Raw genomic sequence first — 56,773 nt, forward strand, 5'->3', positions numbered from 1 at the left:
GCTCGGCGCCGAAGGGCCGCGCAACGTCGCGCAGACCGCGGAGATCGCCGACGGCTGGATCGCGGTGTACTTCTCGCCGCGCGTCGCGCCGCTCTACGAGCAGTGGCTCGACGACGGTTTCGCCCGCCCCGGTGCTCGCCGCGACCGCGCGGAGTTCGAGGTCGCCGCCACCTGCCCGGTCGTGGTCACCGACGACCCGGTGGCGGAGAAGGCCAAGGTCAAGCCGTCGCTCGCGCTCTACATCGGCGGGATGGGGGCGGCCAAGATGAACTTCCACGCGGACCTGTTCCGGCGGATGGGCTATCCCGAGGCGGTCGAGGAGATCACCGCGCACTTCCTCGCCGGCCGGCGCGAGCGGGCCGTCGCGGCGGTGCCGGACGAGCTGGTCGACGACGTGTCCATCATCGGTGATCGCGAGCAGGTGCGGGCAGGGGTGCGGGCCTGGCGCGAGGCCGGAGTGGACACCCTGCTCGTCGGTTGCCGGGACGTCGCGCAACTGCGAGCCGTGGCGGACGCCGTGCTCGGCGCGCAGGACGACGCCTTGCCGTCCGGATGAAACACGTTCTAGCTTGGAGGGCACTACCAGCACCTGGGAACAGGAGTGCGCCGTGACCGCAATCGGACTGTGGAAGATCGCAGCGGAACAACCCGGCCGCAAGGCCCTGGTGACCCCGGACGGCGAGGAGGTCGGGTACGGACGGCTGGCCGCCGACGCCGACCGCATCGGGCGCGGATTGCAGGCGATGGGCCTGGAACCCGGCGACAGCATCGTGCTGATGCTGCCCAACGGCGCCGACCTGCTCGCGGCGTACTTCGCGGCGCTGCAGACCGGGCTCTACGTGGTCACGGTGAACTGGCACCTGGTCGGCGCCGAGGTCGCCTACATCGTCGAGGACAGCGGGGCCGGGGCGTTCCTGGCGCACGAGCGCTTCGCCGGTGCCGCGACCGAGGCCGCCGAGCTCGCCGGGCTGCCGGGCGACCGGCGCTTCGCGGTGGGGGAGGTGCCGGGCTTCCGGCCGCTGGCCGAACTCGGCGCTGACGAGCCGGTGGCGCGGCCGGACGTCCGCACGGCGGGCTCGCCGATGCTCTACACCTCCGGTACGACGGGGCGCCCGAAGGGCGTCCGGCGCGCGCTCACCGGCGCGGACCCGGACGAGGTTCCGGTGCAGTCGCAGGGATTCTTCGGCATCTTCGGAATCCAGGCGTTCGACGGGCACGTGCACCTGTGCGGCTCGCCGCTCTACCACACGGCGGTGCTGAACTTCGTGAGCATCTCCATCCAGCTGGGCCATCCGGCGGTGCTGATGGACCGGTGGGACCCGGAGCGGATGCTGGAGCTGATCGAGCGGCACCGGGTCACCCACACCCACATGGTTCCGACGCAGTTCCACCGCCTGCTAGCGCTGCCGGAGGACGTGCGAGAGCGCTACGACGTCTCGTCGCTGCGCGCCGCGATCCACGGTGCCGCGCCGTGTCCGATCGAGGTGAAGCGGCGGATGCTCGACTGGTGGGGCCCGGTGGTGATCGAGTACTACGCGGCCACCGAGGGCGGCGGCACGGTGATGCCGGCGCAGGAGTGGTTGCGCAAGCCCGGATCGGTCGGGCAGGCGTGGCCGGGTTCGGTGGTGAAGGTGCTCGACGACGACGGCGCGGAGCTGCCGCCCGGTGAGATCGGCACCGTCTACATGCGGATGGGCACTTCGCGCTTCGAGTACCACCAGGACCCGGAGAAGACCCGCGGCGCGCGGGTCGGCGACCTGTTCACCCTCGGCGACGTGGGTTACCTGGACGATGACGGCTACCTGTTCCTGCGGGACCGCAAGAGCGACATGATCATTTCCGGCGGTGTCAACATCTATCCGGCGGAGATCGAGAACGTGTTATCGATTCACCCGAAGGTCGCGGATATCGCGGTGTTCGGGATTCCGCACCAGGATTGGGGCGAACAGGTCCAAGCGGTGGTCCAGCCGGCGGCGGGCTGCTCCGGCGGCGCCGAGCTGGCCGCGGAACTGCTGGAGTACGCCACCGCGAAGCTGGCGAAGTTCAAGCTGCCGCGCGCCATCGACTTCACCGCGGAACTCCCCAGGGACCCCAACGGCAAGCTCTACAAGCGCAAGCTCAAGGAGCAGTACACCTGAGCGGGACCGGGCGCGGTGCGGTCGGTGCGACCGCACCGCGCTCCGGGGCTCGTCACCGCCCGCGGAAGTGCGGCGTGCGCTTCTCGGCGAACGCGCGGGGTCCTTCCTTGGCGTCCGCGCTGCGGAAGACCTCCAGTCCTAGCCGGGTGTCCACCTGGAACGCGTCGTTCTCCGGCATGCCTTCGGTCTCGCGCATGGTCCGCAGGATGGCCCGGACCGCGAGCGGCCCGTTGGCGGCCACGGCTTCGGCGAGTTCCAGTGCGGTGCTCAGCGCTTCACCGTCGGGCACGACCCGGCCGATGAGCCCGATCTCCTTGGCCTCCTCGGCGGTGAGGTGCCTGCCGGTCAGCAGGATTTCGGCGGCGAGGGTGTAAGGGATCTGGCGCGGCAGGCGGACCGCCGAGCCGCCCAGGGGGAACAGGCCCCACTTGCATTCCGAGACGCCGAAGCGGGCGCCGCGTCCGGCGACGCGGATGTCGGTGGCCTGCAGGATCTCGGTGCCGCCCGCGACGGCCGGGCCTTCGACGGCGGCGATGAGCGGTTTCGTCAGCCTGCGGCCCTTCAGCAGCGGTTCGATCACCGACAGGTCGCGGCCTTCGGTGGTGTCGCCGGGGTGGCTGCTGGTCATCGCCTTGAGGTCGGCGCCCGCGCAGAACGCGCCGCCCGCGCCGGTCAGCACGCAGGCCCGGATGTCGTCGTCCTCGTCCACCTGGTCCCAGGCCTGCTTCATGATCGCCATCATCTCGGCGGACAGCGCGTTGCGCTTGGCCGGTCGGTTCAGGGTCACGACCAGCACCTGCCCGTGCCGCTCCACCAGGCAGTCCGGCTCCTCTGTGGCCTGGGCGGGCGGGTGCGCCGGTGTTGCGGACATGGGTTCCTCCCGGGAAGTCGTGCGGGGCGACGTGACCGCCCGCGTGCGGGCTCGTTGGGGATGGCAGGTCGGGCGCGACGGCTCGTCGGCGCGGCATGGTCCGAACCCGTGCCGCATTCGCGGGAATTCCGGAAATCAGGGCGCTTTCTGAACCGATCGGCCCGTTGCCTCGGACGATAACATGTTCTAGTTTCGATCGGGTGGCACACAACATCGCGGATCTCTTCGAGCACGCCGTCGACCTGACACCCGAGCGCGTCGCCGTGATCTGCGGCGAGGACCGGGTCACCTTCGCCGAACTGGAACGCCGATCGAACCGGCTCGCGCACCACTGGGCCCAGCGGGGGCTCGGCCGGGGCTCGCACATCGGTGTGCACACCCGCAACCGCATCGAAGCGCTGGAGGCGATGCTCGCCGCCTACAAGCTGCGCGCGGTCGCGGTCAACATCAACTACCGCTACGTCGCGGAAGAACTCCGCTACATCTACGAGGACGCCGACCTCGCCGCGCTGGTGCACGAACGCCGTTACGGGGACCGGGTCGCCGAGGCGCTGCCGCCCGGCCTGCGCAGCGTGCTGGTCCTCGACGACGGCAGCGACCAGGACTGCACCGCCCACGGCGGCACCGGCTACGAGTCCGCGTTGGCGGACTCCTCGCCGGAGCGGGACTTCCCGGCGCGCTCCGACGGCGACCTGTTCCTGCTCTACACCGGCGGGACGACGGGCAACCCGAAGGGCGTGATGTGGCGCCACGAGGACGTCTGGCGCACCCTCGGCGGCGGCATCGACTTCATGACCGGCGAACCGATGGCCGACGAGTGGCAGCAGGCCCGCGACGGGGCCGCCAGCGGCGGCCTGGTGCGATTACCGGCCGCTCCGTTCATCCACGGCGCCGCGCAGTGGGCCGCGTTCGGCAACCTGTTCGCGTGCAGCACCGTCGTGATCCTCCCGGAATTCGACGCGCACGAGACGTGGCGGGCCATCGAGCGCCACGGCGTCCACGTCCTGGCCATCACCGGCGACGCCATGGCCCGCCCGCTGATCGAGGCGTTGCACGAGGGCTCCTACGACGTGTCCTCGCTGGTGGCGATCTCCAGCAGTGCCGCGCTGTTCTCCCCGTCGGTGCAGGAGCAGTACCTGGAGGCGCTGCCCAACGTGGTGCTCACCGACTCCATCGGCAGCTCAGAGACCGGGTTCAGCGGCATCGGCGTGCTCAGCAAGGGCGGCGAGCGCACCGGCGGCCCGCGGGTGAAGGCGGACTCCGCCACGGCGATCATCGGCCCGGACGGGCGGCTGCTCGCGACGGACTCCCGCGAGGTGGGGCTGCTGGCCCGCTCCGGGCACGTGCCGCTGGGCTACTACAAGGACCCGGACAAGTCCGGCTCGGTGTTCGTGGAGATCGACGGGGTCCGCTACGTCGTGCCCGGCGACTACGCGCGCTACGAGTCCGACGGCACGGTCACGATGCTGGGCCGCGGCTCGATGTCGGTGAACACCGGCGGCGAGAAGGTCTACCCCGAAGAGGTCGAGGGCGTGCTCAAGGCGCACCCCGACGTGTTCGACGCGCTGGTGTTCGGCGTCCCCGACGACCGGCTCGGCCAGTGCGTCGCCGCGGTCGTGCAGACCAGGGACGGCACCGAACCCGCCTGGGCGGAGCTGGAAGCGCACGCGCGCAAGCGGATCGCGGGGTACAAGGTGCCGCGCAAGCTGTGGCTCGCCGCCAAGGTGCGCCGGTCGCCGAGCGGCAAACCGGACTACCGCTGGGCCTGCACGCACGCCGAGCAGCACGAACCCGACGCCGTGAAGCACTCGGGCACCGCCGCGGTGGCCGAGGCAGCCGAAAGGAAGCCCTGATGCGCACTGCCCTCTGCGACCGGCTCGGCATCGAGCACCCGATCATCGGGTTCACCCCGTCCGAGCACGTCGCGGCGGCGATCAGCCGCGCGGGCGGGTTGGGCGTGCTCGGATGCGTGCGGTTCAACGACGCCGACGAGCTCGACGCGGTGCTCGACTGGATGGACGAGAACACCGGCGGCCGGCCCTACGGCGTCGACGTGGTGATGCCCTCTACCGTTCCCGCCGAAGCGGCCGACGTGGACCTGGAGGCGATGATTCCCGATGAGCACCGGGAATTCGTGCGCCGCACGCTGACCTCGCTCGGCGTGCCGGAACTGCCCGACGACGCGGCCAAGGGCGACGCGGTGCTGGGCTGGCTGCACTCGGTCGCGCGCTCGCACGTGGACGTGGCGCTCAAGCACCCGGTGAAGCTGATCGCGAACGCGCTCGGATCGCCGCCGCCGGACGTCATCGGACGCGCGCACGAGCACGGCGTGCTCGTCGCCGCGCTGGCGGGCAAGGCAGAGCACGCCCGCAGGCACGTGGACAAGGGCGTCGACATCGTGGTGGCGCAGGGGCACGAGGCGGGCGGGCACACCGGCGAGATCGCCACCATGGTGCTGGTGCCGGAGATCGTGGACGCCGTCGGCGAGGAGGTCCCGGTGCTGGCCGCGGGCGGCATCGGCTCCGGGCGGCAGGTCGCCGCCGCGCTGGCGCTCGGCGCGAGCGGAGCGTGGATGGGCTCGTACTGGCTGGCCACCAAGGAGTACACGATGACGCTGGGGGAGTCGGCGATGCAGCGGGCGCTGCTGGCGGCCGACTCCAGCGACACGGTGCGCACCCGCATCTACACCGGGAAACCGGCGCGGCTGCTCAAGACCCGCTGGACCGACGCGTGGAGCGAGCAGGACGCTCCGTCGCCGCTGCCGATGCCGCTGCAGAACATCCTGGTCAGCGAGGCGCACCAGCGGATCATGCGCTCCGACGACCCCGAGGTGGTGTCCATGCCGGTCGGCCAGATCGTCGGCCGGATGAACGCCGTGCGCGACGTCGACGAGGTGATGCGCGACCTGCTGCGCGAAGCCGGCGAGACGTTCACCAGGCTCGACGGGATTCGCTGACCGCCCGTCGGAGGCTCCGCGATCGTGCCGCGGAGCCTCCGGCGCGCGGCGACTCTCAGCTCAACGCCGCGTCGAGCGCCACGGCTCGTTCCGGGGGCAGGGGTTCGAAGACCGGGTCGGGACCGGGACGCCACCACACCGCGTCGGGGCAGTTCCAGCGCTGCGCGGCCAGTTCGCGCTTGAGGACCTTGTGCGTCTCGGTGCGCGGCAGGTCGATGGCGAACCGGACGAACCGGGGCAGCTGCTTGGGGCCCAGGTCCGCTTGCGCGGCGAGGAAACCGCCGAGGTCGAGCGGGTCGTCGCCGACCGCCACGATCGCGGCCATCACCTGATCGCCGACACCCGGATCCGGCACGGCGTACACGGCGGCCTGCGCGATTCCGGGATGTCGCAACAGGATTCGCTCGATCGGCGCCGTGCCCAGGTTCTCGCCGTCCACCCGCAGCCAGTCGTCGGAACGGCCCACGAAGTAGCAGAACCCGTCCCCGTCCAGGTAGGCGAGGTCACCGCTCCAGTACATCCCGCCGCGCATCCGCCACCTGTCGGCCTCGGGCGCCTGGTAGTACCCGGCGAACGCTCCCGCGCCGGCGGTGTTGACGAGTTCGCCGATCGCCTCGTCCGGGTTCGTGACCCGCCCGTCCCGGTCGAAGGACGCGGGCGGGCAGCGCCGCCCCGTCACCGGGTGCAGCACGTGGACGCCCGGGCCGGGCCTGCCCAGGGAACCCGGCGGCGCGTCCGGGGTGCGCGCGACGGCCACGCCGCCTTCGGTGGACCCGAACCCGTCCACCACCTGGCAGCCGAACCGCTCCGCGAACCGCGCGAGGTCGCGCTCAGCGCCCTCGTTGCCGTACACCACCTTCAACGGGTTGTCCGCGTCGTCCGGCCGAGGCGGGGTCGCGAGGATGAACGACAGCGGCTTGCCGACGTAGTCGGCGTACGTCGCGCCGAAGCGGCGCGCGTCGTCGAGGAAGCCGGAGGCGGAGAAGCGCCGCCGCAACGCCACCGCCGCGCCCGCCGCCAGGCCCACCGCCCAGCCCGCGAACAGCGCGTTCGAGTGGAACAGCGGCATCGACACGTAGACGCAGTCGCGCCCGCCGAGCTCGAACCGGTCGGCCAGCATCCGGCCGGGGGAGGCCACCTTGCCGTGCGTGCAGCGGACCGCCTTCGGGTCTCCACCGGTGCCCGAGGTGAACAGCAGCGCCAGCAGGTCGTCGGGACCGGCGGCGACCGGCCGAAGGGGGGAGTCCCGGTGCGCCGACAGCAGCCGCGACCACTTCGGGGTGTCGATCAGGTGCACGTTCCCGTTCGCCGCGCCGAGATCGGCCTCCGACAGCAGGCCCGCGTACCGCCGCTCGGTGAGCACCAGCCGGCAGTCCGCGAGCCGGACGTCGCGGGCCAGGGCCTCGCCGCGCCGCCCGGTGTTGAGCCCCACCAGCACCGCCCCGGACAGCGCCGCCGCGCCCAGCAGGAACGAGAAGTCCGGAACGTTGTCCAGCAGCACCCCGACGTGCCACGGGCCGCCCTCACCGCGCAACGAGCGCAGGACGGCGGCGTGGTCGGCGCAGCGCTGGACGTGCTCCGCCCAGGTCCACTCCCGGTGCTCGAAGCGCAATCCGGGACGCTCGTCGTCGGCGCGGGCGAGCAGCAGATCGGTGACGGTGGGCGTCGGCTCGACCATGGCTGGCCTCCTGTTCGGGCCTTTCAACTGCACGACAACGCTTGACGGGAATCGGCGTGACGGGGCCTTGTGCTCGGTGGTGGCTCTTCCTCTTGTTGTCAGCGGCGGAGCCGCTGAGCAGCGACCGGCTTGAGCAAGGTGACCATCGGCGGGTTCTCAGCGGCTTCCTCGCGAGGACAGCGATTTCGTGATGTAGGGAGCTGCATGAGAAATCGCGATCACACCGGCAACGGGCAGCGAGGAAGCCGCTGAGGTTCCGTCACCCGGCCCACTACGCCCACCGGGACACGGGCCTAGTCCAGGACGGTGTCGTCGTCGGCCAGGGCTGTTCCGATTCGCTGCAGCTGGGAGGTCGCTCCGCCGAGGGCGAATTCGCGGCGCTTGGCCGCGACGAAGTAGCGGTGCAGGTGGTGGTCGAGGTCGATGCCGACGCCGCCGTGGACGTGGACCGCGGTGTGGGCGACGCGGTGCCCGGCTTCGGCGGCCCAGAACTTCGCGGTCGCCACCTCGGTGTCGCAGCGCAACCCCTCCGCCGCGCGCCACGCGGCCTGCCACGTCGTCAACCGGACCGCTTCGACGTCGATGTAGGCGTCCGCGAGCCGCTGCGACACGGCCTGGAAGGTGCCGATCGGGCGGTCGAACTGGGTGCGCTCACCCGCGTACGCGGCGGTCAGCTCCAACGCCCGCTCCAGCACCCCGAGCTGTTCGGCGCACAATCCCAGCGTGGTGCGGGTTTCGAGCCAGTCCGCGACCTCGCCGGTCTCGTCCCCGCCGAGCAGCCGGTCGTCGTCCAGGCCGACCCCGGTGAGCTCCAGCTGCGCCGCGCCGTCGCCGTCGACGACCTGCTGGCGCCGCACCGCCACCCCGTCGTCGCCGGACGCCACGACGAACACCCGCCGCCCGTGCGGGGTCGAGGCCGGTACCAGGAAGAAGTCCGCGACCGGACCGGCGGGCACAGCCGCCTTGACCCCGTTGAGGAGCCACTTCCCGCCGTCCCGCGCGGCGGTGGTGGCAGGAGTCGCGGGCGCGGGGTCGCCGTCCTCGGCGAACGCCGCCGTCAGCACGATCTCGCCGTCACCGGCCGGGCGCGCCCACCGCTCCTGCTGGTGCGCGTCCCCGAACCGCACGACCGCGGCGGCCCCCGCCACCAGCGACGGCAGGTACGGCACCGGCGCGACCGCCCTGCCGAGTTCGACCAGCACGGCGCACTGCTCCAACAGCCCGCAGCCACCGCCGCCGAGCGCTTCCGGCAACGCCGCGTCGAGCACCCCGGCCTTGCCGAGTTCCGTCCACAGCGCGCGGTCGAACCGGTCCGGGCCGGATTCCACGTCGCGCAACCGGTCGGCGGTGACGTGGTCGGTCACGATGTCGCGGGTCAGTTCCGCCAGGTCGTGCTGTCCCTCGGTCGGTGCGAAATCCATCGTGGAACTCCTCGTGCAGACGGCGCCCGGACTCGGGCAGGGGCGGTCGGCGGGCCCGGCTCAGCTGCGGGACCGGGGCAGTCCGAGGCCGACGGTGGAGACGATGTCGCGCTGCACCTCGTTGGTGCCGCCGCCGAAGGTGAGGATCAGCGCCGCGCGGTGCATCCGCTCGATCCGGCCGCGCAGCGCGGCGCCCGGCGAACCGGCGCGGACGTGGCCCGCGGGCCCCAGCACCTCCATCAGCAGCCGGTACGCCTCGGTGGCCAGTTCCGTGCCGTAGACCTTCGTCGCCGAGGCCGCGGCGGGCGCGGGTTCGCGCTCGGCGGTCCAGGCGATCTTCCAGTTCATCAGCTTCAGCACTTCCGCACCCGCGTGCACCCGCGCGAGGTGGGAGCGGACCCATTCCTGGTCGAGCACGCGGCGGCCGTCGGGCAGCGAGGTCTTCCGCGCCCAGTCCCGCACTCCGGCCAGCGCTGAGCTGATCGGTGCCGCCGAGGTCAGCGCGACCCGCTCGTGGTTGAGCTGGTTGGTGATCAGCGGCCAGCCCGCGTTCTCCTCGCCCACCAGCGCCGTGGTCGGCACCCGCACGTCCTCGTAGTAGGTGGCGCTGGTCGTCGGCCCGGCGACGGTGCGCACCGGCGTCCAGGAGAAGCCCGGCGCGTCGGTCGGCACGACCAGCATGCTCAGCCCCTTGTGCTTGCGGGCCTCGGGATCGGTGCGGCAGGCCAGCCAGATGTAGTCGGCGTACTGCACCAGGCTGGTCCACATCTTCTGACCGTTGATCACGTACTCGTCGCCGTCGCGGACCGCGGTGGTGCGCAGCGCGGCGAGGTCGGTACCTGCTTCCGGCTCGGAGTACCCGATGGCGAAGTGGATCTCCCCGGCGGCGATGCCGGGCAGGTACTGCGCGCGCTGCTCGGGAGTGCCGTAGCGCATGATCGTGGGCGCGATGCTGTTGAGCGTCAGGAACGGCACCGGAACCCCGGCGATCGCGGCCTCATCGGTGAAGATGAGCTGCTCCAGCATCGTGCGGCCGTCGCCGCCGTGCTCCCGGGGCCAGCCGAGCGTCAGCCACCCGTCGGTTCCCAGCTGCCGCACGATCCGCTTGTACGCGTCGCCGTCGCCGTAGTCACCGCCGGTGGTCAGCTCCGCGCGGAGCTCCTCGTTCATCAGCCCCGCGAAGTAGTCGCGCAGCTCGTGGCGCAGCCGTTGCTGACCGGACGTGAAGCCGATGTGCACGTGGCCTCCTGGCGAGTGTCGTACTGCCCGGACTGGTGTAACAAGTTCCACCGACCATAAACCGGCCCGCGTCGATTGGTCGACCTCTGGTCGGGGTCATCTTTTCCGCCGGGGGCGCGGGATCGTGCGTTAATGTGGAACTTGTTCTACATCATGTTTCGCTGATGGCCACGGGTGCGGCGGGCGATGACCCCGGGTTGCGGAAGCGGTTCAGCCGGGCGACCCCCCGGATGGAGCAGTGCATCCGGCGGGGCCGGCTCGTTGCTCTGCTGAGGATCGCCGCGCGCCGAGCACCCGAGGGCCCGAGTTCCACGAGTGCGGAGGAAGCGATGGAGATCGGCGTGCGACCCGAACTGTGCGAGGCCAACGGCGTGTGCGTCGGGCTGGCCCCGGGGGTCTTCGAGTTGGACGAGGACGAACAGCTGCAGATCCGCCGTCCGATCCCGGACGAAAAGGTAGAACGTGTTACCAAAGCGGTCCAGCTCTGTCCGAAGGGTGCGCTTTTCATCGCAGGAAACGACCCGGAATCTGAGTCTTGAAGATAATGGGAACGCGTTCTACTGTGTGTCGCACGTAACAGTCGCCCTGTGCGGCGGCCTCGGACTCGGTGAGGAGACAGGCCGGTGAAGGCAGCGGTGCTCAAGCAGATCGGCGATGACGAGCTCGACGTCCGGACGGACGCCGCGGTGGTGGCGCCGGGCCCGGACGAAGTGCACGTCCGGATTCGCGCGGCGGGGATCTGCCACAGCGATGTGTCCGCCATGAACGGAACCCTGCCCGCGCTGGCGCCCGGAGTGATGGGCCACGAAGGCGCCGGCGAAGTCCTGGCGGTGGGGGAGCAGGTCACCGACCTCGCTCCCGGTGATCACGTCACCATCACCTTCGTGCCGCCCTGCGGCAAATGCCGGGAATGCCTGCACGGGCAGGCCCACCTGTGCGCGGTGCACACCATCGCCGCGTTCACCTCCCCGCGGTTCGAAGTGGGCACGGAGCCCACCTTCGGCTTCGCGGGCTGCGGCACCTTCGCCGAAGAGCTCGTGCTGCCCCGCGACGGAGCGATCAAGATCGACCCGGACGTGCCGTTCGAAGTGGGCGCGCTGCTCGGCTGCGGCGTGCTCACCGGCGTCGGCGCGGTGCTCAACACCGCGCAGGTCGAACCCGGGTCCACCGTGGCCGTCATCGGGTGCGGCGGTGTCGGCATCTCGGTGATCCAAGGCGCCCGGCTGGCCGGGGCGACCGAGATCGTGGCCGTCGACCCCGTGACGCAGAAGCACGACGCGGCGAAGCGCTTCGGCGCGACGCACGCCACCACCCCCGACGGGTTCGACGAGCTCAAGCAGGAACTCACCGGTGGCGCCGGATTCGACTACGCCATCGAAGTCGTCGGACTCGCGGCCACCATCCGCTCCGCGTACGACGCCACCCGGCGCGGCGGCACCGTCGTCATCGTCGGCGCCGGCGGCGAAGACCAGAAGGTCGAGTTCACGGCGCAGGAACTGTTCATCAACGAGCGCAAGATCCTCCCGTCGTTCTACGGCTCGGCCGACCCCCGCCGGGACATCGACCGGATGCTGCGGTTCTGGCGGGCCGGGCGCCTCGACCTCGAAGGCATGGTCAGCAGGCGACTCGCGCTCTCCGACATCAACGACGGCTTGGCGGCGCTGCAAGGCGGAGATGCCGCCCTGGTCCGCCAAATCGTCACTTTCGACTAGAGCTCTTCGCGCGGAGCGGTCTGCGCAGGGAGTGGGTAGCGGAACCTCAGTGGGTTCCTCGCTGCGGGATCTTTTTCCCGAGTGGCTCCGCCACGAGGGAAAAAGCCGTCCTCGCGAGGAACCCACTGAGACCCCGCCGGTGGTCGGCTTGCTCTGGTGGTCGCTGCTCGGCGGCTTCGCCACCGACAAGACGAAACCGAAAACCGTGGGAGAGGCCTGTTTCCGGTGACTGAGGAGTCTGGTGTGGACGAGCGGGCGGAGTTGAGCCTGGCGGGCAAGGTGGCCGTGGTGACCGGGGCCGGTGGTGGGCTCGGGCGGGCGGAGGTGCTCGCGTTGGCCGGGGCCGGTGCCGAGGTGGTGGTCAACGACGTTTCGGACGCCGCGGACGCGGTGGTCGGGGAGGTCGAGGCCGCCGGGGGGAAAGCGGTGGCCGTGCGCGGCGACATCAGCGACCGCGAGGTCGCCGACGGGTTGGTCTCGACCGCCCTGGAGCGCTTCGGCGGCCTGCACGTCGTGGTGAACAACGCGGGAGTTCTGCGCGACCGCACCATCTTCAACATGACCGACCAGGAGTGGGACGACGTCATCCGGGTCCACCTGCGCGGTCACTTCCTGCTCTCCCGGGCGGCGACCGCGCACTGGCGGGCGCAGTCCAAGGACACCGGCGGCGAGGTCTACGGGCGCATCGTGAACACCGCGTCCGAGGCGTTCCTGTTCGGCTCCGGCGGGCAGCCGAACTACACGGCGGCCAAAGCGGGCATCGCCATGCTGACGGTCTCCACCGCCCGCGCGACCGCCCGCTACGGCGTGCGCGCCAACGTGATCTGCCCGCGCGCCAGGACCGGGATGACCGAGGACACCTTCGGGCCCGCACCGGAAAGCGGTGTCGATCCGCTGTCCACCGAGCACGTGGCGCCGTTCGTCGCCTACCTCGCGGCACCGGCCGCCGCGGGGATCAACGGCCAGGTGTTCGTGGTGCACGGCGGCAAGGTCGTGCTCATGGCACCGCCCGCCGTCGAGCGCCGCTTCGACACCGCGGGACCGACCTGGACCGCCGCGGAACTCCACGCGTCCGTCGGCGACTACTTCGCCGGGCGCGGCGAAGCCATGTTCACCAGCGACGACCTGCTCGCGCTGGGCTGAAGCGGCACGACCCGACGGAGCCCGCGATCGGCTCCGGACGACCAGCACCAGGAGGAGTGACGACGATGTCGCTGACCGTGCAACAGCATCGCGGGAACGTCGGGCTGCGCAACGGCTCGTTGCTCGTCGACGGCGAGTGGCGCCAGGCCCGTTCCGGCGAGACCTGGACCCACCTGCACCCCGCCACCCAGGAAGAGGTCGGGGAATTCCCCGTCGCGGGCGCCGAAGACGTCGACGAAGCGGTCCGGGCGGCGCGGCGCGCCTTCGACGAGGGCGAGTGGCCGACGATGCCCGCCGGGCGGCGGGCGAAGCTGCTGCACCGCTACGCCGAATCCCTGCGCGAGCACGCCGACGAGCTGCGCGGCCTGCAGGCGCTGGACAACGGGGTGCCGCTGTCGTTCGGCACCGTCTACGCCGGATCGGTCGACGTCGCCGCCGACGCCTTCGACCACCACGCGGGCTGGATCGACAAGGCCGGCGGCGAGACCCTGCCGCCGTACCAGGGCGGCGACCACCTGGCGATGACGTTGCGCGAACCGATCGGCGTGGTCGCCGCGATCCTGCCGTGGAACGCGCCGTTCCTGCTGTTCGCCCAGAAGCTCGGCCCCGCGCTGGCGGCCGGGTGCACCGTCGTGCTGAAGCCGTCCGAGTACGCGACGTTCGCGGTGCTGCGGATGGTGGAACTGCTCGCGGACGCCGGGATTCCCGACGGCGTCGTCAACGTCGTGACCGGCACCGGCGAACCGACCGGCGAAGCGCTGATCACGCACCGGATGGTCGACAAGGTCAGCTTCACCGGCAGCCGCGAAGTGGGACGCCGGATCGTGGAGGCCTCGGCGCCGACGATGAAGCGGGTGTCGCTGGAGCTCGGCGGCAAGAGCCCCGCCCTGGTGTTCCCGGACTCCGACGCGGGGCTGGCCGGGATGACGGCGATGGGCATGGTCACCCTCGGACTGTCCGGGCAGGCGTGCGTGGCCCACACCAGGGCGCTGGTGCACCGCGACGTCTACGACGAGTTCATCGGCGCCGCGGAGATGATCGCCGCCTCGGTCACCTACGGCGACCCGTTCGACCCGGGAGTGCTGGCCAGCCCGCTGATCAACGAGCGGCAGCTCAAGCGGGTGCTGGACCTGGTCGAACGCGGCAAGCAGGAGGGCGCCCGGCTGGTCACCGGCGGCGAACGGGCCGACGGCGACCTCAGCGCCGGGAACTTCGTGACCCCGGCGATCTTCGCCGACGTCGACAACTCGATGAACATCGCCCAGCAGGAGGTCTTCGGGCCGGTGCTGTCGGTGGTGCCCTTCACCGACGAGGACGAGGCGATCCGGCTCGCCAACGACACCGAGTACGGGCTCGGCGCGGGCGTGTTCACCGCCGACGCGCAGCGCGCGTTCCGGGTGTCGCGCAAGCTGCGCGCGGGCACGGTCGGCATCAACGGCTTCCAGGTCGAGCCGCACCTGCCCTTCGGCGGGTACAAGCAGTCCGGCCTCGGCAGGGAGGGCGGGCGCAGCGCCTACGAGGCCTACACCGAGCTCAAGACGGTGCTGATGCCGCTGACCGAAGAGATGATGTGACGGCCGTGGAGCGGCTTTCCGGGAAGGTTGCGGTCATCACCGGTGCGGCCGGCGGTCAGGGCGCCGCCGCCGCGCGCCGGTTCGTGTCCGAAGGCGCCCGCGTGCTGCTCGCCGACGTCGCCGACGAGGCGGGCGAGGCGCTGGCCGGTGAGCTCGGCGAGCCCGCCCGCTACCGGCACCTCGACGTCTCCGCCGAACACGAGTGGGACGAGGCGATCCGGGTCGCGGAGTCGGTGTTCGGGCCGGTCGACGTTCTGGTCAACAACGCCGGCGTGCTGCACTTGGCGGCGCTGGCCGACACGGCGCTCGCGGACTACGAGCGGGTCGTGCGGGTGAACCAGATCGGCGCCTTCCTCGGGATGCGCGCCGTGCTCAGTTCCATGCCGAGCGGCGGTTCCATCATCAACGTGTCCTCTGTGGAGGGTCTGGCGGGGATGCCGGGCACGGTGGCCTACGCGGCGAGCAAGTTCGCCATCCGCGGCATGACGAAGGTCGCCGCGCTGGAACTCGGCGAGCGCGGCATCCGGGTCAACTCGGTGCATCCCGGAATGATCGACACGGGGATGTTGCGGGACGTCGCGGGAGACGCGATGGACGGCTTCGCGAAGTCCCGGCTCGCGCTGGGTCGGCTCGGCGAGTCGGCGGACATCGCCAACCTCGTGCTGTTCCTTGCCGGTGACGAGAGTTCCTACTGCACGGGCGCCGAATTCGTGGCCGACGGCGGCGCGACGGCGGCGTACGCCCTGTCGAGGTGAGGAGTGCCGATGGTCCGCGCAGCGGGGCGGGTGGCGGATCCCGGAAGCCGCCTGCGTTGTCGGTGTGAACGAGCCGTCGTCCTGCCGGCGGCGCAGCCGCTGAGCACGAGTGCTCCTTCGAAGTGGTGGTGTTCCGATGGGCGTTGAAGTGGGTGTTCGCGGGCTGACGAAGTCCTTCGGGCAGCGCACGGTGTGGTCGGACGTGTCGCTGACGCTGCCGCCGGGGGAGGTCAGCGCGATCCTCGGACCCTCGGGGACCGGCAAGTCGGTGTTCCTGAAGTTGCTGATCGGGCTGCTGGAACCGGATCGCGGCAGCGTGCTGGTCGACGGCACCGACGTGTGCTCCTGCTCGGAGCGGGAGCTCTACGCGATCCGCAAGCGCTTCGGGGTGCTGTTCCAGGACGGCGCGCTGTTCGGATCGATGAACCTGTTCGACAACGTGGCGTTCCCGCTGCGGGAGCACACCCGCAAGTCGGAGGCGGAGGTCCGGCGGATCGCGCTGGAGAAGATGGAGCTGGTCGGCCTCTCCGGCGCGGAGCACAAGCTCCCGGGTGAGCTCTCCGGCGGGATGCGCAAGCGCGCGGGATTGGCCAGGGCGCTGGTGCTCGACCCGGAGGTGATCCTCTGCGACGAGCCCGATTCCGGGCTCGACCCGGTCCGCACCGCGTACCTGTCGCAGCTGCTGATCGACCTCAACGCGCACTTGGACACCACGATCCTGCTGGTCACCCACAACATCGAGGTCGCGCGCACGGTGCCGGACAACCTGGGCCTGTTCTTCCGCGGCAGGCTGGTGCTGTTCGGCCCGCGGGAAGTGCTGCTCACCAGCGACGAGCCGGTCATCGACCAGTTCGTCAACGGCCGCCGCGCCGGACCGATCGGGATGAGCGAGGAGAAGGACGCCGCGACCGCCGCCGCCGAACTGGCCGCGCTGCCCGCAGCGGCCCCGCGCGAGATCACCCCGCAGCTGACCCCCAGCCCCGGCGTCCCGGAGCGCACCGCGGTGCGCCGCCGCACCGAGCGGGTGCGGGCCTCGCTGGACACCTGGCCCGCGCCGGTGCGCGAGCGGGTGCTGGCCGGGTTGCGGGCCGAGCAGCGCGGCGGGCGGCCGGGGGAGCCCGCATGAGTTCGCCGGGTGCGAGCCACCGCGTCCCCGCACGCGCCGCCTTCGCCCAGGTCGGGCGGTTGGCGACGCTGTCGTGGGAGGTCCTGCGGGCCATTCCGCGGCGGCCGTTCCAGGTGCGGGAATGGGTGGAGCAGGCCTGGTTGTTCGCCAGCGTCACGATCCTGCCGACCGCGCTGGTGGCGATCCCGTTCGGCGCGGTGATCGCCATGCAGCTCGGGTCGCTGACCCAGCAGATCGGCGCCCAGTCGTTCACCGGTGCCGCCAGCGCGCTGTCCATCCTGCAGCAGGCCAGCCCGCTGATCACCGCGCTGCTGGTCGCAGGTGCGGGCGGATCGGCGGTGTGCGCGGACATCGGCGCCCGCAAGATCCGCGAGGAGATCGACGCGATGGAGGTGCTGGGCGTCTCGGTCATCCACCGCCTCGTCGTGCCCCGGGTGCTGGGCGCGGTGTTCGTCTCGTTGCTGCTCAACGGGTTGGTCAGCGTGGTCGGCGTGGCCGGCGGCTACTTCTTCAACGTGGTGCTGCAGGGCGGGACGCCCGGTGCGTACCTGGCGAGCTTCAACGCGCTCGCCCAGCTGCCGGACCTCTACGTCAGCGAGTTCAAGGCGCTGATCTACGGGTTCGTGGCGGGCGTGGTCGCGGCCTACCGCGGCCTGAACCCGGCCGGCGGCCCGAAGGGCGTGGGCGACGCGGTCAACCAGGCCGTGGTGATCACCTTCCTGCTGCTGTTCGCGATCAACCTCGTGATCACCGGCATCTACTTGCAGCTCATCCCGCCGAAGGAGTTGTGAGCCGATGGCCGTCACCGAGCAGTACCTGCCGCCGCCGACGGCGTGGCGCCGCAGGCTGTCGCTGCTGTTCTCCCGGCCGGGCGACGCGCTGGCCGGGCTGGGCTGGCAGCTGTCGTTCTACCTGCGGGCCCTCGCGCTGGCACCGCTGACGTTGCGCAAGTACCGGCGGGAGACCGGCCGGCTGCTGACCGAGGTGATGTTCGGCAGCGGTGCGCTGGCCGTCATCGGCGGCACGCTCGGCGTGATGATCGGCATGACGGTGTGCACCGGCGCGATCGTCGGGCTGCAGGGCTATTCCTCGCTGGACCAGCTCGGCACCTCCGCGCTCACCGGGTTCATCGCCGCGTACTTCGACACCCGCGAGGTCGCACCGCTGTCTGCGGGGCTGGCGCTGTCGGCGACCGTCGGCTGCGGGTTCACCGCGCAGCTCGGGGCGATGAGGATCTCCGACGAGATCGACGCGCTCGAAGTGATGGGCGTGCGCACCGTGCCGTACCTGGTGACCAGCCGGGTGCTGGCCGGGCTCGCGGCGGTGATCCCGCTGTACGTGGTGGGGCTGCTCGGCTCGTACTTCGCGTCGAGGCAGATCACCGTGTGGTTCTACGGCCAGTCCGCGGGGACCTACGACCACTACTTCCACCTGTTCCTGCCGCCGCAGGACGTGCTGTGGTCGTTCGGCAAGGTGCTGGTGTTCAGCCTCGTGGTGATCTTGACGCACTGCTACTACGGCTACACCGCGCGCGGCGGGCCCGCCGGGGTCGGGGTCGCGGTCGGGCGCGCGGTGCGCACCTCGATCGTGCTGGTCGCGGTGCTGGACTTCTTCCTGAGCCTGGCGATCTGGGGCTCGACGACGACCGTGCGGATCGCGGGATGAGCCCCGGGAGCGCGCGCGGCGCGCGGCGGGCCGCCCCCGGACGGGGAGGGGCGCACCGATGACGAACCTGCTGCGCGATCGGCGCCGCCACCAGCTGCTGGGACTGGTGTTCCTGCTCGTCTCGGCGCTGTTCTTCAGCGCCATGATCGGTTTCTACCAGAAGGCGTTCACCTCGGTCGTGCCCGTCACCCTGCACACCGACCGGGCGGGCAACGAGATGCGCGCCGGCGCCGACGTGAAGGTGCGCGGCGTGCTGGTCGGCGAGGTGCGCTCGGTGGACTCCGGCCAGGGGCGCGCCACCGTGGAGCTCGCGCTGCGGCCCGAGATGGCGGCGAAGATCCCCGCCGACGTCACGGCCCGGCTGCTGCCGAAGACGTTGTTCGGCGAGCGCTACGTGTCGCTGGGTTTCCCCGCGGACGGCGGGGGAGGCGCACGCCTCGCGAGCGGCGATGTGATCGGCCAGGACCGCAGCGCGGCGGCGATCGAGATCGAGCGGGTGCTCGACGACCTGCTCCCGCTGCTGCAGGCGGTGCAGCCGCAGCAGCTGTCGGCGACGCTCGACGCGGTCTCGCAGGCGCTGGACGGGCGCGGCGAGCAGCTGGGCACCACGATCCGCGACCTGGACGGCTACCTGGCGAAGTTCAACCCGTCGCTGCCGCGCCTGCAGTCGGTCCTCGGCCGCATCGACGACGTCTCGCGCACCTACCAGGAAGCGGCGCCGGACCTGCTGAGCGCGCTGCGCGACTTCACCACGACCAGCACGACCATCGCCGAGCGCGGCGATCAGCTGCGCTACGTCTGGAACGCCACCACCGTCACCGCCGTGAACGCGAGCGGTTTCCTGGAAGCCAACCAGGACAACCTGATCCGGCTCAGCGCCGACTCCCGGTCCACGTTGGAGCTGTTCGGCCGCTACGCGCCGCAGTACGCCTGCGTGCTCGACCAGATCGCCACCAGCCTCCCGATCGCGGAGCGCGCGTTCGGCAAGGGCGACGAGAACCCGATGCAGAAGGTCACCATCGAGGTCACCGGCAGCCGCGGCAAGTACCTGCCGGGCACCGACGCACCCCGCTACGAGGACACCCGAGGCCCCCGCTGCTACCCGTGGGTGGAGCCGCCGGACCGCTTCCCGCAGTACCCGCCCGGCGGCCCGCTGCGCGACGGGTCCACGCACCCGCCACCACCGCACGGCCCCGGTGAGCAACACCCCGCGGATTCCCCTGCTACGACCAGCCCGCAGGCCGCCGACGGCGCCTCCGGCGGGCCGCTGGCCGCCAATTCCCCCGCCGAACGCGACCTGGTCGCCGCGCTGCTGGCGCCGTCGCTGCGGCGGACGCCGAGCCGGGTGCCGGACTGGAGCAGCGTGCTCGTGGGACCCGTCTACCGCGGAGCGGAGGTGACCGTGCGATGAGGGGACTCACCGCGCCACTGGTCAAGCTGTCGCTGTTCACCCTCGTCACGGTGCTGCTGACGGCGCTGCTGGCGATGACCGTCGCGGCGTCGAACGTGGGCTCGACCTCCGAGTACGCCGCGAAGTTCGACGACGCCTCGGGACTCGGCGAGGGCGACGAGGTCCGCATCGCGGGGGTGCGCGTCGGAGAGGTGAGCTCGCTGGAGGTCGTCGACGGCACCAGGGCGCTGGCCCGCTTCGAGATCGACGCCGCCCGCACGCTGCCCGCCGACGCGGTCGCGACCGTCAAGTACCGCAACCTCGCCGGGCAGCGCTACCTCGCGCTGGACGCCGCGCTCTCGCCCGGCGAACCGGAACTGGCCGCGGGCGCCACGCTGCCGGTGGAGCAGACGCGGCCCGCGCTGAACCTGACCGCGCTGTTCAACGGATTCCAGCCGCTGCTGCAGGCGCTGGAACCGGGTGACGTCAACAAGCTCTCCGGCCAGCTGATCCAGGTGCTGCAAGGGGAAGGCGGCACCGTCGAGAGCATCCTCGCGCACACCGCGTCGCTGACGTCCACCCTCGCCGAGAAGGACCAGGTGATCGGCCAGGTCATCGACAACCTCAACGCGGTGCTCGGCCAGGTCAGCGCCCGCAGCCCGCAACTGGGCGAGCTCATCGACGCGCTGCAGCGGCTGGTGAGCGGGTTCGCCGAGCAGCGCGAACCGATCGGCGACGCGGTCACCGCGCTCGACGACCTCACCCACACCACCGCCGATCTGCTGCAGGACGCGCGCCCGCCGCTGCGCGAGGACGTGGCCGCGCTCGGTGACCTGTCGGCGAACCTCAACGCGGGCCTGCCGCAGCTGGAGCACGATGTGCGGACCTTGCCGGGACGGCTCGACTCGCTGACCCGGACGGTGAGCTACGGGAGCTGGTTCAACTTCTACCTCTGCCGCCTGACCGGGCGGGTCGGCATCTCGGGGCTCGACGTGCAAGCCCAGGTGCTGCCGCTGCCGCCGACCGACATGCCTGCGAGGTGTCAGCCGTGAGCACCGCACTGCGCGACCGGGACCAGGCGACCGTGGGGATCGTGTCCCTCGGGTTGCTGACCGTCGTGACCCTGCTGGCGTTCTTCGCCAACGACCTGCCGCTGATCGGCGGCGGAACCACTTATTCGGCGCGGTTCACGGAGTCCGCGGGCCTCGCCGCCGGGGACGAGGTGGAGGTCGCCGGGGTGAAGGTCGGCGAGGTCACCGACGTGCGCCTCGACGGTGACCGGGTGCTCGTGCACTTCCGCGTCGAGGACGTGCGGGTGGGCGATCGCAGCCGGGTCTCCATTCAGATCAAGACGCTGCTCGGCGCGAAGAACCTCGCGCTGCGCCCCGACGGCCGCGACGAGCAGGACCCGGACGAGACGATCCCGGCGGCGCGCACCGAGGTCCCCTTCGACATCCCCGACGCGCTCGACCAGTTGACCCGCACCACCGAGCAGGTCGACAGCGATCAGCTCGGCCGCAGCTTCGAGGTGCTGGCGGAGAGCCTGCGCGGCAGCCCGCAGCACCTCGGCGGCGCGGTCGACGGGCTCTCCGCCCTGTCGCGCACCATCGCCTCCCGCGACCAGGAACTGGCCGAGCTGCTGCACAACGCCGCCGACGTCAGCGAGGTCGCCGCCGACCGCGACGAGCAGGTGGCCCGGCTCATCCGCGACGGCAACCTGCTGCTGTCCGAACTCCAGAACCGGCGGGAGGCGATCAGCTCGCTGCTGCGCGGAACGCAAGCGGTCTCCGGCCAGCTGCGCGGCCTCATCGCCGACAACCAGGAGCGGCTGAACCCGGCGATGCGCGAACTGGAGCAGGTCACCTCGATGCTGCAGCGCAACCAGGACGACATCGCCGCCACCATCGCCGCGCTGGAGCCTTACGTGACCGGGTTCAACAACACCGTCGGCAACGGCCGCTGGTTCGACGGCTACCTGTGCGGGCTGCTGCCGCCCACGGTCTCCGCGGGGCCGTTGCAGATCAACCCGGACGGCTGCGACCTGAGCCGACCGCAACCAGGGCCTGGAGGGGGACCATGAGCACTCCGACCGCGAGGCATCCCGCGCTGACGGCGCTGCTCGCCTTCGGCTGCGTGCTGGTGCTGCTGTTCAGCGCCGGCCTGTGGTGGGTGCTGCGCGACCCCGGCACCCGCATCACCGCCTACTTCGACCGGGCCGTCGGCCTCTACGCGGACTCGTCGGTGCGGGTGCTGGGCGTGGACGTCGGCAGCGTCGAATCGGTGCGCCCGGAAGGCGGGCAGGTCCGCGTCGAGCTGAGCGTGGACCGGGGCGTGCGGATCCCGGCGGAGGCGAAGGCAGTGATGGTCGCGCCGAGCCTGGTCAGCGACCGGTACGTGCAGCTCACCCCCGCGTACTCCGCCGGGCCGCAGCTGGATTCCGGTGCGGTGCTCGGCAAGGACCGCACCATGACGCCGGCCGATCTCGACGACCTCTACCGCAGCGCCAACGCGCTGTCGCAGGCGCTGGGGCCGCAGGGCGCCAACGAGAACGGGGCGCTGTCGGACCTGCTGGACACCACGGCGGCCAACCTCGACGGCAACGGCGCGAAGCTGAACGAGACGATCCGGCGGCTCGGCGAGCTGTCCGGCACGCTGTCGCACTCGCAGGGCGACCTGTTCGCCACCGTCGACAACCTCAACGAGTTCACCGCGACCCTGGCCGCGAACGACGCGCAGGTGCGGGACTTCCACGGCCGCCTCGCGGACGTGTCCGGGTTCCTCGCCGACGAGCGGCAGCAGACCGCCGCGTCGCTGAGCTCGCTGGCGACCGCGCTGACCGAACTGGAAGCCTTCATCCGGGACAACCGCGAGTCGGTGTCGGCGAACGTGGACAACCTCGCGGGCATCACCCAAGCGCTGGTGGACCAGCGCGAGGCGCTCGGCGAGGTGCTCGACATCGCGCCGACGGGGATGAGCAACTTCGTCAACGCCTACGACTCCGCCTCCGGTTCGGTCGCGGTGCGCGCCAACATCAACGAGCTGACGAATCCGCCGGTGCTGATGGTGTGCAAGCTGCTGGAGCACTCGACGCCGGCGCAGATCCCGCCGGAGCTGTGGAACGCGTGCGGCGAGCTGTCCGGGGTGCTCGACGGCACCCTGCGGCTGCCCTCGGCGGGCGAGGCCGTGCACCACCTCAGCCAGGGCGAACTGCCACCGCTGCCGCTGCCGCTGACCGGCGCGATGCCGGACGCGCCGGGAACCGGAGGCCCGTGATGAGACCGATCCGGGTGACCTCCTGCGCGCTGGTGTCCGTGCTGCTCACCGGATGCGGATCGTCGCTCTACGAGGCGCCGCTGCCCGGCGGCGCCGACCTGGGCGACCGGCCCTACGAGGTGAGCGTGCGGTTCGCCGACGTGCTGGACCTGGTGCCGCAGGCCGGGGTGAAGGTCAACGACGTGCCCGTCGGCAAGGTGCTGCGGATCGGGCTCGCCCCGGACAACGCGACCGCCGTGGTCACGCTGGTGGTCAACGGCGACGTGCGGTTGCCGGGCAACGCCGACGCCCGGTTGCGCCAATCGAGCCTGCTGGGCGAGAAGTTCGTGGAGCTCGCGCCGCCCGCCGCCGGGCCGGAGCGCGGCCGGTTGCGCGACGGCGACGTGATCCCGGTGGAGCGCACCAACCGCAACCCGCAGGTCGAAGAGGTGCTCGGCGCGTTGTCGCTGCTGCTCAACGGCGGCGGGGTGGCGCAGCTCAACGGCATCGTCGAGGAGCTGGACCGCGCGTTGTCCGGCAACGAGCCCAGAATCCGCTCCCTGCTGTCCAGGGTGGACGAAGCCGTGACCCGGCTGGACGCGCAGAAGCACGACATCACCCGCGCGCTCGACGGGCTCAACCGCCTCTCGGCGGACCTGCGCGCGCAGACCGACGACCTCAACACCGGGCTCGACGGCCTCGCGCCCGGGCTGCGGGTGATCGAGCAGCAGCGCACGCAGCTGGTCGGGATGTTGCAGTCGCTGGACCGCTTCTCGCAGGTCGCGGTGTCCACCGTGGATGCGAGTGGGCAGGACCTGGTGGCCGACCTCGAAGCGCTGGAACCGACGCTGCGCGAACTCGCCAAGGCGGGCACGGACCTGCCGAAGTCCATCGGATACCTGGCCAGCTACCCCTTCCCGGAGAACGCGATGATCCCGCTCAAGGGCGACTTCGTGAACGTCGACGTGGATCTGGACCTCGACCTGACCAGCGTGCTCGGCAACCTGCTCAACAGCTCCGGGCCGCTGCTGCCGGTGCCCGGCATCTCCGACGGGCCGCCCCCCGCACCTCCCGAGCCGCCTGGTCTCCCGGTGCCGGGGCAGGAGCCCGCGGTCCCGCTCACCCCGCCCGGGGACCAGCCCGGCGGGCTGCTCGACGACCTCCTCGGGGGGCAGTGATGTTCAGCAGAGCGACCAAGATCCGGCTGGGGCTGTTCCTGGTCATCGCGGTGGTCGGGATCGGGTTCACCGGTGCCCGCTACGCCGGGCTGGACCGGCTGTTCGGTGGCGGCGGCTACGCCGTGGTCGTGGAGATGCCGGACTCCGGCGGGGTTTTCGTGAACTCCGAGGTGACCTACCGGGGCGTGGCGGTCGGCCGGGTCACCGGCATGCGGCTCACCGACCGGGGCGCGGCGGTGGACCTGCACATCGACGCCGCGGCCCCGCCCATCCCCGCCGCCACGCGCGCCGCCGTGGCGAACCGTTCGGCGGTGGGGGAGCAGTACCTCGACCTGCGCCCCGACGACGACCGCGGGCCGGTGCTGGCCGAGGGATCGGTGATCCCGCAAGCGCGCACCGAGATCCCGCCTTCGCCGGAGTCGGTGCTGCTCAACCTCGACCAGCTGGTCTCCAGCGTGCCCCTCGACTCGCTGCGCACCGTCGTCGAGGAGTCCGGCACCGCGTTCCAGGGCACCGGCCCGCACCTGCAGCGGATGCTGGACAGCACCGGTTCGCTGATCGCCGCCGCCGACCGGAACCTGCCGCAGACCACGGCGCTGCTGGACAATTCCGACGTGGTGCTGCGCACGCAGCAGGACCAGGCCGAGCAGATCACCGCGTTCAGCAGCGGCCTGCGCGACGTCGCCGAGCAGTTCAAGTGCTCCGACCCGGACCTGCGGCGGTTGATCGACGCGGCTCCGCCCGCGGCCGGGCAGATCGACGAGCTGCTGCGCACCAGCCGGACCGGGCTGCAGAAGACCACCGCGAACCTGCTGACCACCATGCAGCTGCTCGACGTCCGCGGGCCCGCGCTGGAGAACATGCTGGTGGCCCTGCCGATGATGTCGGCGAGCAGCCACAGCGCCCAGGACGGCGACGGGCGCGGGCACCTGGGCGTGGTGCTGAACTTCTTCAACCCGCTCGCCTGCGAGAAGGGCTACGAGGGCACCGAACGCCGCCCCGGCAGCGACACCACGCCCGCCCCGCCGAACCGCGACATCCACTGCGCCGAACCCCCGGGCAGCCCCACCAACGTCCGAGGCTCCGCCAACGTTCCGCGCGCCCCCATCCCCGACGCCGCGGCCGTCCCACCGAGCCGGGAACTCATCCCGTTCCCCCTGGCCCCGTCAGGCTGACCGGCGTGGGATCTGGCGTGACGCCGGTCGTCGCGGCGGTGAACTCCCACAGCTCGCGGGCGAGTTCCGGATCGCGCGCGGTCGCCGAGAGGCGGGCGGGTCCGGCGGGTCCGCGGGTCTCGAAGGCTCCGGTCGGGCCGAGGTAGTCGCCGCCGCGCACCGGCCCGAGGGCGGCGCGCAGCTGGGGTGCGATCCCGTCGGTGACCGGCTGGGACAGGAACCGGTCCGGGAGGCGGAGCAGCCGGGCCCGCCAGGTGCTCCTGCGGGTAAGGCTGTTGTTCAGCAGTTCCGAGGCCGTCAGTCCCGGGTGGGCGGCGACGGACAGGACCGGGGCCCCGGTTCGCCGCAGCCGCCGATCGAGTTCGGCGGCGAACAGCAGGTTCGCGAGCTTCGAGGCGCCGTAGGCCAGCGTCGGCGAGTAGCGGCGGCGGTCCCAGTGCGGGTCGGTGAGGTCGAGTCCGCCGGTGCGGTGCCCGAGGCTCGAGGTCGTCACGATTCGGGAGGGCCGGTCGGGTTCGCCCGCCGCTCGTAGCGCAGGCATCAGCAGCCAGGTGAGCGCGGCCGGGCCGAGGTGGTTGGTGCCGAGCTGGAGCTCGAACCCGTCTCGGGTCCGCTCGTGCGGGCCCAGCGACACGGCGGCGTTGTTGATCAGCACGTCGACCCGGTCGCCGGTGCGTTCCCGGATCTCGGCGGCAGCGGTGCGGACCGAGGCGAGCTCGGCCAGGTCGAGCAGGACGGTCTCGGCCGAGCCGCGGCCTTGGAGTCCGGCCCGCACCTGCTCGACGGCGGCCCGGCCGCGTTCGGCGTCTCGGACGGTCATCAGTACGCGGGCGCCCGCTCCCGCGAGCGCGAGCGACAGGGCCAGGCCCAGGCCGGACGTCGTGCCGGTGACGACGATGGTGCGGCCCGCGAGGTCGGGGAGTGGTTCGTGGTGCTGTGTCACGGGAATTGGTATCTCCTGCGCGGTTGATCTCGGTGCGCGAGCCCTGCCTCGGATCCGAGGTCGGCGATGAGGTGCACTCGTGGCATGGGTGGATCGCCGGTGCTCGCGGGGGAGGGAGGGATCAGGCCGGGGCGGCGGACTCTTCAGGAGCCAGTGCTGCCTGGAAGAGGCCGAAGTTCCCGGTCATCCACAGAGCCGTCAGCTTGACCTTGGCGATTCGCCATCCGTGCGAGGTCCGCTCGAAGCGATTCGTGTAATACCCGTACACGGTCTGGTCGCTGCCGCCGGTGTTGTTGGGAAGGTGGTGTCGGGCTCGGACGTACGCGACGCACGTGGCCAGGTCGTCGCCGTCGAAAGTGATCACCAGATTCGTGATCATGTGCTGCGTCGCCGCGAAGGACTCCATCCTCGGCGCTGTGCCCCGCACCCAGTCGTCGGCCTTCATGCGAGCTACGGGCCGGCCGAAGCCCTCGCTGAAGTCGACCTCGACCTCGTCGGTGAAACAGCTGCGGAAGAGCTCCCAGTCGTGGGAGTCGGTGCCCGACGCGTAGCGGAGCTGAACATCGTTGATCTCGGCGCGGTCCACCAGGCGTTGCACGCGGGCATCATCGGTGGGCATTTGGTGTGACAGTGTCATGTGAACGACTGTCCCCGGTTCAGGTGACGCTGTCAAGTAGGATCGTCCGCGTGACACGAGCCGAGACCGCCGCCGCGACCCGACGCACCCTCGTGCGCGCCGCGTCCGAGCTGCTCGACGAGGGAGGCCCCGACGCGGTGACCCTCCGCGCGGTGGGGGCCAAGGCGGGACTCTCGCGCGGTGCGCCCTACGGGCACTTCACGAACAAGGAGCACCTGCTGGCCGAGCTCGCCGTCGGGACCTGGAGCTCGCTGGCCGACGACGTGGCGGCACTGCGGACGGACCCGGATTCCGCGCCGGACTCCCGACTCGAACGAGCCCTGCTGGCGCTCATCGACGTCGCCCGCCGGACACCGCACCGGTACGCCCTGATGTTCAGCACGCCGGCGAGCACCCCGGTGGCCGCCGAGGCCGCGAGCCGCCTGGAGAACGAGTTCCTCGCCCTCGTCGCGGACATCGTCGGCGAACCGGACGCGCACCGCTACGGTGCGCTGCTGATGTCGAGCGCGCACGGCATCGCGGGGATGGAACTCAGCGGGCACCTGTCGAAGGACGGCTGGAGGGTCAGCGTGGAACAGCTCGTGGGCATGCTGATCGACGGGATGTGGCGGGGCGTTTGAGGAGCCTCTCCGGATGACCTGCGTAGCGGGTCGGGTGGCGGAACCTCAGCGTTCTTCTCGCTGCGGGATCTTTTTCCCGAGTGGCTCCGCCACGAGGGAAAAAGCTGTCCTCGCGAGAAGAACGCTGAGAACCCGCGGGTGGTCGGCTTGCTTTGGTGGTCACTGCTCAGCGGCTCCGCCGCTGACAGGACAAAGCCCCGCCGAGTCCCGGCCGGTGGCTAGTGCAGGGACAGCAGGGATTCCAGGCGTTGGCGGTGGCTGCGGGGGGTGCCGAACAGCTGGGCGGCGCCGTGGGCTCGTTTGAGGTGCAGGTGGGCCTCGTGCTCCCAGGTGATGCCGATGCCGCCGTGCAGCTGGACGCCTTCGGCGGCGACGTCCTGGTAGGTCTCGCAGCAGAAGGACTTCGCCATCGCCGCCCACTCCGGGCCCCGCTCGTCGCGGGTCGCGACCGCCCAGCTCGCCGCCTGCGACAGCGAGCGGGCGGACTCGACGGCCACGAACAGGTCCGCCAACCGGTGCTTGACGGCCTGGAAGGAGCCGATCTTGCGGCCGAACTGCTCGCGGACCTGGACGTAGCCGACGATCTCCGCCAGCCACCGGTCGGCGGCCCCGACGCACTCGGCGGCGAGCGCGACGGCGGCGACCTCCAGGCACCGGGTGAGCACCGGCCCGGCCGACCCCTCGTCGCCCACCGGCCGGGCAGGTGTCCCGGCGAACTCGAAGCGCGCCATCGGACGCGTCGGATCCAGCGGAGTGGTCGTGATCGCCGCGGGCGCCTCCACCTCGAACAGCGACAACCCGTCGCCGGTCGCGGCGACCACGAGCACCGCGTCGGCCTGCGCGCCGTCCAGCACGAAGTTCTTCTCCCCGGTCAGGCGCCAGCTCTCCCCATCGCGCGCCGCCGTGGTCGTGCACTCGGTGGTGCTCCACCAGCTCCGCGGTTCGGCCCACGCCAACGAGACCACCCGCTCACCGGCGGCGAGTCCGGGCAGCAGCCGCGCGCACGCCGCCGGATCGCCCGCGGCCAGCACCGCTTCGGCGCTCACCACGGCGCTGCCGAGGAACGGGCCGACGACCAGCCGGCGCCCCAGTTCCTCCGCGACGAGGCAGCTCTCCACCAGGCTCGCCCCACTGCCGCCGTGCTCCTCGGGCACGGCCAGCCCGGCGGCACCGATCTCCGCGGACAACCGCCGCCACAGCGCGGTGTCGTGCCCGGTATCCGGTGCCTCCGGTGGCGGAACGTGCGGCCCGCCGTCGCGGTCCACCAGCGCGCGAACCGCTCTCCGCAGGTCCTCCTGCTCGTCGGTGAACGCGAAATGCACGATGCCTCCCGGAAGTCCGGTCTCACGATCCGATCGGGGCGGTGCACCCGGAGGCGAGGGCGTCTGCGACCCGCCGCCGGTGCACGCTCGCAGCGCCCCACGCCGAACGCAACGCGGTCGCCTTCGTCAACCACAGCTGCAGGTCGTGCTCGGCGGTGTAGCCGATGGCCCCGTGCACCTGCAGCGCGGTGCGGGCCGCGAAGTGCGCCGCCTCGCCCGCCGCGAGCTTCGCGGCCGACACGTCGCGGGAGCAATGTCCAGCGCCCGAGTCCAGCGACAGGCAGGCCCCGTGCAGCAACGGCCGAGCGAACTCGATCTTCAACGCCACGTTCGCCAAGTGGTGCTTCACCGCCTGGAAGCCGCCGACGGGCCTGCCGAACTGGTGCCGTTCGCCGACGTAGCGGACCGAGTCGTCCAGCAGCCGCCGGGCGATCCCGAGCGACTGGGCCGCACACCCGAGCACGCCCGCGTCGAACGCCGCCGCCACCCGCGCACCGTCGATCGGCGGACCGCTCGCATCGACCGGCCACAACCGGCGAGCCGGGTCGAAGGACCGTTGCGGCACCTCGACGTCCTTGTCCGCCACCGACGCGATTTCCCCGTCGCACCGGAAGAGCACGTCGGCCGCGTCGGCGTCTAGCGCGCGCGGTACGTGATCGGTGAACGCGACCGTGGCCACCGCCCGCCCGGCCGCCAGTTCGGGCAACCACTTCCGCTCGGATTCGGTGCCGGTCAGCAGCGCGGGAACGACCGCGATCGACTCCAGGGCCGGGCCCGGAAAGCCGGCATAGCCGAGTTCTTCCAGGCACACCACCAGTTCGACCGCGCTCAGCTCCAGTCCGCCGTGCCGCTCGGGGATCGCGACCCCGCACAACCCCATCTCGCCGAGCCGGGCCCACACCCGCCGCCACGGAGCCGGATCGCCCTCCGCCCAGCTGCGCGCGACCGCCGCGCCGCCGTCGGAGTCCAGCAGCGCCCGCAGCGCCGCGGCCATGTCCTGCTGTCCGGTGGTGCGCGCGAACCTCATCGGGGCTCCCTCGGCAGGCCGAGCACGCGCTCGGCGATGACGTTGCGCTGGATCTCGTTGGTGCCCGCGTAGATCGGCCCGGCCAGCGAGAAAAGGTAGCCGTCCGCCCAGGCCCCGCCGTCGGGTGCCGCGGGGGAGTCGGCGGCGAGCTCGGCGTCCGGGCCGAGCAGGTCCAGCGCGGTCTCGTGCAGTCGGATGTCCAGCTCGGACCAGAACACCTTGTTCAGGCTCGCCTCCGGCCCGATCGTGGCACCGTCGAGCACCTTCGTGACCGTCTCGAAGGTGGCCAGCCGGTAGGCCTGCGCCCCGATCCACGCGTCGACCACCCGATCCCGCACCCCCGGGTCACCGCCGCGCGCGTTCCAGGACTCGACGAGCCGCCGCGCCGCCGCGAGGAACCGGCCCGGACTGCGCAGCGACAACCCGCGCTCGCTGCCCGCGGTGCTCATGGCGACCCGCCAGCCTGCGCCGACCTCGCCGAGCACGTCCTCGTCCGGCACGAACACGTCGTCGAGGAAGATCTCGGCGAACGCGGGCTTGCCGTCGAGCCGCCCGATCGGACGCACCGAGACGCCGTCGGCGTCCAGCGGGAACAGGTAGTACGTCAACCCGCGGTGGCGCTGCGCGTCGGGATCGCTGCGGAACAGCCCGAACGCCCGATCGGCGAACGCGGCCCGCGAGCTCCACGTCTTCTGCCCGGACAGCCGCCAGCCACCCGGCACCCGCCGCGCCCTGCTGCGGATCCCGGCGAGGTCGCTGCCCGCCTCCGGCTCGGACCACGCCTGCGCCCACACGTCCTCGCCGGAGGCCATCCGCGGCAGCAGCCGCCGTTGCTGCTCCGGGGTGCCGTGTTCGAACATGGTCGGCGCCAGCAGGAAGATGCCGTTCTGCCCTACCCGGCCGGGTGCTCCGGCGGCGTAGTACTCCTCCTCGAACAGCAGCCACTTCACCAGCGAGGCGTCGCGCCCGCCGAACTCGATCGGCCAAGACACCACCGACAGCCCGGCGGCGTGCAGCGCCCGCTCCCACTCCCGGTGCGCCGCGAACCCGCGTTCGGTCTCCAGCGACGGCAGCGGCTCGGCGGGCACGTTGTCCCGCAACCACTTCCGGACCTCGTCCCGGAACGCGAGCTCCTCGGCGGAGAAGGTCAAATCCACGGCGTCCTCCCGGCGGCGCTGCACGGTCCTCGCGCCTGATCTGCTGTTCGGCGACTCGTCGACGGCGGGGCCGACCGCCCGCGCGACCGGCACCGCTGCGACCTCATCCGGAGGAGTCCCGGCCGTCGTCGGCGGCGCGCTTCATGCTCTTGGCGTCCATGCCGCCGAGCGAGTCCGCGTCGACCTCGGCGTTGTGCGCGTGCGCCAGGTGGTGCAGCCCGAACGCGGAGTCCAGGCCGCTGTGCCTGCCCATGAGGTCCTCGGCCTGGTTGACGGCCTTCTTCGCCAGCGCCAGGCCGAACCGGGGCATCGCCGCGACCTCCGCGGCCAGCTCCCTCGACGCGTCGCCGAGCCGGTCGCGCGCGACGAGCTGGTTGACCATGCCGACCTCGTGGGCCCGCTGCGCGCTCATCTTCCGGCCGGTGAACAGGAACTCCTTGGCCACTCGGGGCCCGAGCACCCACGGGTGCACGAAGTACTCCACGCCGGGAATTCCCATCCGCACCACCGGGTCGGCGAAGAACGCGTCCTCGGACGCCACGATCAGGTCGCAGACCCAGGCGAGCATCAGCCCGCCCGCGACGCACGCGCCCTGCACGCTCGCGATCACCGGCTTCGGCATCTCCCGCCAGCGCCGGCACATCCCGAGGTAGACCTCCTGCTCGCGGGCGAACCGCGATTCGCCGCCGGTCTTGCCCGCGTGGCCCCACCACAGCCCGGCGCGGCGTTCGAAGTCCACGTCGGCGTCGCGGCCCGGCGACCCGATGTCGTGCCCGGCGGAGAAGTGCTCGCCCGCCCCGGCCAGCAGGATCACGGCGACCTCGTCGTCGGCGCAGGCCCGGTAGAAGGCGTCGTCGAGCGCGTAGGTCATCGCGGAGTTCTGCGCGTTGCGGTACCGGGGCCGGTTCATCGTCACGACGGCGGTCCGCTCGATCCGCTCGTAGGTCACGACCGGTTCCTGTTCGGCCATCGTTGCCTCCTCGTCGAGGTGTCGGCGCCCTCCGAGGTTAGCGAAACTAGCAAGTGCTTGGTAGGCTTGTTTTTTCCTGCGATGGCTGGGAAACACGATCGTCCGGTGCTGACCGGGCGGATCGGGGGTAGTCGGATGGAGCTGGCCGACAGCGCTCAGGAGGCGGCGTTCCGCCGGGAGGTCCGGGAGTGGCTGGGTGATCACCTCACCGGTGAGTTCGCCGCGGCGCGGGGCCTCGGGGGGCCTGGTCGCGAGCACGAGGAGTTCGAGCTGCGGCTCGCCTGGGACCGCCACCTCGCGGCGGGCGGCTGGACCTGCCTGGGCTGGCCCGAGGAGTTCGGCGGGCGCGGCGCGTCGATCGCGCAGCAGGTGATCTTCCACGAGGAGTACGCGAGCATCGGGGCGCCGGTGCGCGTCGGCCACGTCGGCGAGGAGCTGCTCGGGCCCACGATCATCGCTTTCGGCACCGAGCAGCAGCGGCGGCGGTTCCTGCCCGCGATCGTCGAGGTGCGAGAACTGTGGTGCCAGGGCTACTCGGAGCCCTCCGCCGGATCCGACCTGGCGAACCTGTCCACCAAGGCGCGCCGCGACGGGCCGGACTGGGTGATCGACGGGCAGAAGACCTGGACGTCGCTGGCGCACGTGGCCGACTGGTGCTTCGTGCTCGCCCGCACCGGCCCGCCCGGCGGCAGGCACCGCGGGCTGTCCTACCTGCTGGTGCCGATGGACCAGCCGGGCGTCGAGGTGCGGCCGATCGTGCAGCTCACCGGCACCTCCGAGTTCAACGAGGTGTTCTTCGACGGCGCCCGCACCGACGCCTCCCACGTCGTCGGCGAGGTCGGCGGCGGCTGGACGGTCGCGATGGGCACGCTCGGGTTCGAACGCGGCGTCGGCACCATCGACCAGCAGGTGGTGTTCCGCCGCGAACTGGAGCGCATCACCGACCTCGCCCGCAGCGGCGGCGCGCTCGACGACCCGGTGCTGCGGGACAAGATCAGCCGGGCGTGGATCGGGCTGGAGGTGATGCGGTTCAACGCGCTGCGCACGCTGACCGGGGTGGCCAACGGCACCGCCGGTCCGGAAGCGTCGATCGCGAAGCTGTACTGGGCCACCTTCCACCGCGGGCTCGGCGAGCTGGCCATGGAGGTGGCCGGGGCGTGCGGTCTGGTGGCCGAGGACGCGCCCTACCGGCTCGACGAACGGCAGCGGCTGTTCCTGTTCACCCGCGCCGACACCATCTACGGCGGTTCCAACGAGATCCAGCGCAACATCATCGCCGAGCGCGTGCTCGGCCTGCCGAAGGAGGCCCGGTCGTGACCACTCCCGCCGAACCCGCGCCGCACGCGCTGCTGGAGGGCAAGACCGCACTGGTGACCGCGGCGGCGGGCTCCGGGATCGGCTCGGCGACCGCGCGCCGGATGATCCGCGAAGGCGCCCGCGTGGTCATCAGCGACGCGCACGAGCGGCGCTTGGAGTCGACCCGCGCGGAGCTGGCCGAGCTGCCCGGCGCGCAGGTGCTCGCGGTGCCCTGCGACGTCACCGATGAGCAGCAGGTGCAGCGCCTGGTCGACGCCGCGGCGGCGGAGCTGGGACGGCTCGACGTCGTGGTCAACAACGCCGGACTCGGTGGCACGGCGCCGATCCAGGACATGACCGATCAGCAGTGGGACCGCGTCCTGGACGTCACGCTCAACGGCACGTTCCGCTGCACCCGCGCGGCGATCCGGCGGTTCCGGGAGCAGGGCGGCGGGGGCGTGGTCGTGAACAACTCCTCGGTGGTGGGCTGGCGGGCGCAGGCGGGGCAGGCGCACTACGCGGCGGCGAAGGCGGGCGTGATGGCGTTGACCCGCTGCGCGGCGATCGACGCGGCCGAGCTGGGGGTGCGGGTGAACGCGGTCGCGCCGAGCCTGGTGATGCATCCGAACCTGGCGAAGGTGACCTCGGACGAACTGCTGGCCGAGCTCGAGTCCCGGGAGGCGTTCGGGCGCTCCGCCGAACCGTGGGAGGTCGCGAACGCGATCGTCTTCCTGGCCTCGGACTACTCGACCTACCTGACCGGCGAGGTCATCTCCGTCAGCAGCCAGCACCCGTGACGCCCCGTTCTCGGCCGCACCCCCGCGTCGACCGATGCGCCTGTGGACGAATCCGTGCTCTGTGGACGACTCGCGCGATTTCTCGCGAAATCGCGGTACCCGGGTGACGTGTGACCCCCGAAGTGGTGAGCCATGGATTCGCCGCATCGCCGCCGCCCCGATCACGGGGAGGTTCTTGCTGGTGCGCTTCGATCCTTCGTGAGATCGGGGATTGGATGGGTGACTGCCGATGCGGCGGTGGATGCGGAACGTGGTGCCGGGAACGGGTGGCGTGATCCCGATGTGACCGGATTCGGGTCGGTCGTGACGTCGTCGAGCGCAGGTCGAGCCCGGCGTCGCGAGCCCCGGCTCAACTGATGAGAGGATGGGGACATGGCCGAAACCAAGCGCTCGTCCGGGCGTGTGCAGCGCCCGGCAGGTGCCGACGCGGGAAGCGGCGGATCGCGGCGGCGCGCGGAGCTGCTGGCGATCGCGGCGGACCTGTTCGCCGAGCGGGGCTTCGTGGTCACGACGGTCCGGGAGATCGCCGACGCCGCGGGCATCCTGTCCGGCAGCCTCTACCACCACTTCGATTCCAAGGAATCGATGGTCGACGAGATCCTGCGCGAGTTCCTGGACTTCCAGCAGCGGCTCTACGCGGACGTGCTGCGCGAGGCGACCGATCCGCGCACCACCGTCACCGAGCTGATCCGGCAGTCCTTCCGCGCCATGAACGGGTACCGCTCGGCGGTCACCATCTACCAGAACGAGGCCAAGCACCTCGCCCAGTTCGAGCGCTTCGACTACCTGCGCCGGGCGAGCAACGACTTCGAGCGCACCTGGACGAAGGTGCTCCAGCAGGGCCAGCAGGCCGGCGTGTTCCGCGAAGACCTCAACGTGAAGATCGCCTACCGGCTGATCCGGGACGCCGTGTGGACCACGGTGCACTGGTACAACCCGCGCGGGCGGTTGAACGCCGAGGTCATCGCGGAACAGCACGTGACCATCCTGTGCGAGGGGATCACGACTCCGCGCGGCTGACGAGCCCGGCGGAGCCCGCCAGCACGCGAGCCGCGTCCTCGACGATGCCCTCGACCAGTTCCGCGCAGCCGGGCAGCTCGTCGAGCAACCCCACGACCTGCCCGGCGGGCAGCACCCCCGCGTCGGCGTCGCCGCGCACCAGCGCCTCCCTGATCAGCATCGGGGTGTTCGCCGCGAGCAGCACCGCGCTCCACGGCATCTCCTTCGCGCGGCGCATCGCGAGCCCGTCGGCGATCAGCCGCCGCCAGGACATGCCGCTCATCGCCTTGAACGCGGCGGCGTGGCGCAGCGCGCCCGGCAGCCGCCGCAGCCTGCCGGTGGACTCGGCGCTCTCGGTCAGGGCGCTGCGCAGCATCCGGTGCGGCATGCCGTCCACCCGCGAGGTGACCTGGGCGTCGCCCGCGGCGGCGGCCAGGTAGCGCTGCTTGACCGCGTCGGGCACGGCGCTGTCGGAGGTCAGCAGGAACCGGGTGCCCATCCCGATCCCGGCCGCGCCGTAGCACAGCGCCGCGGCCAGCCCGCGGCCGTCGAAGAAGCCGCCCGCGGCGATCACCGGGATGTCCACCGCGTCCACCACCTGCGGCAGCAGCACGGTGGTGGCGACCGGGCCGGTGTGCCCGCCGCCCTCACCACCCTGCACGAGCACGGCGTCGGCACCCCAGGCCCGCACCTTCTCCGCGTGCCGCCGCGCGCCGACGGACGGGATCACGACCACGTCGGCGTCCTTGAGCCTGCCGATCAGGCGCTGGTCGGGCATCAGCGCGAACGAGGCCACCCGGACCCCTTCGCGGATGAGCAGGTCGACCCGCTGCTCGGCGTCGGCCGCGTCGGCGCGCAGGTTCACGCCGAACGGATTCCCGGTGCGCTCGCGCACTTCCCGGATCGCCGACTCCAGCTGTTCCAAGCTCATGGTCGCGGAGGCGAGCACGCCGAGCGCACCGGCCTCCGCGGTCGCCGAGACCAGCCGCGGACCGGCCACCCAGCCCATCCCGGTCTGCACCACCGGGTGCCGCACCCCGGTCAACCGGCACAGCGCGGTGTCGAGCACGGGCGCGGTCATGCCCGGACCTCTCGGTCGCGGAGCCCGCCGGGGTCCAGCACGGTGCGGATGAGGTCGAGCTCCTCGGCGGTCGGCTGCCGCGTCTCGGTCACCGAGGTGGTGTCGAGCTCGAAGCCGGTGTTCTCCCGTACCTGCTCGACCGTCACACCGGGATGCACCGAGCGCAGCCGCATGGTCGCGCCCACCCCGGCGAAGTCGAGCACGCCCAGGTTCGTCACGACGACCTGCACGTCGTGGAACCGCCCGGCGGCACCGACGGCCCGATCGTGCCCGACGCCGCAGACCAGGTCGACGGCCTCCACGAAGATCCGCTTGCCGTGGTCGGGGACCCAGTAGTTGGTCACGTGGTTGACGGAGTTGCCCGGTGCGCCGCGCGCCCCGATCAGCTGCACCTTCGGCCGGTCCCACGGGCCGATCCGGGAGATGTTCTGGTTGCCGTGCCGGTCGATCTGGGTCGCGCCCATCATCACCCGCCGCCGTCCGCCGGCCAGCAGGTCGAGCACCTGCCGGTACGGCATCCAGCCCTCGGTGGTCGCGCCGTCCCCGCCCAGCGGTGGCGTGTCGGCCAGCAGCACCGCTTCGCCGTCGGTCAGCAGCAGGTCGGGCGCCGTGGTCAGCCGGGCCAGCCGCGCGCCGAGCGAGGGGACGTGCCCGAACGGGGAGGCCAGCACCTCACCGGCGTCGCGCCAGCTGTCGGCGCAGGCCACGGCGCAGATCTCGGCGCGGCTCACGTCGTCGGTCATTCGGCCACCTCCCGTGCCGCGTCGACCGCGGCTTGGTACGCCTGTTCGTCCCCGCTGAGGAACTCCGCGCGGAACGCTTCCCAGCTCGCCGGGTCGGCGGCGCTGGCGGCGTAGCGCCGCTGGAACGCCTCGTCCCGGTCGTAGTCCGGGGCGCAGCCGGTGAAGTGCGCGCCGCGCGGCGTCTCGGCGACCGCGTCGGTGTGCGTCCGGTTCAGCAGCACCGACTGCACCGGCCCCGCCCGCAGCAGCTCCTCGGTGGGCACCACCCGCTCGCAGCTGACGTAGCCGTGATCGGCCGCCGCGCACATCAGGTCGTCGAAGTAGGGGTCCGGCCCGAGGTACTGGGCGTTGCCGTGCCGGTCCGCGCGGTTGAGGTGCACCAGCGCCGCGTCGAGCCGCAGCGCGGGCATCGCCAGCAGTTCCTCGCCGTCGTCGTAGGGGGAGCGCACGGTGCGCAAGTCCGGGTTGAGCGCCGGGACGTCGGAGCCGAGCCCGGCCCTGGTCGGGTGGAACGGCAGCCGCGCCGCCGCCGCGCGCAGCCCGGCCAGCACCATCCCCTCGTCGTACTCGGCGACGTCGAGCTCGCCGCGCTGGCGGGCCGCGCGGAAGTGCGGGTCCAGCGGGATCGAGTCCAGCGAGACGAACCCGAACACGACCTTGCGCAGCTTGCCCGCCGCGGCCAGCAGCCCCACGTCGGGCCCGCCGTAGGACACCAGGGTCAGATCCCGCACGTCGGAGCGCAGGATCGCGCGCACCAGCGCCATCGGTTTGCGCCGGGAACCCCAGCCGCCGATCCCGATGGTCATGCCGCTGCGCAGTCGTCCCGCGATCTCGTCGGGGGTCGTGAGCTTGTCCCGCATCGCGCGCCCTTTCACGTGTGCCGCCCGGAACCGCCCGGCTCGCCGAACGACTCCCGGACCTGGTCGGAGACTCCGCTGAGGTTGAGTTCGAAGGTGAACCCCTGCTCGAACCGGTAGCTGCGGTGGACGTCCACCGGGTCGATGCCGTTGAGGGATTCCTTGGCCCGGCGGATCACGAGCGGGTTCTTGTCCGCGATCGACTCGGCGAGCTCCCAGGCGGCGGTGTGCAGCCGCGCGGGCTCCACGACCTCCCAGACGGAGCCGAAGTCCGCGAGCTCGCGGGCGGTCGCGGTGCGCCCGGTGTAGAACATCGCCCGCGCGCGGTGCTGCGGCACGAGCCGCGACAGGTGGGTGGCCGCGCCGAGCGCGCCCCGATCCACCTCCGGCAGGCCGAAGTACGCGTCCTCGGCGGCGATGATGATGTCGGAGTTGCCGACCAGCCCGATGCCGCCGCCGAGGCAGAAGCCGTGCACGGCGCTGATCACCGGCACCGGGCATTCGTAGACGCTCTTGAACGCGTCGAAGCACCCGTGGTTGACGGCGATGAGCTTGGCGTGGCCGGGGTCGGCGGTGAGCTCCTTGATGTCGACTCCCGCGTTGAACCCGCGGCCCTCGGCCCGCAGGACCACGACGCGGGTCCGCTCGTCCGCGCCGGCGGCGCGCACCGCGTCGGCGAGGTCGTGCCAGCCCTGGGCGGGCAGCGCGTTCACCGGTGGGTGGTCCATGGTCAGAACCACGATTCCGTTGTCGTGGCGCCGAATCCGGATCGTCATGGCATCACCAAACCTAGCACTTGTTAGGTTGAGTTGATACGGTAGCAATCGCGGTGAAGTTCCCGCCAGAGGCGGAAAATCCCGAGTTCCCGGAGGTTGCCGTGGGCGTCGAGATCGACCTGTCCGGCCGGGTAGCGCTGGTGACCGGAGGGACTCGGGGGATCGGTGCCGGGATCGCCGCGGTGCTGCTGCGGGCGGGCGCGCGGGTGCACGTGTGCTCGCGCAACCCGCCGGAGCGGCTGCCGGAAGGCGCGGGGCGGCGGGCCGAGTTCCTCGCGGCGGACGTGCGCGACCCGGAGCAGGTGGACGAGCTGATCGGCGAGGTCGTGCGCCGTTCCGGCGGGCTGGACGTGGTGGTGAACAACGCCGGTGGGGCGCCGCCGGTGGACACCGCCACGGTCTCGCCGCGGTTCCACGCGAAGATCGTCGAGCTGAACCTGCTGGCGCCGCTGCTGGTCTGCCAGCGGGCCTGGCCGGTCATGCGCGATCGTGGCGGATCGATGATCATGATCAGCAGCGTGGCCGCGCGCCGCGCGGCGCCCACCATCGCCGCCTACGCCGCGGCGAAAGCGGGACTGGAGAGCCTCACCCGCACGCTCGCGCTGGAGTTCGCGCCGAGCGTGCGGGTCAACGCGGTGGCCGTGGGCGTGGCGCGCACCGAGAACTTCGCGGAGCACTTCGGCGCGGCGGCCGAGGATTCCGGGTTCGCAGACGGCATCCCGCTGGGGCGGCCCGCGGAGCCGGAGGAAGTGGGCCACGCCTGCGCCTTCCTGGCCTCGCCGCTGGCCGGCTACCTGACCGGCGACGTGCTGTCCGTGGACGGTGGCGGCGAGCCGCACCCGAACCTGGCCCGGATCGCCGCGGAGTTCCGGCCCGCGGACTGACCGGCGCTCCCCGGTGCGGACCCGCGAAGATCGACGATCGGAGGCAGCAGTGGGTGGAATCTGCGAGGGCAGGGTGGTCGTCGTGACCGGCGCCGCCCGCGGCCTCGGGCGCGCGCACGCGCTGGAGTTCGCCAGGCAAGGGGCGTCGGTCGTGGTCAACGACATCGGCGTGGCCCTCGACGGCGGCGGGGGAGACGCCGGTCCGGCCGCGTCGGTGGTCGAGGAGATCCGCGCGCTGGGCGGCGACGCGGTCGCCGACGGGTCCGACGTCGCCGACTGGGGGCAGGCGGCGGAGCTCGTCGCGCGCGCGGTGGACACCTTCGGGCGGCTGGACGTGCTGGTGAACAACGCCGGTTTCGTGCGGGACCGGATGTTCGTGAACCTCTCCGAGCAGGAGTGGGACGAGGTGCTGCGGGTGCACCTGAAGGGCCACGCGGCGACGATGCGCCACGCCGCCGAGCACTGGCGGCAGCGGGCGAAGTCCGGTGCGCCCGTCGCGGCCCGCGTCATCAACACCTGTTCCGGCGCGGGCCTGCTGGGCAGCGTCGGGCAGAGCAACTACGCGGCGGCCAAAGCGGGCATCGCGGCGCTGACGGTGAACGCCGCCGCCGAACTCGGCCGCTACGGCATCACCGCCAACGCGATCGCCCCGGCGGCCCGCACCCGGATGACCGAGCAGGTCTTCGCCGCCGACATGGCCCGCCCGGACGACGACGCTTTCGACGCGATGGCGCCCGAGAACGTCTCCCCGCTGGTGGTCTGGCTGGGCAGCGAGGAATCCGCGCGGGTCACCGGCCGGGTCTTCGAGGTCGAGGGCGGCGCGGTCCGCGTCATGACGGCGTGGCGCCACGGCGCCGAGCACGACGCGGCCCGCAGGTGGGACCCCGCCGAGCTCGGCCCGGTGGTGCACGACCTGCTGACCCGAGACCCCACCCCGGAGCCGGTCTACGGCGCGACATCACAGCAATCGAGAGCGGGAGGATCGACATGACCGAGGCGTACATCGTCGACGCGGTGCGAACTCCAGTCGGCAAGCGCGGGGGCGGGCTCAGCGGCGTGCACCCGGCGGACCTGTCCGCGCACGTGCTGCGCGCCCTCGTCGAACGGGTCGAGCTGGACCCGGGGCGGGTCGACGACGTGCTGTGGGGCTGCGTGGACGCGGTCGGGGCGCAGGCGGGCAACATCGGCCGCACGGGCTGGCTCGCGGCCGGGTTCCCGGAGCACGTCCCCGGCGTGACGATCGACCGGCAGTGCGGCTCGTCGCAGCAAGCCGTGCACTTCGCGGCCCAGGCGGTGCTCAGCGGCACCGCGGACCTGGTCGTCGCGGGCGGTGTGGCGAACATGAGCGGAATCCCGATCGGCAGCGCGCTGCGTTCGGTGCAGGGGCTGGACTTCCCGACGGCCTACGGTCCCGGCTCGGGTTCCGAGGGGTGGCAGCAGCGCTACGGCGACGTCGAGGTCACCCAGTTCAACGGCGCGGAGCTCATCGCGCGGAAGTGGGGCATCTCGCGGGCGGAGATGGAGGAGTTCGCGCTCAGCAGCCACCACCGGGCGATCGCGGCGATGGACGAGGGCCGCTTCGACGCCGAGGTGGTGCCGCTGGCCGGGGTCGAGCGGGACGAGGGACCGCGCCGGGACACGAACCTGGACAAGCTCGCGGGGCTCAAGGCGTTGCGGCCGGACGGCCTGCTGACCGCGGGCGTGTCGAGCCAGATCTCCGACGGGTCCTCCGCGCTGCTGGTGGCGTCCGAGCGGGCGGTGGCCGAGCACGGGTGGACGCCGCGGGCGCGGGTGCACCACCTCAGCGCGCGGGGCGACGATCCGGTGTTCATGCTCTCCGCGCCGATCGAGGCCACCCGGTACGCGCTGGACCGCGCCGGGCTGTCGGCGGCGGACCTCGACGTGGTCGAGATCAACGAGGCGTTCGCCAGCGTCGTGCTGGCGTGGCAGCGGGAGATCGGCGTGGATCCGGCGAAGGTGAACCCCAACGGCGGCGCGATCGCGCTGGGCCATCCGCTCGGCGCGACGGGGACGAAGTTGATGACCACGTTGCTGGGCGAGCTGGAGCGCACCGGCGGGCGCTACGGCCTGCAGACCATGTGCGAGGGCGGCGGCACCGCCAACGTGACGATCGTGGAGCGGCTCGGCGGGTAGGTGGCCCGGCGACAACTCGCCACGCCGGGCGCGGTGGGGAGGCACATCTCTCCTCCGCCCGGTGATCCACTCGTGTCCGGTTCGGGAGTGGGCCGGGCCACCTCCCGAATGTCAGGAATCCTGCCTGGTCAGCGAGTTGTCGATCTGTCAGGTGGGGTCGCGCTCGCGCGCCCGCGCCCGGCCCGCGGAACCCGGTGATCCGCGGTCGCGGCGGGCGGCGCGAAGTGTGTTCTAGACCGCACGTGACCTTCTGAGGACATTTCACGTTTACCTTGCCAAGGGCGAGGTTGTGATCCGGGAGGTTCGGTTGGTGGATGTGGACGTGGCGCGCGGGCGGCAGGAGTGGATCCGTCCTGGCGCGTTCGAAGTCGCGCCGGGGGTGCATCGGATTCCGCTGCCGATGCCGGGTGACGGCCTGCGCGCGGTCAACGTGTACGCCATCGAGGACGGCGACGGCCTGGTGCTCGTGGACGCGGGCTGGGCCCGGCCGGAGGCGCGGGACGCGCTGGAAGCCGCCCTCGGCGAGCTCGGGCACGGGCTCGGCGACGTGCGCCGCTTCCTGGTGACCCACCTGCACCAGGACCACTACACGCTCGCCGTGCGGCTGCGCGCGGAGTTCGGCACCACCATCGCGCTGGGCGCGGGCGAGCGGCCGTCGCTGGAGGCGCTGCTCGCGGGCACGCACGACCGGCAGCTGTCCAAGCTGGAACGAGGCGGCGCGACCGAGCTCGCCGCGGTCGTCCGCGACGCCGTGGAAGGCGACCACGGCAAGCCCGCGGAGGACTACGAGGCGCCGGACGAGTGGCTGGCCGACGGTGCCGAGATCGAGCTCGCCGACCGGACGCTGCGGGTCGTCGAGACGCCCGGTCACACCCGGGGGCACGTCGTGTTCGTCGACGAGCGGAACTCGTTGCTGTTCGCGGGGGATCACGTGCTGCCGCACATCACGCCGTCGATCGGCCTGGAGGCGGCGCGCACCGCGCTGCCGCTCGGGGACTACCTGGACTCGCTGCGGCTAGTCGGCGAGCTGCCCGACCTGCGGCTGCTGCCCGCGCACGGACCGGTCACCGGCAGCGCGCACGCGCGCGTGGACGAACTGCTGGCCCACCACGAGCTCCGGCTCGACCAGACCGCGGCGGCCGTCCGCGGGGGCGCGGCAACCGGGTTCGAGGTCGCCGGCGTCCTCGGGTGGACCCGCCGCGAGCGGTCCTTCGCGGACCTGGACATGTTCAACCAGATCCTGGCGGTCGGCGAGACCCTGGCGCACCTGGACGTGCTCGTGGCGCGCGGCCGGTGCGAGCGCACCACTGTGGACGGTGTCGACGGGTACCGGTCGATCTGATGGCTCCCCGGTGCACCGCCCGATCGCGGCGGGTCGACGGATCAGCGCAGCAGCAGGCGAACCGTGAGCTCCAGCCGGTTGGCCACGTCGGTGGCCGACGCGCGCCGGGTGACCCAGGCGACCAGGTTCGACAGCCACACGTCCGCGATGACGCGGGCGATCGCGCGCTGCTCCTCTGTGGGCTCGTCGTCACCGGTCGTCATCGCCCCGCTGAACAACGTCTCGGTGAGCGCGCCGACCGCGTCGACCTCGGTGGCCGCCGAGGTGTCGGCGAACATGAACGCGCGGGTCATCGCCTCGGTCAGCTGCGGGTTGCGCTGCATGGTGCGGGTCGTGCGGGACAGCACGAACAGCACCCGGTCGTACGGGGTGTCACCGGGGATCTTGGTGCGGTCCAGCCGGTCCAGGGAGCGTTCGAACTCCCGCGCCAGGCCGGTCACCAGCAGGTGGATCTTGGACGGGAAGTACCGGTAGAGCGTTCCCAGGGCCACGTCGGCCTTTTCGGCGACCGCACGCATCTGGACGGCTTCGTACCCGCCCTTGCCGGCGAGCGCGATGGTGGCGTCGATGATCCGCTTGCGGCGCGCGTTCTGCGCCGCCGAGCCGCCCTGGTCCTCGGCCAGCAGACTGGCCGCGTTGGCCGCGGCGGAACCGCGTCGAGGCATGGCGTTCATGAGGTCGGTCCTCTCAACGTGCGTAGGTGGTGCGGCGATGTCCCGTTGAACACCGCCTCCGGCAGGTCTGCGCTGACCTCATGCCTTAATGAGAACATGTTCCAGTCTACCCGTTGCGAGCCGCGGCGGCCCCGCGAGGTGAATACGTGCGAATAGCGCTGCTGTCGTACCGGAGCAAGCCGCACTGCGGCGGGCAAGGTGTCTACGTCCGGAACCTGAGCCGCGAGCTCGTCGAACTCGGCCACCGCGTCGAGGTCTTCTCCGGACCGCCGTACCCGGATCTCGATCCGGGCGTGGAGCTGACCGAAGTGCCCAGCCTGGACCTGTACCGGGACGAGGACCCGTTCCGCACCCCGCACTGGCGGGAGCTGCGGGACCTCACCGACGTGCTGGAGGTCGCGACCATGTGGTCGGCCGGCTTCCCGGAACCGCTGACCTTCAGCCTCCGCGCGGCGAAGCTGCTGCGCGCGCGGGCCTCGGAGTTCGACGTGGTGCACGACAACCAGTGCCTCGGGTACGGGTTGCTCGGCCTGCGGCGGGCGGGACTTCCGCTGGTGGCCACCGTGCACCACCCGATCACGCACGACCGGCGGCTGGAGCTGGACGCCGTCTCCGGCTGGCGCACGCTCGGCGTCCGCCGCTGGTACGGGTTCCTGCGGATGCAGGGCCGGGTCGCGCGGCGGATCCCGGAGCTGCTGACGGTCTCGGAGTCCTCGGCCCGCGACATCGTCGAGGACTTCGACGTCGCGCCCGAACGGCTCCGCGTGGTGCCGCTGGGCGTCGACCACGAGGTGTTCCGCCCGCCGGAGCCGCCGCGGGTGCCCGGCCGGATCGTGGCGATGGCCAGCGCGGACACCCCGCTCAAGGGCGTCGGCACGCTGCTGGAGGCGGTGGCGAAGCTGCGCACCGAGCGGGAGGTCGAGCTTGTGCTGGTCGCCTCCCCGACGCCGGGCGGGCCGACCGACCGGCTCATCGACGAACTGGGCATCTCCGGTGCGGTGCGCACCGTCAGCGGCATCAGCGACGAGGAGCTGGCCGGGCTGGTGGGATCGGCCGAGATCGCCTGCGTGCCGTCGCTCTACGAAGGCTTCTCGCTGCCCACCGTCGAAGCGATGTCCTGCGCGACGCCGCTGGTCGCCAGCAGGGCGGGCGCCATCCCGGAGGTCGCCGGGCCGGACGGCGAGTGCGCCGACCTGGTGCCGCCGGGCGATGCGGAAGCGCTCGCCGGCGCGCTGGGCAGGCTGTTCGACGACCCGGAGCGCAGGCGCCGGATGGGCGAGAACGGCCGGAAACGGGTGTTGGAGAAGTACAGCTGGGCGTCCGTGGCCGCGGCCACGGCCGAGTGCTATGCCGAAGCGGAGGCGGAAATGGCGGGGAACAAGTGCTGACGGTGGATTTCGACCTGCTCGGGGTGCGAGCGGGTCAGCGAGTGCTCGACCTCGGAGCGGGTGCCGGGCGGCACTCCTTCGAGTACCTGCGGCGCGGGGCGAACGTGATCGCCTTCGACCAGGACACCGAGGCGCTGGCCGAGGTCGAGACGATGTTCGGGGCGATGGCCGCAGCCGGGGAGGTCCCGGAAGGCGCCTCGGCGACGACGGTCAGCGGTGACGCGCTCGGGCTGCCGTTCCCGGACGACCACTTCGACCAGGTGATCGCCTCCGAGATCATGGAGCACATCCCGGAGGACGAGAAGGCCATGCGCGAGCTGGTGCGCGTGGTCAAGCCCGGCGGCCGGGTCGTGGTGACCGTGCCGCGGCAGTGGCCGGAGCGGATCTGCTGGGCGCTGTCGGACGAGTACCACCAGGTCGAGGGCGGCCACGTGCGGATCTACCGCCGCGAGCAGCTGATCGGCCGGTTGCGCGAGGCGGGCCTGCGCGAGGTCCACCACCACCACGCGCACGCGCTGCACGCGCCGTACTGGTGGCTCAAGTGCGCCGTCGGCGTCGACAACACCGACCACCCGCTGCCGAAGCTCTACCACAAGCTCCTGGTGTGGGACCTCATGAGCAAGCCGTGGCTGACCCGGACCGCGGAGGCCGCGCTCAACCCGGTGCTGGGCAAGAGCCTGGCGGTGTACCTGTACAAACCGGAGGTCGTTGGTGCCTGAACTGCCGGCCGTCGACGGGGTGCTCTCGTCGGCCGATGTGCTGCAGACCGCCAGGTCGATCGCCGCGGTGCAGGAGCGCTCCGGCGCGGTGCCGTGGTTCCCCGGTGGTCACGTCGACCCGTGGGACCACGTGGAGTCGGCGATGGCCCTGTCGGCGGCCGGCCTGCTGGTCGAGGCGGAACGCGCCTACGACTGGCTGCGCACGACCCAGCGCGCGGACGGTTCCTGGCCGTTGCAGGTCCGCGCCGGGGTGGTGGAGGACGCCGCCTCGGACACGAACTTCTGCGCGTACCCGGCGGTCGGTGTCTGGCACCACTTCATGATCACCGGGGACGCGGCGTTCGCGGAGCGGATGTGGCCGGTGGTGCGCCGCGCGATCGACTTCGTGCTGCGCCTGCAGCGCGCCCGCGGCGAGATCGCGTGGGCGCGGGGCACCGGCGGCGAGGTGGGCGGTGAGGCGCTGCTGGCGGGCAGTTCGAGCATCCACCACAGCCTGGTGTGCGCGCTGGCGCTGGCCGAGCACCTCGGTTCCCCGCAGCCGGACTGGGAGGTGTCGCTGGGCCGTCTCGCGCACGCCCTGCGCCACCACCCGGAGGCGTTCGCGGAGAAGGACCGCTACGCGATGGACTGGTACTACCCGGTCCTGGGCGGTCCGCTGCGCGACGACGCGGGGTGGGACCGGATCGCGCGGCGCTGGCCGGACTTCTTCGTGGACGGCCTCGGAGTGCGCTGCGTCGACGACAACCCGTGGGTGACCGGCGCCGAGACCTGCGAGCTGGTGCTGAGCCTGGACCTGCTGGGACGGCGCGACCGGGCCGTGGAGGCGCTGGCGTCGATGCAGCACCTGCGCGAGCAGGACGGCTCGTACTGGACGGGCCTGGTCTACACCGACGGCAAGCGCTGGCCGGTGGAGCAGACCACCTGGACCGGCGCAGCGGTGGTCCTCGCCGCGGACGCCCTGTCCGGCGCCACCCCCGGCGGGGGGATCTTCCACGTCGGCGGCCTGCGCTCCGGCCTGCCCGTCGACGACGCCTGCGGCTGCGACACCCACATCTCCGAACTGGTCGGCGAGTAGCGACAGAAGCCGGGGCCCGCGTCCTCGGCTTGTGCAGGGGTCGGGTGGCGGAACCTCAGTGGTTTCCTCGCTGCGCCCCTGGCCGGTGTGGCAGCTTTTTCCCGAGTGGCTCCGCCACGAGGGAAGAAGCTGTCCTCGCGAGGAAACCGCTGAGAACCCGCGGGTGGTCGGCTTGCTCAAGCTGGTCGCTGCTCAGCGGCTTCGCCGCTGACAGGACAACGACGAACAACGCACCTGGGAAGCCGAGCCAGGCGGTGAGGTTTCGCCTCCCGGGTGCAGCGGTGCAGTGCAGCGGTGCCGCTCAGAGTTCGCCGAGCGTGCCGCTGATCCTGCGCAGCACGCGCAGGGAGCCGACCGTTCGGACCTCGTCGTAGTTCCCGCTGTCGAGCGCGCGGCGGTAGATCCGGTACGGCGCTTGGCCCCCGTCGGCGGGGTCGGGGAACACGTCGTGGATGACCAGCGCCCCGCCCGGCGCGACCCACGGCGCCCAGCCCTCGTAGTCGGTGTTCGCGGCGGTGTCGGTGTGGCCGCCGTCGATGAAGACCAGGTTCAGCGGGCTGCGCCAGATCGCGGCGGTCGAGCGGGAGCTGCCGACGATGGCGATGACCTCGTCCTCCAGCCCGGCGCCCGCGATGGTGCTGCGGAACTCGCCGAGGGTGTCGAGCTTGCCGACCTGCGGGTCGACCAGGTCCGGATCGTGGTACTCCCAGCCTGGCTGGTGCTCCTCGGAGCCCCGGTGGTGGTCGACGGTGACGACGCGACCGCCGGTGGCGCGGGCGGCGGCGCCGAGGTAGATCGTCGACTTCCCGCAGTAGGAGCCGACTTCCAGCGCGACGCCGGTGCCGAGGAAGTCGATGGCGGCGCGGTGCAGGGCGAGGCCTTCGTCGGCGGGCATGAAGCCGATCGCCTGGTCGGCCTTGGCCGCGAGGTCCGGCGGGATCGCGTGCTCCGCGCTCGGGCTGTCGGCTGGCGTCGGTGCGGTCGGTGTCACTGGGTTCCTCTCACGTCCGGATGTCGGCCCGAGCCTACGCAGAATTCCCCTGGCTTAGGTAGAACGTGTTCTATTATTCTGCGGTTCCGCGGACAGGGGAGGCGTCATGCCGATCGCGATCACCGAAGTGCAGCGGGACCTGCGGGAGTCGGTCCGGGCCTGGGCGGAGAGCTCCGGCCCCGACGTGCGGGCGGGGGAGGAGCCCGGTGCGCGGTGGAAACCGGATCGCGCCTGGGCGGAGCTCGCCGAGCTGGGCGTGTTCGCCATCGCGGTGCCGGAGCGCGCGGGCGGCGCCGGCGGCGGTGTGGCCGACCTCGCGGCGGCGCTGGAACCGGTGGCCGAGTCGTTGCTCACAGGGCCGGTGCTGTCGACCTGCGCGGCGGGCGTGCTGCTCGGCCGGGCGGGTGGTGACGGCGAGCTGCTGCGGTCGCTGGCCGCCGGTGAGCTCCCCGTCGCGGTGGCGAGCGAGGTCGGAGATCTGTCGGCGGAGCGGGTCCCCGGCGGCGGCCTGGTCGTGTCCGGCGCGGTCGACCCGGTGCCCTCCGCGCCGGACGCCTCGCACCTGCTGCTGGGCGCGCGCGGGCCGGACGGCCGGGAACGGTGGTTCCTGGTCGACGCCGAGAGCCCGGGGCTGACCGTCGAAGCCCGCCGGGCCCTCGACTTCTCCCGTTCCCTGGGGCGCGTCGAACTCGTCGACGTCGCGATCCCGGACGACGCACTGCTGCCGGAGCTGAGCACGGCGGACGTCCGCGACGTGCTGGTGACCGCCGCCGTGGCCGAAGCCTCCGGCGTCGCCGGGTGGTGCCTGCGCACCGCAGTCGAGCACGCCCGCACCCGCGAGCAGTTCGGGCAGCTCATCGGGACCTTCCAAGCGGTCAAGCACCTGTGCGCCGAGATGCTCTGCCGGACCGAGCAGGTCGCGGCGCTCGCCTGGGACGCCGCGCGCACGCTCGACGAGGACCCCGGCCAGCACCCGCTGGCGGCGGCAGCGGCCGGAGCGGTCGCGCTGGACGCGGCGGTGGACACCGCGAAGGACTGCGTGCAGGTGCTCGGCGGCATCGGGTTCACCTGGGAGCACGACGCGCACCTCCACCTGCGGCGGGCCCTCGCGCTGCGGCAGTGGCTCGGCGGCGGCTCCGCCTGGCGGGCTCGCGCGGCCGAGCTGGCGCTGGGCGGCGCCCGGCGGCGGCTCGGCGTCAGCGGTGAACTGCCCGCCGACGTCGCGGCCCGGCGGCCGGAGGTCCGCGCCTTCGTCGAGGAGCTCGCCGCCTCGCCCGACGAGCAGCGCCGGGAACGGCTCTACGCCTCGGGATACCTCGCCCCGCACTGGCCGGAGCCCTACGGGCTCGCGGCGGCTCCGGGGGTGCAACTGCTCATCGACGAGGAGCTGCGCGCCGCCGGGGTCGCACGGCCCGACCTGATCATCGGCGGCTGGGCGGTGCCCACGCTGCTGGAGCACGGCACCGCCGAACAGCAGGAGCGGTTCGTGCGCCCCACAGCCCTGGGGGAGATCACCTGGTGTCAGCTGTTCAGCGAACCGGGCGCGGGGTCGGACCTCGCGGGGCTGCGCACGCGCGCGGAACGCGTGGACGGCGGCTGGCGGTTGCACGGCCAGAAGGTGTGGACGTCGATGGCCCGGCAGGCGCACTGGGCGATCTGCTTGGCCCGCACCGATCCCGAGGTGCCCAAGCACCGGGGGATCACCTACTTCCTGGTCGACATGGCCGCTGACGGCATCGAGATCCGCCCGCTGCGGGAGATCACCGGCGAGGCCGTGTTCAACGAGGTGTTCCTGGACGGCGTGTTCGTCCCCGACGAGCAGGTGGTCGGAGCGCCCGGTCAGGGCTGGCGGCTGGCGCGCACCACGCTGTCCAACGAGCGGGTCGCGATGAGCGGCGGCTCGGCGCTCGGCGAGGACGTGGAGGCGCTGCTGGCGCTGGCCCGCGAGCGCGGCGTCCGGCCGGGATCAGCGGAGCACGAACGCCTCGGCGCACTGGTGGCGGAGGGGCTGTCGGTCTCGCTGCTGCGGTTGCGGGCGACGCTGCTGAGCCTCAACGGCCGCGATCCGGGCGCGCAGTCCAGCGTGGAGAAGCTGGTGGGCGTGCGGCACCGGCAGGACGTGGCCGAGGCAGCGCTCGACGTGCTCGGTCCGGAGGGTGCCGCCGCCGACGGCGTGGCCGCGGATCCGACGCGCGAGTTCCTGCTCACCCGCTGCTTGAGCATCGCCGGTGGCACCACGCAGATCCTGCGGACCGTTGCGGCGGAACGGATTTTGGGCCTGCCGCGCGGGTGAGCCCGCCCGTTTTCGCTTCCGCGGCCGGTCGTGCGGTCTTGCGGACGACGCCGATCGCGGCTAGAACTAGAACAAGTTTCATTCTTGTTCGTTCGGGACGACACGGGGAGCCGGTGTGGAGTTCGCGCTCGATGACACGCAGCAACCCTTGCGGGAACTGGCATCCGAGGTGCTGACCCGGGAACGGGACCGCGCGCGGAGCGCCGGCGCGGACGCGGGAGGTGGAACCGGTTCGCAGGAGGCGCTGTGGAAGGCGCTCGCGACGGCGGGGCTGCTGTCGATCGCCGTCCCGGAGCGGCTCGGCGGCGCGGGACTCGGCCCGATGGAGACCGCCGTGGTGCTGACCGAAGTGGGACGGCACGCCGCCGACGTGCCCGCGCTGGCGACCCTGGCGTTCGGCGTGCTGCCGGTGGTGCGCCACGGCACCGCCGAGCAGCAGGACCGGCTGTTGCGCGACGTGGACTCCGGGCAGGTGCTCACCGCGGCGCTCAGCGAACCGTCGGCACCGCTGACCGCGGCACCGCGCACCTCGGCTCGCCGGGACGGCGCCGGATTCCTGGTGTCCGGCACCAAGACCGACGTCCTCCACGCCGACCTCGCGCGGGAGATCCTCGTTCCGGTCGCGCTGGACGACGGCACGACCGCCGTCGCCCTGGTCCGCCCGGACGCGGACGGGCTCGTGGCGGAGGCCGCGCCGATGTCCGGCGGCACGGGCTGGACGCTGCGCTTCGACGCGGTGCGGGCGGAACGGCTCGGCGGCGCCGACGCGCTGCCGGACCTGCTGCGCTGCGCGCGAGCGGGGATGTGCGCGGCGGGCGACGGCGCGGTCGCGGGCGCGCTCGCGCTCACCACGGAGCACGTGCGCACCCGCACCCAGTTCGGCAGGCCGCTGGCGGCCTTCCAATCCGTCGCCGGTCAGATCGCCGACGTCTACATCGCGTCCCGGACCCTGCACCTGGCGGCGCTGTCGGCCTGCTGGCGACTGGCCGAGGGGCGCGACCCCGATGAGGACCTCGCGGTCGCGGCGCTGTGGCTGGCCGAGGAGGCACCGGCGGCGATGCACGTGTGCCACCACCTGCACGGCGGTGCGGGGCTGGACGTCACCTACCCGATGCACCGGCACTATTCGCTGGTCAAGGACCTGGCGCGGGCGCTGGGCGGGGCCGGGCACGTGCTCGACGCGCTCGCCGACCGGCTCGCGGGCCGGTGAGGAGCGCGGATGTTCATCGACTGCACCGAACGGCAGCAGGCACTGCGGGCCGAGCTGCGCGAGTACTTCAGCGGCCTGATCTCCCCGGCGGAGCGCGAAGCGATGGCCACCGACCGGCACAACGCCGCCTTCCGCGAAGTCGTGCGCCGGATGGGGCGGGACGGGTGGCTCGGCGTCGGCTGGCCCGTCGAGTACGGCGGTCGCGGCTTCGGCCCGCTGGAGCAGCACATCTTCGCCAGCGAAGCGGCGCGCGCCGACGTCCAGCTGCCGTCGGTCACGCTGCAGACCGTGGGGCCGACGCTGCTGGCCTACGGCACGCAGCAGCAGAAGGACTTCTTCCTGCCGAAGATCCTCGCCGGGGAGATCCACTTCGCGATCGGCTACACCGAGCCGGAAGCGGGCACCGACCTGGCGGCGCTGCGCACCTCCGCCGTGCGCGACGGCGACTCGTACGTGGTGAACGGGCAGAAGATCTTCACCACCGGCGCCCACGACGCCGACTACATCTGGCTGGCCTGCCGCACGAACCCGGACGCACCCCGGCACAAGGGGATCTCGATCCTCGTCGTGGACACCTCGGCCCCGGGGTTCTCCTGGACGCCGATCATCACCTGCGACGGCGCGCACCACGTGAACGCGACCTACTTCAGCGACGTGCGGGTGCCGGAGTGGCTGCTGGTGGGCGAGCAGGACCGGGGCTGGAAGCTGATCACCACCCAGCTCAACCACGAGCGGGTCATGCTCGGCCCGTCCGGGCGGATCGACGGGATGGCCGAGCGGGTCCGGGAGTGGGCAAGGCGGCGAACCGACCCGGACGGTACCCCGTTGCCGGAGCTGCCGGACGTGCGGCGGGCGCTGGCCCGCGCGCACGCCTGCACTCGCGTGAACGAGCTGTTGAACTGGCAGGTCGCCGCGGCGGCGGACGGGCCGGTGGAAGTCGCCGACGCCTCCGCGACGAAGGTGTTCACCTCCGAGCGCACCCAGTCGCTGGGCCGGCTGCTCGAAGAGGTCGTCGCCCGCCACGGCGACCCCGCCGACCCCGAGACCGCGGATCTGCTGCGCTGGCTCGACGTGCTGGCCAAGCGCAACCTGGTGCTCACCTTCGGCGGCGGCGTCAACGAGATCCAGCGGGAACTGATCGCCACGGCCGGGCTCGGGCTGCCCCGAGTGCCCCGCTGACCGGAGGGAGCACGACGAGCCATGACCGTCGAGACCGACGAAGCGCGCGACACCGACCAGGCGATCCCGGCGATCGCGGAGCGGATCAAGGCGGCGGGGGAGTCCGGCCCCCGGCTCGCCCGCGACCCGGTGAACCAGCCGATGATCAACAACTGGGTGGAGGCGTTGCGCGACGGCAACCCCGTCTACACCTCTCCCGAGGCCGCCGCCGAATCCGCGCACGGCGCACTCGTCGCGCCACCCGCGATGGCGCAGGTGTGGACGATGCCGGGCCTGCACCCCGACTACGAGACCGACGATCCGCTGCACGCCATGATGTCCGCGCTCGACGAGTTCGGCTTCGGGTCCGTCGTGGCGACCAACTGCGAGCAGACCTACCACCGGTACCTGCGCCACGGGGAACGCGTCGCGGTCACCACCCGGCTCGAATCCGTCGTCGGCCCGAAGCGCACCGGACTCGGCGAAGGCTGGTTCGTCACCACCCGCAACGTCTGGTACGTCGGAGCGGAGCCGGTCGCCGAGATGATGTTCCGGGTGCTGAAGTTCCGCCCGCCGTCGCGGGAAGCACCGCCCGAACCGGCACCGGAACCGGCGGCGGCCCCGGCGGCGGCCCCGGCGATCCTGCCCGCGATCAACCGGGACACCGCGTACTTCTGGGAGGGCACCGCCGCCGGTGAGCTGCGCATCCAGCGCTGCGGGCAGTGCGGCCTGCTGCGCCACCCGCCGGGGCCGATGTGCCCGGAGTGCGGCGCCACCGCGCCGACGCACCTGGTCGCGGCCGGGCACGGCGAGGTCTACAGCTACGTCGTGCACCACCACCCGCCGCTGCCCGGCAAGGAGCTGCCGCTGGTGATCGCGCTGGTCGAACTCGACGAGGGCGTGCGGATGCTCGGCGAACTGCACGACGTCGACCCCGACGAGGTGTCGGTGGGGTTGCGCGTCGAAGTGGACTTCCGCCACGGCGACCAGGTCAGCATGCCGTTCTGGCGGCCACGACAGCGAAGGAGTGCGCGATGAACGCGCTGCCACGGACCAGGACGTCCGCCGAAGTGCGGGTGGGCGCGGCCCTGCCGGAGGAACGCATCGAGATGACCCCGACCTACATCGTGAGCACCGCGCTGGCCACGAGGGACTTCCAGGACGTCCACCACGATCGCGATCTGGCGCAGGCCAAGGGATCGAAGGACATCTTCGTCAACATCCTCACCAGCACCGGGATCGCGCAGCGCTACGTCACCGACTGGGCGGGCCCGGAGGCGCTGGTGCGCTCGGTGTCGGTCAAGCTCGGCGTGCCGTGCTACGCCCACGACACGCTGACGCTGTTCGGCCAAGTGCTCGACAGCTCCACGGCCGAGGGGGAGACCCGGTTCGAGGTGGAGGTGCTCGGGCGCAACGGGCTCGGCGAGCACATGCGCGGGACCGTCGTGGTGGCGCTGCCGGAGGTGGTGGCATGAGCTTCGCGGACAAGACCGCCATCGCGGGCATCGGGGCGACGGAGTTCTCCAAGGACTCGGGCCGCAGCGAACTCCAGCTCGCCGCCGAAGCGTCCCGCGCCGCACTGGCCGACGCCGGATTGGAACCGTCCGATGTGGATGGTCTGGTCACGTTCACCATGGACGACAACACCGAGATCGCCCTCGCGCGCGAACTCGGCGTGCCGGAGCTGAGCTTCTTCAGCCGCGTGCACTACGGCGGCGGTGCCGCCTGCGCCACGGTGCAGCAGGCCGCGCTCGCGGTCTCCAGCGGTGTCGCCGACGTCGTCGTCTGCTACCGGGCGTTCAACGAGCGCTCCGGGCAGCGGTTCGGCCAGGTGCAGGCCGCCGCCGCTGCCGCGCCCACGTCGTCCGGAGTGGACAACAGCTGGAGCTACCCGGTGGGACTGGGCACCCCGGGCGCGCAGGTCGCCATGTTCGCCCGGCGCTACATGCACGAGTACGGCGCCACCAGCGAGGACTTCGGCCGCGTCGCCGTCGTCGACCGGCAGCACGCGGCCACCAACCCGAACGCCTGGTTCTACGGTCGCCCGATCACCCTGGCGGATCACCAGGCCTCCCGGTGGATCACCGAGCCGCTGCACCTGCTCGACTGCTGCCAGGAGAGCGACGGCGGCGTGGCCGTCGTGGTCGTCAGCGCCGAACGGGCCGCGGACCTGCCGAACCAGCCGGCGCTGGTCCGGGCCGCCGCGCAGGGCAGCGGACCGGACCAGTTCACCATGACCAGCTACTACCGCGACGAGCTCGGCGCGCTGCCCGAGATGGGACTGGTGGCCCGGCAGCTGTGGAGCCAAGCCGGACTCGGGCCGTCCGACGTGCGGATGGCGATCCTCTACGACCACTTCACGCCGTTCGTGCTGGTGCAGCTGGAAGAACTCGGTTTCTGCGCACGCGGCGAGGCCCGGCACTTCATCGCCGACGGCGGCATCGGCCTCGACGGGGCGCTGCCCGTCAACACCCACGGCGGGCAGCTCGGCGAGGCCTACATCCACGGCATGAACGGCATCGCCGAAGCGGTGCGCCAGATCCGCGGCACGGCGGTGAACCAGCTCGACGACGTGGACAACGTGCTGGTCACCGCCGGAACAGGAGTACCCACCAGCGGACTGGTGCTGGCAGCGGGGTGAGAGCTCGTTTCGCAGTGTGCCCGGGTAGCGGAACTTCTCCGCCTGTAGCCGTCTGCGTCTTGTCAGCGGCGAAGCCGCTGAGCAGTGACCACCAGAGCAGGCCGACCACCGGCGGGTTCTCAGCGGTTTCCTCGCGAGGACGGCTTTTTCCCTCGTGGCGGAGCCACTCGGAAAAAAGATCCCGCAGCGAGGAAACCGCTGAGGTTCCGCTACCGACGACCGATCAGCAGGCCACGTCGGAGGAACCGGTGAGGTGGCGCGCGAGGAAGTGGTCGGCTCTGCGGTAGAAGTCGATCTGGTTCTCCGGGTTGAGGAAGCCGTGGCCCTCGTCGTCCTTGACCAGGTACTCGACGTCCACGCCGCGGTCGCGCAGGGCGGCGACGAGGTTGTCGGACTCGGCCCGCACCACCCGGACGTCGTTGGCGCCCTGGGCCACCATCAGCGGCGTGCGGATCTCGTCGACGTGGTGGATCGGGGACCGCGCCCGGATGTCGGCGACGTGCTCGGGCACGTCGGGGTCGCCGATGTAGTGGTGGAAGTTGTTGGTCAGCTGCTTGCGGGCGAACACCGGAACGGTCCGCATGAAGTTCTCCAGGTCCGAGATGCCGACGTAGTCGATGGCGGCGGCGAACACGTCCGGGGTGAGGGTGACCGCCACCAGCGTGGCGTAGCCGCCGTAGGAGCCGCCGAAGATCGCGACCCGGTCCGGGTCGGCGTAGCCCTGCGCCACGGCCCAGTCGACCGCGTCGATCAGGTCGTCGTGCATGGCTCCGGCGAATTCGCCGATCGCGGCCTGCATGTGCGCCTTGCCGTAGCCGACGGAGCCGCGGAAGTTGACCTGAAGCACCGCGTAGCCCCGGTTCGCCAGCAGCTGGACGGCCTCGTTGAAGCCCCACGAGTCGCGGTACCACGGGCCGCCGTGCACCAGCAGGACCAACGGCAACCGGCTCGGTTCGACTCCGACCGGCAGCGTCAGGAACGACGGCAGCGCCAGCCCGTCGCGGGCCGGGATCGTCACCGGTGTCATCGGCGCCAGCGCCGCGGGATCCAGGTGCGGGTAGGGGCGGAACAGCAGCCTGCTCTCCCCGGTCGCGTGGTCGTAGAGCCAGGTGGCGCTGGGCTCGCGGTCGTGGTCGAAGCCGACGACCCAGCGCTGCTCGTCCTGGTCGCAGGACAACCGCCCGATGGTCCCGTCCGACAGCGCTTCCAGCGCCTCCAGCACGGCGGCGAACCGCGGGGTCAGCGGCCGGATCACCTGCTTCTCGCCGAGGTACCGCACGCCCAGCAGCGCACCGTCGCGCGGGCTGCGGATCAGCGGTGACCCGATCTGCTCCACCCCGCGGCGCATCCCGTCGAGCTCCAGCTCCGGGTGCTCGTCGACCAGCGTCTCCGCGCCGGTGGTCAGGTCGACCCGGGCCAGCAGCAGCCGGTCGCCGCCCGCCCACGAACCAAGCCACACGCCGCCGCCGTCGGCGGCGAGTTCGAACGGGAACATGCCCAGCGGGTGATCGCTGCCGGGGAACACCGCGATCTCGACGGGGTCGCCCGCGTTCCAGCGGGACAGGACGATGTCACCGCCGTCGTTGAGGGTCAGCGCGTGCGGCTCCTGATCGGGTGTGAGCAGCCAGTCCATGACCTGGCCCGGGTTCTCCGCGAGCACGGTGAGCTCGCCGGTCGCGATGTCGAGCTCGGCGAGGTCCATCTCGGTGACCTCGCGGTGGTTGATCTGAAGCAGCACCGTGCCCG

General features: G+C 72.0%; 53 protein-coding genes (2 of these 53 cut by a window edge). 36 read left to right on the top strand and 17 right to left on the bottom strand.

Annotated elements, in window-relative coordinates; translation table 11 throughout:
* Both BJ969_RS12175 and BJ969_RS12180 read left to right on the top strand, forming a co-directional pair.
* Positions 1-556, top strand: the 3' portion of a protein-coding gene (locus tag BJ969_RS12175) for an LLM class F420-dependent oxidoreductase (RefSeq protein WP_184479048.1). The gene continues 509 nt to the left of window position 1, outside the view; the window shows 556 of its 1,065 coding nt (coding positions 510-1,065); its start codon lies beyond the left edge, outside the window; its stop codon occupies positions 554-556.
* 52 nt (positions 557-608) lie between these two features.
* Entirely contained in the window at positions 609-2,138 is a 1,530-nt protein-coding gene (locus BJ969_RS12180) for an AMP-binding protein (RefSeq protein WP_184479049.1), read from the top strand.
* A 52-nt stretch (positions 2,139-2,190) separates the two neighbouring features.
* Here the strand turns inward: BJ969_RS12180 and BJ969_RS12185 are convergent, their stop codons facing one another.
* Positions 2,191-3,009, bottom strand: a complete 819-nt coding sequence (locus BJ969_RS12185; RefSeq protein WP_184479050.1) for a crotonase/enoyl-CoA hydratase family protein — start codon at positions 3,007-3,009, stop codon at positions 2,191-2,193.
* 200 nt (positions 3,010-3,209) lie between these two features.
* On the opposite strand from BJ969_RS12185, the gene BJ969_RS12190 reads away from it, so the two are divergent.
* Positions 3,210-4,862, top strand: a complete 1,653-nt coding sequence (locus BJ969_RS12190; protein ID WP_184479051.1) for an AMP-binding protein — start codon at positions 3,210-3,212, stop codon at positions 4,860-4,862.
* Positions 4,862-5,965, top strand: a complete 1,104-nt coding sequence (locus tag BJ969_RS12195) for an NAD(P)H-dependent flavin oxidoreductase (protein WP_184479052.1) — start codon at positions 4,862-4,864, stop codon at positions 5,963-5,965. The genes BJ969_RS12190 and BJ969_RS12195 overlap by 1 nt, the downstream gene beginning before the upstream one ends.
* A 55-nt stretch (positions 5,966-6,020) precedes the next feature.
* Here BJ969_RS12195 and BJ969_RS12200 read toward each other — a convergent pair whose 3' ends face one another.
* The 3 genes from BJ969_RS12200 to BJ969_RS12210 all read right to left on the bottom strand — a co-directional run bounded on the left by BJ969_RS12200 (position 6,021) and on the right by BJ969_RS12210 (position 10,303).
* Positions 6,021-7,643, bottom strand: a complete 1,623-nt coding sequence (locus BJ969_RS12200) for a long-chain-fatty-acid--CoA ligase (protein WP_184479053.1) — start codon at positions 7,641-7,643, stop codon at positions 6,021-6,023.
* A 293-nt stretch (positions 7,644-7,936) separates the two neighbouring features.
* The gene (locus tag BJ969_RS12205; protein WP_184479054.1) at positions 7,937-9,064 is read right to left on the bottom strand and encodes an acyl-CoA dehydrogenase family protein; all 1,128 of its coding nucleotides are present in this window, start codon (positions 9,062-9,064) and stop codon (positions 7,937-7,939) included.
* A 60-nt stretch (positions 9,065-9,124) separates the two neighbouring features.
* Positions 9,125-10,303 carry an acyl-CoA dehydrogenase family protein gene (locus BJ969_RS12210; RefSeq protein ID WP_184479055.1) on the bottom strand — a complete coding sequence of 393 codons (1,179 nt, stop codon included), beginning with the start codon at positions 10,301-10,303 and terminating at the stop codon, positions 9,125-9,127.
* A 329-nt stretch (positions 10,304-10,632) separates the two neighbouring features.
* Between BJ969_RS12210 and BJ969_RS12215 the strand changes: the two genes are divergently transcribed.
* From BJ969_RS12215 to BJ969_RS12285, 15 genes are all read left to right on the top strand, one after another.
* On the top strand, positions 10,633-10,842 hold the full coding sequence (locus BJ969_RS12215; protein WP_184479056.1) for a ferredoxin: 210 nt from the start codon (positions 10,633-10,635) through the stop codon (positions 10,840-10,842).
* Between the two features lie 84 nt (positions 10,843-10,926).
* Positions 10,927-12,015 carry a zinc-binding dehydrogenase gene (locus BJ969_RS30815; RefSeq protein WP_184479057.1) on the top strand — a complete coding sequence of 363 codons (1,089 nt, stop codon included), beginning with the start codon at positions 10,927-10,929 and terminating at the stop codon, positions 12,013-12,015.
* A 49-nt stretch (positions 12,016-12,064) separates the two neighbouring features.
* On the top strand, positions 12,065-12,244 hold the full coding sequence (locus BJ969_RS12225; RefSeq protein WP_184479058.1) for a hypothetical protein: 180 nt from the start codon (positions 12,065-12,067) through the stop codon (positions 12,242-12,244).
* Between the two features lie 32 nt (positions 12,245-12,276).
* Entirely contained in the window at positions 12,277-13,158 is an 882-nt protein-coding gene (locus BJ969_RS12230) for a 3-oxoacyl-ACP reductase (RefSeq protein ID WP_184485177.1), read from the top strand.
* Between the two features lie 65 nt (positions 13,159-13,223).
* A complete protein-coding gene (locus BJ969_RS12235) occupies positions 13,224-14,732 on the top strand; it encodes an aldehyde dehydrogenase family protein (RefSeq protein WP_184479059.1) in 1,509 nt (502 codons plus the stop codon).
* 5 nt (positions 14,733-14,737) lie between these two features.
* Positions 14,738-15,487: a glucose 1-dehydrogenase gene (locus BJ969_RS12240; protein ID WP_184485179.1), complete on the top strand. Its 750-nt coding sequence runs from the start codon at positions 14,738-14,740 to the stop codon at positions 15,485-15,487.
* Positions 15,488-15,623: 136 nt separating this feature from the next.
* Complete coding sequence (locus BJ969_RS12245) at positions 15,624-16,613, top strand: ABC transporter ATP-binding protein (protein WP_184479060.1); 990 nt, start codon at positions 15,624-15,626, stop codon at positions 16,611-16,613.
* Positions 16,610-17,404, top strand: coding sequence for an MlaE family ABC transporter permease (locus tag BJ969_RS12250; protein ID WP_184479061.1), 795 nt, complete (start codon positions 16,610-16,612; stop codon positions 17,402-17,404). The genes BJ969_RS12245 and BJ969_RS12250 overlap by 4 nt, the downstream gene beginning before the upstream one ends.
* A 4-nt stretch (positions 17,405-17,408) precedes the next feature.
* Entirely contained in the window at positions 17,409-18,278 is an 870-nt protein-coding gene (locus BJ969_RS12255) for an MlaE family ABC transporter permease (RefSeq protein WP_184479062.1), read from the top strand.
* Positions 18,279-18,336: 58 nt separating this feature from the next.
* Positions 18,337-19,689, top strand: a complete 1,353-nt coding sequence (locus BJ969_RS12260; RefSeq protein WP_184479063.1) for an MCE family protein — start codon at positions 18,337-18,339, stop codon at positions 19,687-19,689.
* The gene (locus BJ969_RS12265; RefSeq protein WP_184479064.1) at positions 19,686-20,720 is read left to right on the top strand and encodes an MCE family protein; all 1,035 of its coding nucleotides are present in this window, start codon (positions 19,686-19,688) and stop codon (positions 20,718-20,720) included. The genes BJ969_RS12260 and BJ969_RS12265 overlap by 4 nt, the downstream gene beginning before the upstream one ends.
* Entirely contained in the window at positions 20,717-21,748 is a 1,032-nt protein-coding gene (locus tag BJ969_RS12270; protein ID WP_184479065.1) for an MCE family protein, read from the top strand. The genes BJ969_RS12265 and BJ969_RS12270 overlap by 4 nt, the downstream gene beginning before the upstream one ends.
* Positions 21,745-22,941, top strand: a complete 1,197-nt coding sequence (locus BJ969_RS12275) for an MCE family protein (RefSeq protein ID WP_184479066.1) — start codon at positions 21,745-21,747, stop codon at positions 22,939-22,941. Before BJ969_RS12270 ends, BJ969_RS12275 begins: the two co-directional genes overlap by 4 nt.
* Entirely contained in the window at positions 22,941-24,098 is a 1,158-nt protein-coding gene (locus tag BJ969_RS12280) for an MCE family protein (RefSeq protein WP_184479067.1), read from the top strand. Before BJ969_RS12275 ends, BJ969_RS12280 begins: the two co-directional genes overlap by 1 nt.
* A complete protein-coding gene (locus BJ969_RS12285) occupies positions 24,098-25,273 on the top strand; it encodes an MCE family protein (protein ID WP_184479068.1) in 1,176 nt (391 codons plus the stop codon). Before BJ969_RS12280 ends, BJ969_RS12285 begins: the two co-directional genes overlap by 1 nt.
* Here BJ969_RS12285 and BJ969_RS12290 read toward each other — a convergent pair.
* Both BJ969_RS12290 and BJ969_RS12295 read right to left on the bottom strand, forming a co-directional pair.
* Positions 25,242-26,216, bottom strand: a complete 975-nt coding sequence (locus tag BJ969_RS12290; RefSeq protein WP_184479069.1) for an SDR family NAD(P)-dependent oxidoreductase — start codon at positions 26,214-26,216, stop codon at positions 25,242-25,244. The two genes, BJ969_RS12285 and BJ969_RS12290, sit on opposite strands and share 32 nt — an antisense overlap.
* Before the next feature lie 121 nt (positions 26,217-26,337).
* On the bottom strand, positions 26,338-26,835 hold the full coding sequence (locus BJ969_RS12295) for a nuclear transport factor 2 family protein (protein ID WP_246456761.1): 498 nt from the start codon (positions 26,833-26,835) through the stop codon (positions 26,338-26,340).
* A 68-nt stretch (positions 26,836-26,903) separates the two neighbouring features.
* On the opposite strand from BJ969_RS12295, the gene BJ969_RS12300 reads away from it, so the two are divergent.
* Entirely contained in the window at positions 26,904-27,473 is a 570-nt protein-coding gene (locus tag BJ969_RS12300; protein WP_184479071.1) for a TetR family transcriptional regulator, read from the top strand.
* A gap of 218 nt (positions 27,474-27,691) precedes the next feature.
* Here BJ969_RS12300 and BJ969_RS12305 read toward each other — a convergent pair whose 3' ends face one another.
* The 4 genes from BJ969_RS12305 to BJ969_RS12320 all read right to left on the bottom strand — a co-directional run bounded on the left by BJ969_RS12305 (position 27,692) and on the right by BJ969_RS12320 (position 31,949).
* On the bottom strand, positions 27,692-28,795 hold the full coding sequence (locus BJ969_RS12305; protein WP_184479072.1) for an acyl-CoA dehydrogenase family protein: 1,104 nt from the start codon (positions 28,793-28,795) through the stop codon (positions 27,692-27,694).
* Positions 28,796-28,817: 22 nt separating this feature from the next.
* Positions 28,818-29,822: an acyl-CoA dehydrogenase family protein gene (locus tag BJ969_RS12310; RefSeq protein WP_184479073.1), complete on the bottom strand. Its 1,005-nt coding sequence runs from the start codon at positions 29,820-29,822 to the stop codon at positions 28,818-28,820.
* Positions 29,819-30,979 carry an acyl-CoA dehydrogenase family protein gene (locus tag BJ969_RS12315; protein WP_184485181.1) on the bottom strand — a complete coding sequence of 387 codons (1,161 nt, stop codon included), beginning with the start codon at positions 30,977-30,979 and terminating at the stop codon, positions 29,819-29,821. Before BJ969_RS12315 ends, BJ969_RS12310 begins: the two co-directional genes overlap by 4 nt.
* A gap of 103 nt (positions 30,980-31,082) precedes the next feature.
* Positions 31,083-31,949, bottom strand: coding sequence for an enoyl-CoA hydratase (locus tag BJ969_RS12320; RefSeq protein ID WP_184479074.1), 867 nt, complete (start codon positions 31,947-31,949; stop codon positions 31,083-31,085).
* Positions 31,950-32,084: 135 nt separating this feature from the next.
* On the opposite strand from BJ969_RS12320, the gene BJ969_RS12325 reads away from it, so the two are divergent.
* The 3 genes from BJ969_RS12325 (at position 32,085) to BJ969_RS12335 (ending at position 35,062) form a co-directional block, all read left to right on the top strand.
* The gene (locus tag BJ969_RS12325) at positions 32,085-33,266 is read left to right on the top strand and encodes an acyl-CoA dehydrogenase family protein (protein ID WP_184479075.1); all 1,182 of its coding nucleotides are present in this window, start codon (positions 32,085-32,087) and stop codon (positions 33,264-33,266) included.
* Entirely contained in the window at positions 33,263-34,042 is a 780-nt protein-coding gene (locus BJ969_RS12330) for an SDR family oxidoreductase (RefSeq protein WP_184479076.1), read from the top strand. The genes BJ969_RS12325 and BJ969_RS12330 overlap by 4 nt, the downstream gene beginning before the upstream one ends.
* Before the next feature lie 372 nt (positions 34,043-34,414).
* A complete protein-coding gene (locus BJ969_RS12335) occupies positions 34,415-35,062 on the top strand; it encodes a TetR/AcrR family transcriptional regulator (RefSeq protein ID WP_184479077.1) in 648 nt (215 codons plus the stop codon).
* Here BJ969_RS12335 and BJ969_RS12340 read toward each other — a convergent pair.
* The 4 genes from BJ969_RS12340 to BJ969_RS12355 are packed head-to-tail and all read right to left on the bottom strand — an operon-like array spanning position 35,043 to position 38,498.
* Positions 35,043-36,122 (bottom strand): NAD(P)H-dependent flavin oxidoreductase, encoded by a 1,080-nt coding sequence (locus BJ969_RS12340; protein ID WP_184479078.1) that lies wholly within the window; start codon positions 36,120-36,122, stop codon positions 35,043-35,045. The genes BJ969_RS12335 and BJ969_RS12340 overlap by 20 nt on opposite strands.
* Positions 36,119-36,865 (bottom strand): CoA-transferase subunit beta, encoded by a 747-nt coding sequence (locus BJ969_RS12345; RefSeq protein ID WP_184479079.1) that lies wholly within the window; start codon positions 36,863-36,865, stop codon positions 36,119-36,121. Before BJ969_RS12345 ends, BJ969_RS12340 begins: the two co-directional genes overlap by 4 nt.
* Positions 36,862-37,725: a CoA transferase subunit A gene (locus BJ969_RS12350; RefSeq protein ID WP_184479080.1), complete on the bottom strand. Its 864-nt coding sequence runs from the start codon at positions 37,723-37,725 to the stop codon at positions 36,862-36,864. Before BJ969_RS12350 ends, BJ969_RS12345 begins: the two co-directional genes overlap by 4 nt.
* An 11-nt stretch (positions 37,726-37,736) precedes the next feature.
* On the bottom strand, positions 37,737-38,498 hold the full coding sequence (locus BJ969_RS12355) for an enoyl-CoA hydratase family protein (protein ID WP_184479081.1): 762 nt from the start codon (positions 38,496-38,498) through the stop codon (positions 37,737-37,739).
* 101 nt (positions 38,499-38,599) lie between these two features.
* On the opposite strand from BJ969_RS12355, the gene BJ969_RS12360 reads away from it, so the two are divergent.
* The 4 genes from BJ969_RS12360 to BJ969_RS12375 all read left to right on the top strand — a co-directional run bounded on the left by BJ969_RS12360 (position 38,600) and on the right by BJ969_RS12375 (position 42,878).
* On the top strand, positions 38,600-39,382 hold the full coding sequence (locus BJ969_RS12360; protein WP_184479082.1) for an SDR family oxidoreductase: 783 nt from the start codon (positions 38,600-38,602) through the stop codon (positions 39,380-39,382).
* A 49-nt stretch (positions 39,383-39,431) separates the two neighbouring features.
* Entirely contained in the window at positions 39,432-40,373 is a 942-nt protein-coding gene (locus BJ969_RS12365; RefSeq protein WP_184479083.1) for an SDR family oxidoreductase, read from the top strand.
* On the top strand, positions 40,370-41,536 hold the full coding sequence (locus BJ969_RS12370; RefSeq protein ID WP_184479084.1) for an acetyl-CoA C-acetyltransferase: 1,167 nt from the start codon (positions 40,370-40,372) through the stop codon (positions 41,534-41,536). Before BJ969_RS12365 ends, BJ969_RS12370 begins: the two co-directional genes overlap by 4 nt.
* A gap of 310 nt (positions 41,537-41,846) precedes the next feature.
* A complete protein-coding gene (locus BJ969_RS12375) occupies positions 41,847-42,878 on the top strand; it encodes an MBL fold metallo-hydrolase (protein ID WP_343071358.1) in 1,032 nt (343 codons plus the stop codon).
* A gap of 41 nt (positions 42,879-42,919) precedes the next feature.
* Here BJ969_RS12375 and kstR read toward each other — a convergent pair whose 3' ends face one another.
* Entirely contained in the window at positions 42,920-43,552 is a 633-nt protein-coding gene (kstR, locus tag BJ969_RS12380; protein WP_416309412.1) for a cholesterol catabolism transcriptional regulator KstR, read from the bottom strand.
* Between the two features lie 146 nt (positions 43,553-43,698).
* Between kstR and BJ969_RS12385 the strand changes: the two genes are divergently transcribed.
* From BJ969_RS12385 to BJ969_RS12395, 3 genes are read left to right on the top strand one after another with little or no spacing between them, the layout of a single operon-like run.
* Positions 43,699-44,940, top strand: a complete 1,242-nt coding sequence (locus tag BJ969_RS12385; protein ID WP_184479085.1) for a glycosyltransferase — start codon at positions 43,699-43,701, stop codon at positions 44,938-44,940.
* Positions 44,934-45,659, top strand: coding sequence for a methyltransferase domain-containing protein (locus BJ969_RS12390; protein WP_184479086.1), 726 nt, complete (start codon positions 44,934-44,936; stop codon positions 45,657-45,659). Before BJ969_RS12385 ends, BJ969_RS12390 begins: the two co-directional genes overlap by 7 nt.
* On the top strand, positions 45,652-46,734 hold the full coding sequence (locus BJ969_RS12395) for a prenyltransferase (protein ID WP_184479087.1): 1,083 nt from the start codon (positions 45,652-45,654) through the stop codon (positions 46,732-46,734). Before BJ969_RS12390 ends, BJ969_RS12395 begins: the two co-directional genes overlap by 8 nt.
* A gap of 301 nt (positions 46,735-47,035) precedes the next feature.
* Here the strand turns inward: BJ969_RS12395 and BJ969_RS12400 are convergent, their stop codons facing one another.
* Positions 47,036-47,725 carry a class I SAM-dependent methyltransferase gene (locus BJ969_RS12400; RefSeq protein WP_343071359.1) on the bottom strand — a complete coding sequence of 230 codons (690 nt, stop codon included), beginning with the start codon at positions 47,723-47,725 and terminating at the stop codon, positions 47,036-47,038.
* Positions 47,726-47,831: 106 nt separating this feature from the next.
* On the opposite strand from BJ969_RS12400, the gene BJ969_RS12405 reads away from it, so the two are divergent.
* The 6 genes from BJ969_RS12405 (at position 47,832) to BJ969_RS12430 (ending at position 55,027) form a co-directional block, all read left to right on the top strand.
* Complete coding sequence (locus BJ969_RS12405) at positions 47,832-50,018, top strand: acyl-CoA dehydrogenase family protein (RefSeq protein ID WP_184479088.1); 2,187 nt, start codon at positions 47,832-47,834, stop codon at positions 50,016-50,018.
* A 115-nt stretch (positions 50,019-50,133) separates the two neighbouring features.
* Positions 50,134-51,228 carry an acyl-CoA dehydrogenase family protein gene (locus tag BJ969_RS12410; RefSeq protein WP_184479089.1) on the top strand — a complete coding sequence of 365 codons (1,095 nt, stop codon included), beginning with the start codon at positions 50,134-50,136 and terminating at the stop codon, positions 51,226-51,228.
* 9 nt (positions 51,229-51,237) lie between these two features.
* A complete protein-coding gene (locus BJ969_RS12415; RefSeq protein ID WP_184479090.1) occupies positions 51,238-52,407 on the top strand; it encodes an acyl-CoA dehydrogenase family protein in 1,170 nt (389 codons plus the stop codon).
* Between the two features lie 21 nt (positions 52,408-52,428).
* Positions 52,429-53,424, top strand: a complete 996-nt coding sequence (locus BJ969_RS12420) for a bifunctional MaoC family dehydratase N-terminal/OB-fold nucleic acid binding domain-containing protein (RefSeq protein ID WP_184479091.1) — start codon at positions 52,429-52,431, stop codon at positions 53,422-53,424.
* The gene (locus BJ969_RS12425) at positions 53,421-53,861 is read left to right on the top strand and encodes a MaoC family dehydratase (RefSeq protein ID WP_184479092.1); all 441 of its coding nucleotides are present in this window, start codon (positions 53,421-53,423) and stop codon (positions 53,859-53,861) included. The genes BJ969_RS12420 and BJ969_RS12425 overlap by 4 nt, the downstream gene beginning before the upstream one ends.
* Positions 53,858-55,027: a lipid-transfer protein gene (locus BJ969_RS12430; RefSeq protein WP_184479093.1), complete on the top strand. Its 1,170-nt coding sequence runs from the start codon at positions 53,858-53,860 to the stop codon at positions 55,025-55,027. The genes BJ969_RS12425 and BJ969_RS12430 overlap by 4 nt, the downstream gene beginning before the upstream one ends.
* Before the next feature lie 223 nt (positions 55,028-55,250).
* Here the strand turns inward: BJ969_RS12430 and BJ969_RS12435 are convergent, their stop codons facing one another.
* Positions 55,251-56,773, bottom strand: the 3' portion of a protein-coding gene (locus BJ969_RS12435; protein WP_184479094.1) for a S9 family peptidase. Its footprint extends 379 nt past the window's final position; the window shows 1,523 of its 1,902 coding nt (coding positions 380-1,902); its start codon lies off the right edge, out of view — the gene reads right to left on this strand; its stop codon occupies positions 55,251-55,253.

Source organism: Saccharopolyspora gloriosae, assembly GCF_014203325.1.
Classification (GTDB): domain Bacteria; phylum Actinomycetota; class Actinomycetes; order Mycobacteriales; family Pseudonocardiaceae; genus Saccharopolyspora_C; species Saccharopolyspora_C gloriosae.

What these genes read in the sequence shown, in the direction of transcription:
- BJ969_RS12185 (WP_184479050.1), bottom strand. Translation starts at nt 3,009, where the DNA reads ATGTCCGCAACACCGGCGCACCCGCCCGCCCAGGCCACAGAGGAGCCG.
- BJ969_RS12195 (WP_184479052.1), top strand. Translation starts at nt 4,862, where the DNA reads ATGCGCACTGCCCTCTGCGACCGGCTCGGCATCGAGCACCCGATCATC.
- BJ969_RS12200 (WP_184479053.1), bottom strand. Translation starts at nt 7,643, where the DNA reads ATGGTCGAGCCGACGCCCACCGTCACCGATCTGCTGCTCGCCCGCGCC.
- BJ969_RS12205 (WP_184479054.1), bottom strand. Translation starts at nt 9,064, where the DNA reads ATGGATTTCGCACCGACCGAGGGACAGCACGACCTGGCGGAACTGACC.
- BJ969_RS12215 (WP_184479056.1), top strand. Translation starts at nt 10,633, where the DNA reads ATGGAGATCGGCGTGCGACCCGAACTGTGCGAGGCCAACGGCGTGTGC.
- BJ969_RS12235 (WP_184479059.1), top strand. Translation starts at nt 13,224, where the DNA reads ATGTCGCTGACCGTGCAACAGCATCGCGGGAACGTCGGGCTGCGCAAC.
- BJ969_RS12245 (WP_184479060.1), top strand. Translation starts at nt 15,624, where the DNA reads ATGGGCGTTGAAGTGGGTGTTCGCGGGCTGACGAAGTCCTTCGGGCAG.
- BJ969_RS12250 (WP_184479061.1), top strand. Translation starts at nt 16,610, where the DNA reads ATGAGTTCGCCGGGTGCGAGCCACCGCGTCCCCGCACGCGCCGCCTTC.
- BJ969_RS12255 (WP_184479062.1), top strand. Translation starts at nt 17,409, where the DNA reads ATGGCCGTCACCGAGCAGTACCTGCCGCCGCCGACGGCGTGGCGCCGC.
- BJ969_RS12260 (WP_184479063.1), top strand. Translation starts at nt 18,337, where the DNA reads ATGACGAACCTGCTGCGCGATCGGCGCCGCCACCAGCTGCTGGGACTG.
- BJ969_RS12265 (WP_184479064.1), top strand. Translation starts at nt 19,686, where the DNA reads ATGAGGGGACTCACCGCGCCACTGGTCAAGCTGTCGCTGTTCACCCTC.
- BJ969_RS12275 (WP_184479066.1), top strand. Translation starts at nt 21,745, where the DNA reads ATGAGCACTCCGACCGCGAGGCATCCCGCGCTGACGGCGCTGCTCGCC.
- BJ969_RS12280 (WP_184479067.1), top strand. Translation starts at nt 22,941, where the DNA reads ATGAGACCGATCCGGGTGACCTCCTGCGCGCTGGTGTCCGTGCTGCTC.
- BJ969_RS12285 (WP_184479068.1), top strand. Translation starts at nt 24,098, where the DNA reads ATGTTCAGCAGAGCGACCAAGATCCGGCTGGGGCTGTTCCTGGTCATC.
- BJ969_RS12295 (WP_246456761.1), bottom strand. Translation starts at nt 26,835, where the DNA reads ATGCCCACCGATGATGCCCGCGTGCAACGCCTGGTGGACCGCGCCGAG.
- BJ969_RS12310 (WP_184479073.1), bottom strand. Translation starts at nt 29,822, where the DNA reads ATGAGGTTCGCGCGCACCACCGGACAGCAGGACATGGCCGCGGCGCTG.
- BJ969_RS12320 (WP_184479074.1), bottom strand. Translation starts at nt 31,949, where the DNA reads ATGGCCGAACAGGAACCGGTCGTGACCTACGAGCGGATCGAGCGGACC.
- BJ969_RS12325 (WP_184479075.1), top strand. Translation starts at nt 32,085, where the DNA reads ATGGAGCTGGCCGACAGCGCTCAGGAGGCGGCGTTCCGCCGGGAGGTC.
- BJ969_RS12335 (WP_184479077.1), top strand. Translation starts at nt 34,415, where the DNA reads ATGGCCGAAACCAAGCGCTCGTCCGGGCGTGTGCAGCGCCCGGCAGGT.
- BJ969_RS12340 (WP_184479078.1), bottom strand. Translation starts at nt 36,122, where the DNA reads ATGACCGCGCCCGTGCTCGACACCGCGCTGTGCCGGTTGACCGGGGTG.
- BJ969_RS12345 (WP_184479079.1), bottom strand. Translation starts at nt 36,865, where the DNA reads ATGACCGACGACGTGAGCCGCGCCGAGATCTGCGCCGTGGCCTGCGCC.
- BJ969_RS12350 (WP_184479080.1), bottom strand. Translation starts at nt 37,725, where the DNA reads ATGCGGGACAAGCTCACGACCCCCGACGAGATCGCGGGACGACTGCGC.
- BJ969_RS12355 (WP_184479081.1), bottom strand. Translation starts at nt 38,498, where the DNA reads ATGACGATCCGGATTCGGCGCCACGACAACGGAATCGTGGTTCTGACC.
- BJ969_RS12370 (WP_184479084.1), top strand. Translation starts at nt 40,370, where the DNA reads ATGACCGAGGCGTACATCGTCGACGCGGTGCGAACTCCAGTCGGCAAG.
- kstR (WP_416309412.1), bottom strand. Translation starts at nt 43,552, where the DNA reads ATGAACGCCATGCCTCGACGCGGTTCCGCCGCGGCCAACGCGGCCAGT.
- BJ969_RS12405 (WP_184479088.1), top strand. Translation starts at nt 47,832, where the DNA reads ATGCCGATCGCGATCACCGAAGTGCAGCGGGACCTGCGGGAGTCGGTC.
- BJ969_RS12415 (WP_184479090.1), top strand. Translation starts at nt 51,238, where the DNA reads ATGTTCATCGACTGCACCGAACGGCAGCAGGCACTGCGGGCCGAGCTG.
- BJ969_RS12420 (WP_184479091.1), top strand. Translation starts at nt 52,429, where the DNA reads ATGACCGTCGAGACCGACGAAGCGCGCGACACCGACCAGGCGATCCCG.
- BJ969_RS12425 (WP_184479092.1), top strand. Translation starts at nt 53,421, where the DNA reads ATGAACGCGCTGCCACGGACCAGGACGTCCGCCGAAGTGCGGGTGGGC.
- BJ969_RS12430 (WP_184479093.1), top strand. Translation starts at nt 53,858, where the DNA reads ATGAGCTTCGCGGACAAGACCGCCATCGCGGGCATCGGGGCGACGGAG.